At 36.0% G+C, this 57,671-nt stretch carries 59 protein-coding genes (2 of these 59 running past the window's edge); 1 reads left to right on the forward strand and 58 read right to left on the reverse strand.

Annotated features, from left to right (window positions below; genetic code table 11):
• The 48 genes from ACUL40_RS18490 to nuoA all read right to left on the reverse strand — a co-directional run.
• Positions 1–82: the beginning of an ABC transporter substrate-binding protein gene (locus tag ACUL40_RS18490; protein WP_048655547.1), read on the reverse strand. 953 nt of this gene lie to the left of the window's left edge; the window shows 82 of its 1,035 coding nt (coding positions 1–82); the start codon lies at positions 80–82; the stop codon falls past the left edge of the window.
• Positions 79–861, reverse strand: a complete 783-nt coding sequence (locus tag ACUL40_RS18495) for a DUF3919 family protein (RefSeq protein ID WP_445422787.1) — start codon at positions 859–861, stop codon at positions 79–81. The genes ACUL40_RS18490 and ACUL40_RS18495 overlap by 4 nt, the downstream gene beginning before the upstream one ends.
• 66 nt (positions 862–927) lie before the next feature.
• Positions 928–2,358 carry a HAMP domain-containing sensor histidine kinase gene (locus ACUL40_RS18500; RefSeq protein ID WP_445422786.1) on the reverse strand — a complete coding sequence of 477 codons (1,431 nt, stop codon included), beginning with the start codon at positions 2,356–2,358 and terminating at the stop codon, positions 928–930.
• An 11-nt stretch (positions 2,359–2,369) separates the two neighbouring features.
• Positions 2,370–3,041: a response regulator transcription factor gene (locus ACUL40_RS18505; RefSeq protein ID WP_000699556.1), complete on the reverse strand. Its 672-nt coding sequence runs from the start codon at positions 3,039–3,041 to the stop codon at positions 2,370–2,372.
• Positions 3,042–3,154: 113 nt separating this feature from the next.
• Positions 3,155–3,997, reverse strand: coding sequence for an SGNH/GDSL hydrolase family protein (locus ACUL40_RS18510; protein ID WP_445422785.1), 843 nt, complete (start codon positions 3,995–3,997; stop codon positions 3,155–3,157).
• A gap of 98 nt (positions 3,998–4,095) precedes the next feature.
• Positions 4,096–5,004, reverse strand: coding sequence for a polyisoprenyl-teichoic acid--peptidoglycan teichoic acid transferase TagU (tagU, locus tag ACUL40_RS18515; protein ID WP_445422784.1), 909 nt, complete (start codon positions 5,002–5,004; stop codon positions 4,096–4,098).
• Between the two features lie 128 nt (positions 5,005–5,132).
• On the reverse strand, positions 5,133–6,158 hold the full coding sequence (locus ACUL40_RS18520) for an SDR family NAD(P)-dependent oxidoreductase (protein ID WP_071739751.1): 1,026 nt from the start codon (positions 6,156–6,158) through the stop codon (positions 5,133–5,135).
• A complete protein-coding gene (locus ACUL40_RS18525) occupies positions 6,136–7,509 on the reverse strand; it encodes a UDP-glucose dehydrogenase family protein (RefSeq protein ID WP_071739752.1) in 1,374 nt (457 codons plus the stop codon). The genes ACUL40_RS18520 and ACUL40_RS18525 overlap by 23 nt, the downstream gene beginning before the upstream one ends.
• A gap of 162 nt (positions 7,510–7,671) precedes the next feature.
• Positions 7,672–8,409, reverse strand: a complete 738-nt coding sequence (locus ACUL40_RS18530) for a DUF2334 domain-containing protein (protein ID WP_071739769.1) — start codon at positions 8,407–8,409, stop codon at positions 7,672–7,674.
• Between the two features lie 70 nt (positions 8,410–8,479).
• Positions 8,480–9,238 (reverse strand): hypothetical protein, encoded by a 759-nt coding sequence (locus tag ACUL40_RS18535; RefSeq protein ID WP_071739753.1) that lies wholly within the window; start codon positions 9,236–9,238, stop codon positions 8,480–8,482.
• A gap of 73 nt (positions 9,239–9,311) precedes the next feature.
• Complete coding sequence (locus ACUL40_RS18540) at positions 9,312–10,841, reverse strand: lipopolysaccharide biosynthesis protein (protein ID WP_071739754.1); 1,530 nt, start codon at positions 10,839–10,841, stop codon at positions 9,312–9,314.
• Positions 10,842–10,895: 54 nt separating this feature from the next.
• Positions 10,896–12,359: an O-antigen polymerase gene (locus ACUL40_RS18545; protein WP_146632188.1), complete on the reverse strand. Its 1,464-nt coding sequence runs from the start codon at positions 12,357–12,359 to the stop codon at positions 10,896–10,898.
• A gap of 113 nt (positions 12,360–12,472) precedes the next feature.
• The gene (locus tag ACUL40_RS18550; RefSeq protein WP_071739756.1) at positions 12,473–13,555 is read right to left on the reverse strand and encodes a glycosyltransferase family 1 protein; all 1,083 of its coding nucleotides are present in this window, start codon (positions 13,553–13,555) and stop codon (positions 12,473–12,475) included.
• Positions 13,549–14,664, reverse strand: a complete 1,116-nt coding sequence (locus ACUL40_RS18555) for a glycosyltransferase family 1 protein (protein ID WP_088867981.1) — start codon at positions 14,662–14,664, stop codon at positions 13,549–13,551. The genes ACUL40_RS18550 and ACUL40_RS18555 overlap by 7 nt, the downstream gene beginning before the upstream one ends.
• Positions 14,665–14,683: 19 nt before the next feature.
• A complete protein-coding gene (locus ACUL40_RS18560) occupies positions 14,684–15,238 on the reverse strand; it encodes an acyltransferase (protein ID WP_080490319.1) in 555 nt (184 codons plus the stop codon).
• 85 nt (positions 15,239–15,323) lie between these two features.
• Positions 15,324–16,436, reverse strand: a complete 1,113-nt coding sequence (locus ACUL40_RS18565; RefSeq protein ID WP_071739759.1) for a glycosyltransferase family 4 protein — start codon at positions 16,434–16,436, stop codon at positions 15,324–15,326.
• A gap of 29 nt (positions 16,437–16,465) precedes the next feature.
• Entirely contained in the window at positions 16,466–17,371 is a 906-nt protein-coding gene (locus tag ACUL40_RS18570) for an NAD(P)-dependent oxidoreductase (protein ID WP_080490320.1), read from the reverse strand.
• Positions 17,372–17,392: 21 nt separating this feature from the next.
• A complete protein-coding gene (locus ACUL40_RS18575) occupies positions 17,393–18,220 on the reverse strand; it encodes an aldolase/citrate lyase family protein (protein WP_071739761.1) in 828 nt (275 codons plus the stop codon).
• A 30-nt stretch (positions 18,221–18,250) separates the two neighbouring features.
• On the reverse strand, positions 18,251–18,871 hold the full coding sequence (locus ACUL40_RS18580) for a sugar transferase (RefSeq protein WP_071739762.1): 621 nt from the start codon (positions 18,869–18,871) through the stop codon (positions 18,251–18,253).
• 133 nt (positions 18,872–19,004) lie between these two features.
• Positions 19,005–20,813 carry a polysaccharide biosynthesis protein gene (locus tag ACUL40_RS18585; RefSeq protein WP_071739763.1) on the reverse strand — a complete coding sequence of 603 codons (1,809 nt, stop codon included), beginning with the start codon at positions 20,811–20,813 and terminating at the stop codon, positions 19,005–19,007.
• Between the two features lie 60 nt (positions 20,814–20,873).
• Positions 20,874–21,755, reverse strand: coding sequence for a UTP--glucose-1-phosphate uridylyltransferase GalU (gene galU, locus ACUL40_RS18590; protein WP_445422783.1), 882 nt, complete (start codon positions 21,753–21,755; stop codon positions 20,874–20,876).
• 248 nt (positions 21,756–22,003) lie between these two features.
• Positions 22,004–22,771, reverse strand: a complete 768-nt coding sequence (locus ACUL40_RS18595) for a tyrosine-protein phosphatase (protein WP_445422810.1) — start codon at positions 22,769–22,771, stop codon at positions 22,004–22,006.
• A gap of 112 nt (positions 22,772–22,883) precedes the next feature.
• A complete protein-coding gene (locus ACUL40_RS18600) occupies positions 22,884–23,585 on the reverse strand; it encodes a CpsD/CapB family tyrosine-protein kinase (RefSeq protein WP_061457913.1) in 702 nt (233 codons plus the stop codon).
• The gene (locus ACUL40_RS18605) at positions 23,575–24,318 is read right to left on the reverse strand and encodes a YveK family protein (protein WP_071739766.1); all 744 of its coding nucleotides are present in this window, start codon (positions 24,316–24,318) and stop codon (positions 23,575–23,577) included. Before ACUL40_RS18605 ends, ACUL40_RS18600 begins: the two co-directional genes overlap by 11 nt.
• A gap of 260 nt (positions 24,319–24,578) precedes the next feature.
• The gene (locus tag ACUL40_RS18610) at positions 24,579–25,256 is read right to left on the reverse strand and encodes a CpsD/CapB family tyrosine-protein kinase (RefSeq protein WP_000467938.1); all 678 of its coding nucleotides are present in this window, start codon (positions 25,254–25,256) and stop codon (positions 24,579–24,581) included.
• Between the two features lie 344 nt (positions 25,257–25,600).
• On the reverse strand, positions 25,601–26,035 hold the full coding sequence (gene fabZ / locus ACUL40_RS18615; protein WP_000931959.1) for a 3-hydroxyacyl-ACP dehydratase FabZ: 435 nt from the start codon (positions 26,033–26,035) through the stop codon (positions 25,601–25,603).
• A 428-nt stretch (positions 26,036–26,463) separates the two neighbouring features.
• Positions 26,464–27,465: a rod shape-determining protein gene (locus ACUL40_RS18620; RefSeq protein WP_000457978.1), complete on the reverse strand. Its 1,002-nt coding sequence runs from the start codon at positions 27,463–27,465 to the stop codon at positions 26,464–26,466.
• 160 nt (positions 27,466–27,625) lie between these two features.
• Complete coding sequence (gene spoIIID / locus ACUL40_RS18625; RefSeq protein ID WP_000544012.1) at positions 27,626–27,898, reverse strand: sporulation transcriptional regulator SpoIIID; 273 nt, start codon at positions 27,896–27,898, stop codon at positions 27,626–27,628.
• Positions 27,899–28,205: 307 nt separating this feature from the next.
• Entirely contained in the window at positions 28,206–28,340 is a 135-nt protein-coding gene (locus ACUL40_RS18630) for a hypothetical protein (RefSeq protein ID WP_000008901.1), read from the reverse strand.
• A 141-nt stretch (positions 28,341–28,481) separates the two neighbouring features.
• A complete protein-coding gene (locus ACUL40_RS18635; RefSeq protein WP_088361751.1) occupies positions 28,482–29,387 on the reverse strand; it encodes a M23 family metallopeptidase in 906 nt (301 codons plus the stop codon).
• 162 nt (positions 29,388–29,549) lie between these two features.
• On the reverse strand, positions 29,550–30,254 hold the full coding sequence (locus ACUL40_RS18640; protein WP_033696077.1) for an ABC transporter permease: 705 nt from the start codon (positions 30,252–30,254) through the stop codon (positions 29,550–29,552).
• The gene (locus ACUL40_RS18645) at positions 30,254–31,096 is read right to left on the reverse strand and encodes an ABC transporter ATP-binding protein (protein WP_000170866.1); all 843 of its coding nucleotides are present in this window, start codon (positions 31,094–31,096) and stop codon (positions 30,254–30,256) included. Before ACUL40_RS18645 ends, ACUL40_RS18640 begins: the two co-directional genes overlap by 1 nt.
• A 181-nt stretch (positions 31,097–31,277) precedes the next feature.
• Complete coding sequence (locus ACUL40_RS18650; protein WP_445422782.1) at positions 31,278–32,285, reverse strand: LytTR family transcriptional regulator DNA-binding domain-containing protein; 1,008 nt, start codon at positions 32,283–32,285, stop codon at positions 31,278–31,280.
• Positions 32,286–32,385: 100 nt separating this feature from the next.
• Complete coding sequence (gene spoIID / locus ACUL40_RS18655; RefSeq protein ID WP_000672662.1) at positions 32,386–33,405, reverse strand: stage II sporulation protein D; 1,020 nt, start codon at positions 33,403–33,405, stop codon at positions 32,386–32,388.
• Positions 33,406–33,611: 206 nt separating this feature from the next.
• On the reverse strand, positions 33,612–34,916 hold the full coding sequence (gene murA / locus ACUL40_RS18660; protein WP_000411274.1) for a UDP-N-acetylglucosamine 1-carboxyvinyltransferase: 1,305 nt from the start codon (positions 34,914–34,916) through the stop codon (positions 33,612–33,614).
• A 39-nt stretch (positions 34,917–34,955) separates the two neighbouring features.
• Entirely contained in the window at positions 34,956–35,660 is a 705-nt protein-coding gene (locus ACUL40_RS18665) for a YwmB family TATA-box binding protein (protein WP_000767900.1), read from the reverse strand.
• A gap of 51 nt (positions 35,661–35,711) precedes the next feature.
• Complete coding sequence (locus ACUL40_RS18670; protein WP_000057889.1) at positions 35,712–35,948, reverse strand: DUF1146 family protein; 237 nt, start codon at positions 35,946–35,948, stop codon at positions 35,712–35,714.
• A gap of 202 nt (positions 35,949–36,150) precedes the next feature.
• Complete coding sequence (gene nuoN, locus ACUL40_RS18675; protein WP_033687557.1) at positions 36,151–37,665, reverse strand: NADH-quinone oxidoreductase subunit NuoN; 1,515 nt, start codon at positions 37,663–37,665, stop codon at positions 36,151–36,153.
• Positions 37,666–37,672: 7 nt separating this feature from the next.
• Entirely contained in the window at positions 37,673–39,175 is a 1,503-nt protein-coding gene (locus ACUL40_RS18680) for an NADH-quinone oxidoreductase subunit M (RefSeq protein WP_445422781.1), read from the reverse strand.
• Entirely contained in the window at positions 39,172–41,034 is a 1,863-nt protein-coding gene (gene nuoL, locus ACUL40_RS18685; protein ID WP_016125745.1) for an NADH-quinone oxidoreductase subunit L, read from the reverse strand. Before nuoL ends, ACUL40_RS18680 begins: the two co-directional genes overlap by 4 nt.
• Before the next feature lie 30 nt (positions 41,035–41,064).
• Entirely contained in the window at positions 41,065–41,379 is a 315-nt protein-coding gene (nuoK, locus tag ACUL40_RS18690) for an NADH-quinone oxidoreductase subunit NuoK (RefSeq protein ID WP_000100079.1), read from the reverse strand.
• Complete coding sequence (locus ACUL40_RS18695) at positions 41,372–41,896, reverse strand: NADH-quinone oxidoreductase subunit J (protein WP_445422780.1); 525 nt, start codon at positions 41,894–41,896, stop codon at positions 41,372–41,374. Before ACUL40_RS18695 ends, nuoK begins: the two co-directional genes overlap by 8 nt.
• Positions 41,893–42,312: an NADH-quinone oxidoreductase subunit NuoI gene (gene nuoI / locus ACUL40_RS18700; RefSeq protein WP_000677191.1), complete on the reverse strand. Its 420-nt coding sequence runs from the start codon at positions 42,310–42,312 to the stop codon at positions 41,893–41,895. Before nuoI ends, ACUL40_RS18695 begins: the two co-directional genes overlap by 4 nt.
• Before the next feature lie 25 nt (positions 42,313–42,337).
• On the reverse strand, positions 42,338–43,339 hold the full coding sequence (gene nuoH / locus ACUL40_RS18705) for an NADH-quinone oxidoreductase subunit NuoH (protein WP_000568570.1): 1,002 nt from the start codon (positions 43,337–43,339) through the stop codon (positions 42,338–42,340).
• Positions 43,339–44,439, reverse strand: a complete 1,101-nt coding sequence (nuoD, locus tag ACUL40_RS18710; protein ID WP_000621444.1) for an NADH-quinone oxidoreductase subunit NuoD — start codon at positions 44,437–44,439, stop codon at positions 43,339–43,341. The genes nuoH and nuoD overlap by 1 nt, the downstream gene beginning before the upstream one ends.
• 2 nt (positions 44,440–44,441) lie before the next feature.
• Positions 44,442–45,791, reverse strand: coding sequence for an NADH-quinone oxidoreductase subunit C (locus tag ACUL40_RS18715; protein ID WP_445422779.1), 1,350 nt, complete (start codon positions 45,789–45,791; stop codon positions 44,442–44,444).
• Complete coding sequence (nuoB, locus tag ACUL40_RS18720; protein WP_000236331.1) at positions 45,788–46,306, reverse strand: NADH-quinone oxidoreductase subunit NuoB; 519 nt, start codon at positions 46,304–46,306, stop codon at positions 45,788–45,790. The genes ACUL40_RS18715 and nuoB overlap by 4 nt, the downstream gene beginning before the upstream one ends.
• Positions 46,297–46,665 (reverse strand): NADH-quinone oxidoreductase subunit NuoA, encoded by a 369-nt coding sequence (nuoA, locus tag ACUL40_RS18725; RefSeq protein ID WP_000179273.1) that lies wholly within the window; start codon positions 46,663–46,665, stop codon positions 46,297–46,299. Before nuoA ends, nuoB begins: the two co-directional genes overlap by 10 nt.
• Positions 46,666–46,919: 254 nt before the next feature.
• On the opposite strand from nuoA, the gene ACUL40_RS18730 reads away from it, so the two are divergent.
• Entirely contained in the window at positions 46,920–49,649 is a 2,730-nt protein-coding gene (locus ACUL40_RS18730) for an EAL domain-containing protein (protein WP_063220191.1), read from the forward strand.
• Positions 49,650–49,672: 23 nt separating this feature from the next.
• Here the strand turns inward: ACUL40_RS18730 and ACUL40_RS18735 are convergent, their stop codons facing one another.
• From ACUL40_RS18735 to atpB, 10 genes are all read right to left on the reverse strand, one after another.
• On the reverse strand, positions 49,673–50,317 hold the full coding sequence (locus ACUL40_RS18735; protein WP_000622462.1) for a DUF975 family protein: 645 nt from the start codon (positions 50,315–50,317) through the stop codon (positions 49,673–49,675).
• Positions 50,318–50,366: 49 nt separating this feature from the next.
• The gene (locus ACUL40_RS18740) at positions 50,367–51,152 is read right to left on the reverse strand and encodes a DUF975 family protein (protein WP_445422778.1); all 786 of its coding nucleotides are present in this window, start codon (positions 51,150–51,152) and stop codon (positions 50,367–50,369) included.
• Positions 51,153–51,292: 140 nt separating this feature from the next.
• Positions 51,293–51,694 (reverse strand): F0F1 ATP synthase subunit epsilon, encoded by a 402-nt coding sequence (atpC, locus tag ACUL40_RS18745; RefSeq protein WP_000847211.1) that lies wholly within the window; start codon positions 51,692–51,694, stop codon positions 51,293–51,295.
• Positions 51,695–51,714: 20 nt separating this feature from the next.
• Positions 51,715–53,121 carry a F0F1 ATP synthase subunit beta gene (gene atpD, locus ACUL40_RS18750; protein WP_001032595.1) on the reverse strand — a complete coding sequence of 469 codons (1,407 nt, stop codon included), beginning with the start codon at positions 53,119–53,121 and terminating at the stop codon, positions 51,715–51,717.
• A 240-nt stretch (positions 53,122–53,361) separates the two neighbouring features.
• Positions 53,362–54,222 carry a F0F1 ATP synthase subunit gamma gene (gene atpG / locus ACUL40_RS18755; RefSeq protein ID WP_000157696.1) on the reverse strand — a complete coding sequence of 287 codons (861 nt, stop codon included), beginning with the start codon at positions 54,220–54,222 and terminating at the stop codon, positions 53,362–53,364.
• Positions 54,223–54,559: 337 nt separating this feature from the next.
• The gene (atpA, locus tag ACUL40_RS18760) at positions 54,560–56,068 is read right to left on the reverse strand and encodes a F0F1 ATP synthase subunit alpha (protein WP_000027518.1); all 1,509 of its coding nucleotides are present in this window, start codon (positions 56,066–56,068) and stop codon (positions 54,560–54,562) included.
• 11 nt (positions 56,069–56,079) lie between these two features.
• The gene (atpH, locus tag ACUL40_RS18765) at positions 56,080–56,622 is read right to left on the reverse strand and encodes a F0F1 ATP synthase subunit delta (RefSeq protein ID WP_000064683.1); all 543 of its coding nucleotides are present in this window, start codon (positions 56,620–56,622) and stop codon (positions 56,080–56,082) included.
• Positions 56,619–57,125 carry a F0F1 ATP synthase subunit B gene (gene atpF / locus ACUL40_RS18770; RefSeq protein WP_001142624.1) on the reverse strand — a complete coding sequence of 169 codons (507 nt, stop codon included), beginning with the start codon at positions 57,123–57,125 and terminating at the stop codon, positions 56,619–56,621. Before atpF ends, atpH begins: the two co-directional genes overlap by 4 nt.
• Positions 57,126–57,254: 129 nt before the next feature.
• A complete protein-coding gene (gene atpE, locus ACUL40_RS18775; RefSeq protein WP_000052064.1) occupies positions 57,255–57,473 on the reverse strand; it encodes a F0F1 ATP synthase subunit C in 219 nt (72 codons plus the stop codon).
• A gap of 56 nt (positions 57,474–57,529) precedes the next feature.
• Positions 57,530–57,671, reverse strand: partial view of a F0F1 ATP synthase subunit A gene (gene atpB, locus ACUL40_RS18780; RefSeq protein WP_000399871.1) — the final stretch only. 578 nt of this gene lie beyond the right edge of the window; 142 of the gene's 720 nt are visible here — the last part of the coding sequence; its start codon lies beyond the right edge, outside the window; its stop codon occupies positions 57,530–57,532.

Below are 57,671 nucleotides of genomic sequence, written 5' to 3' on the forward strand. Positions count from 1 at the left end.
TAATAGAGGTTGTATCTCGAGAGCAACTAGACATCGCTCCTCCAATTACTAGCAAAAAGAAGAAAAAGGCTATCTTTCTCATGACGCATTCTCCTTTACGAATAACTCTGCTAGAGAGCTTTTCATATACATGACATTTCCGTTATTATCACCGAGATATTGCACAACAAAGTACGATGGATACACAGAAATCGTAAGAATATCTTCACGATCATTCTTTACACGCTTACCTGTTTTATAAGCTGTAATATAAGCAATCGGTTCATTCTGCGATTGTAATAACTTCTGAATTTCTCCGTAATCTGTAATTTGCTTTGCGTATCGAATAGAATCAAGTATGTGCGTAAGATTGATAGTACGTACCACATCACCTTGACGTACTACGATATCCTTTGCTGAAGCAAAGAAATCACTAATACGCTCTGGTGTGTAATACAGGCTTAATAAATACGTTTGAAGTGCTGAAATCATCGGATCCATGCCATTCTTTCCGTATACATTTTCCCCATACTGGAACAAGTCACCTACTGCAAAAGTACGCTTATGTCCATTCAAGTACGTTACTTCTCCAGTAAATACTTGTTCTTGGCTCTTAACGTCCTCAGGCTCTATTCGAATTCGGTCAAAGAATGAAACAATCGTATGCAAACGAACTTCATCCGTTACAACAATTTCTCCCCACTTTTCATGTCTTACTTTCACTTCAATTGGAAGAGATTCATTCACCCTTTGTAAAACGGCTTGTTTATCATTTACAATGTTGATTCGATTATAGATTTGCTTCTCCATAACATAAAACAAAACAAGAGAAACAATCATACAAATGACAAACATAAGAATTTGAAATGATAGCCTTTTCATTTCTGCCTACCTCCAAGATAAAAAAACGTTGTTTCGAAAATACCGCATAATTGTTTCATAAATGTATCATTTAACCGCTTTCAAGTTTTTTATGTCTTCCATCCTTCTCGGAAGCAAAAATGTAATGAATATTGTAGTACCTATTTCTTCACTACTCTCAATCCGCATGCTTCCGCCCTGCTTATTCATAATCTCCTGACAAATATACAAACCATAACCATTCCCATAACTAGAAGGAAGTGCCTTTCCTTTCGGAGACTCATTCCACTCTGCAAGCACCTCTTCATCTATACCGATCCCATCATCATGAATAAAGACCTTCGCCTCATGCTCATTTACAATTACATTCATACGAATGTGCGAAGCATCACTATACTTAATTGCATTATCAAGCACATTTAAGAAAATTTGCTTCGTCTTATCAAAATCCGCAACAACATGTACATCTGTTAACTCATTTATCACTTCAATTTCAAACTGATTTAGACGAGGCTTCACAATTGAAACTGCTTCCTCTGCCAATTCCTTTATATTCACAACTGTAGGAGACACTTCAAACGTACTCGTTCCATATTTCGAGGACTTAAGCAATTCCTCTACAAGTGATAATAAACGCTCACTTTCCACCGCCACATAACGAAGACTTTCCTGTATATCTTCTTTCGATTGTAACTTCGGAATTAAATCAACATAACCGATAATTGCCGTTAGCGGGGTTTTTAACTCATGCGTAATACGGTCTAGGAAATCTTTCTGCTTCTCTTTCTCCTCCTGCAATTGCTTAATATGCAGCTCAATTCCATCGGCCATCGCATTAAAAGATGCTGAAAGCTGAGCGATTTCCACGTACTCATTTAACTCAATCTTACTCTTATAATCACCATTCGCGAGCCTCTGTGCCATTTGTCTCAACTGATCAATTGGTTTATGAAGAGACTTCGCTAAACGAATCGCAAAGAAAATACCGGTAGCTACTAGGCAAAGAGACGTCATTAAGAACGTCCAGCTCACATTTGTTAACACTTCCTTCTCACCCGTTAACTCATTTATAAAACGAATACTTCCAATGACATCGTTTCCATAATAAACCGGGCTTGAAAACAAAAGAATGGGAGCGGGATCCGCCTCCTCAAAAACATAAGACTTCTTCCCCTTCAAGGAACTCTCAATGTCGATGTTACGGTGAAGCAATGCTCCTTTTTGTGTATCTGCAACAACATCGCCATTCTTCCCGATCATCTGCACACGGACATCCATACGCTTCGCTAAATACGACGCAATTAAAAGTGAATTCGGACCAAGCGTATCCACTTCTGCTTCCTTCTCTAAATAATTCATCGTATAAATTTGCGCTTCTACACTTAACTTTTCTAAAGAATCTGCTGCGTTATGATACATATTCTTTTCTAACGTAATATAAACAACTGCATATAAAAGAACAAAAATCGGAATTAACAGCCCAACTATTCCAAACACCATATTTCGCTTTAAAGACATACCATCACCACTTAACAATCCAGTTTATAGCCAACGCCATAAATTGTCTTAATATATTCTCCGCTCGTCCCAAGCTTCTTTCGAAGTCTCTGCACCATAATATCAACTGCTCTCGTATTTCCGATATACTCAAATCCCCATACTTTCTCAAGCAACTCATCCCTCATAAACACACGCTGCGGATTTGAAACAAACAACTGACATAAATTAAACTCTCGGTACGTTAACTGAATCTCTTGTCCACTCACATGTACCTTTCTTTCCTTAGGACAAATCACGATCTCTCCAGCCTCAATTACTTCATGACTTACCGCAGTCTCCGTCTTCTTTACACGCCGCGCCATATTCTTAACTCGAAGAATAAGCTCCGCATAATTAAATGGCTTCGTCACATAATCATCAGCACCCAGCTGCAAGCCAAGCAACTTATCATTCATCTGACTCTTTGCCGTTAACATAAGCACCGGAATATCCCTATCCCTCTCACGGAACAAGCGAAGCAACTCATACCCATCCGTGTCCGGAAGCATAACATCCAAAATCAATACATCCGGTCCTTCATTCCATCGCTCTAAAGCTTCTCTCCCATCAGCCGCTGCCAACACTTCATAACCTTCCATCTCCAACTGCATCCGAATCAAATTACGAATACTCGATTCATCATCAACCACAAGTATTTTCATCATTCTCCTCCTTCCATCATGTATTATAGTACAGTTTAGTATAGCAAAAATCGTACAAAAAAAGAGAGGGTATTGTCGAACATATTTTGTCGACGATACTCTCTCCCCTTTTATTATTTAGCTACAAAATAATCCGTTACATATTGTGCCCAAACTTCATGACCTTTAGCAGTTGGGAAACCAAACTCTTCTTTTAAATATGGTAGGATAGCCTTTGTCGATGCATCTGGCCATGCTCCCCAATGATCAATATATGTATAATTATTTTGCGTTGCAAATTGTTTTAATGCTTCAATCGCTTTCGGATAATTTTTCGCACCATACACTGGATTTGATGGTTGAATCATAATTGTAGCACCCTTTGCACTAGTAGAAAGTGCTTGAACGAACTTCTGTGTATTTGCGACAGAGTTTCCATTACCAGTTTTACCGTTGTCAGTAATAAATGGTGGCTCAAATAAAATTACATCTGGATTCTCTTTCGCAATCTCTTTATCACGCTTATTCGCAATTAACTCTTCTGTGCTTTCACCCTTATATTCCTTTACAGTCACATTCCATAAACCTTTACCGTAAGCAGTTTCTAAATTAGACGTTAACTTAGCTGCCCACGCACCTTTTTCAGATGAAGAACCTTCATCACCAACAATAACAAGATTTACTGCCTTTTTATCCTGCGCAGCTTTCTTTAACTTCTCTTTCACTGCATCTGGCAAGTTCTTCGCATATGCTTCATTAAAAGATAACTTCGCATCTTGTTTCTTCTCTTCCTTTTTCTCTTCCTTTTTCTCTTCTTTCTTCGCTCCACTATCTTTCACTTCAGCCTTTGTTTTCTTTACTTCACTCGTTTGTCCTGTTGCATTCGCAATCTTCTTATTCCAGTACAGTTTACCACTCACAATCGAAGCGACAAACAATACAAAAATAACAAGGACAAGTACCGCTTTCTTATTCATCGATTCACCTCATCTATTAATCTCACAATATATAATACTAATATAAATTCATGCAAAAATAAACCCAACTCCTTCCAAAGGAGTTGGGTTATTACATATTACTTAGTCACTTCAAGATGCGCTCTTAATTTATTCGTTAAATCTTGTTTTGCTGCCTCTGGAACGTAGTAGTACCAAATACCATCAGCTGCTATGTGACCGTCACCTGAGATTTGGATATCTTCACTATTCTGCAGACAATCTTTATAATTCTTTTGCATATCAAACATTTGATCTTGCGTTAAGTTTGTTTTCACGTTCTTTTGGATTGCTGTTAACACATCACCATAGCTTGATAAAGAAGAGAAACTTGCGCCTTTCTTAATAACAGCTTGCATCACTTGACGTTGACGCATTTGACGACCGAAGTCACCTCGTGGGTCTGCTTTACGCATACGTGTGAATGCTAAAGCTTCATCACCTGTTAAGTGTATATTTCCCTTGGCGAAATGGTGCTTATCTTGTGTAAATTCTAAATCATTATTTACATCTACACCACCAACTGCATCTACAATATCTTTAAACCCTTCCATGTTTACTTCAATATAATAGTTAATAGGAATGTTCAAGAATTTTTCCACTGTCGCTACAGACATGTCTACGCCACCAAATGCATAAGCATGATTGATTTTATCACTTTTCCCTTTTCCAACGATTTCTGTATATGTATCACGAGGGATACTTACTGTTTTCATTGAATTATTTTTAGGATTTAATGTGATGACCATTAAAGAATCTGAACGTCCTTTGTCTTCACCACGTTCATCCGCCCCTAATAATAGGATTGAAACTGGTGCTGATTTACTGATTTTTTCTTCTTGTTTATTACCTTCATCACGCTTTAATGGTTTATGAACTTCATCTAATGTTTTTGAGACTTTTGAGTACACATTATAGGCATATACTCCACCACCTATAATCATTACTCCTATAATCCCCAGTATCCATAATAGGATTTTCTTTTTCATTGCTATAGACCTCTTCTTTCATTTATTCTGAATAAATGCTCAGATAATACTTAAACTAATTTAGTCTATTATACTAAGAATGGAATTCTATAACTAGTATATTCTCTGCTCAGTAACCAAGCTTTTAATCATGTTACTTTATAATAATCTACATACCAATTAGCAAATTCTTGCAAACCTTTTTCAATAGATGTCTCAGGTTTAAAATCTACAGCTTTCTGCAATAAATTAGTTGATGCATAAGTAGCTGGTACATCTCCGGGTTTAATAGGCTCAAATACTTTTTCAAATACAACTTCTCTTCCTAAAGCTTTCCCTAACGCTTTTTCTAATGTCTCAATAAATACCATTAACTTTTCAGGATTGTTATTCCCTATATTAAACACTTTATGCTCCACATCACCTTTAGGCGGATTACTTAAAAGACGTTGGATTCCTTCAACAATATCATCTATATAAGTAAAATCACGATATAAGTCATTTTCAAAATCACCATTATTAAATATATTAATTGGTTCCCCAGCAAAATATTTATCAGCAAATCCAAAGTACGCCATGTCCGGACGTCCCATAGGACCGTATACCGTAAAGAAGCGAAGTCCGGTAGCTGGAATCTTATACAAGTGACTATATGTATGAGCCATAAGTTCATTTGATTTCTTAGTAGATGCATAAAGTGATACCGGATTGTCTACAAAATCTGTTTCCTCAAATGGAACCTTTTTATTAGCACCGTAAACAGAACTTGATGATGCATATACAAGATGATCTACTGGATAATGTCTACACGCTTCTAGGATATTATAAAAACCGATAACATTACTTTGAATATATACATCTGGATTTTCAATAGAATACCTTACACCTGCTTGTGCAGCTAAGTTTACAACAATATTCGGCTTATACTCTTCAAAGACCTGAGTAATCATATCCTTATCAGAAATATCACCTTTAATAAAAGTAAATTTCTCATACGGTTTTAGTCGCTCTAAACGAGCATATTTAAGATTCACATCATAATATTCATTTATATTATCAACACCTATTACTTGACAGCCTTGTTCTAATAATTTTTTTGATAAAAAGTATCCAACAAAACCCGCAGCACCAGTAATAAGATATACTTTACTATTATCTAGAGGATTGTAACTCAAAGTTATCCAACTCCCTTACACGTTCTCTACTTGTAGATTTTCTTCCAATAGAATGATACTCTACTGCAGCTTCTTGCATCAATTGAATATCATAAATATTTCTTCCATCATAAATTAGTGGTGTTCTCATTAACTTTTTATACATCTCTGGAGTTAGTTCCTTTACTTCTCCCCACTCTGTGAAGATAAAACAAACATTTGCCCCTTCTAAAGCTTGTTCAATATCTGTAACGTATGTGATATTTCCATTTTTATTTTTTCCCTCTGGATACACTTTCGCAAAATTATTTGCACCGACTGGATCAAATGCATAAATATCAGCACCTTGCTCTAACAATAGAGGAATATTTTCAAGAGATGCAGCTTCTCTTAAATCATCTGTACCAGGTTTAAATGTTAAACCTAAAACCGCTACTTTAAGACCGTTAAAAGTAATTAACCTTTGACTTGCTTTTTTGTATAATAAAGTCTTTTGATCTTTATTCACATCAATTGCAGCCTTTACTGTTCTTAACTCATAACCATTTTGTCTAGCTAAATATTCTAATGCTTTCGTATCTTTAGGGAAGCATGATCCTCCAAAACCGATACCTGCATTTAAAAACTTACTCCCAATACGCTCATCAAAGCTCATACCTTTTGCAACATCTTGAATATCCGCTCCGACCAATTCACAAAGATTTGCAATATCATTCATGTAAGAAATTTTAAGAGCTAGGAAATCATTAGATGCATATTTAATCATTTCAGCTGAACGTCTGTTTACTGAAACAATAGGTAAATGAAATGGCTTATAAAGATTCGTTAATACTTCTTCTGCCCATTTACTTTCTGTTCCAATAACAATTCTTTCTGCATATAAAGTGTCATGAACAGCAGAACCTTGTGCTAAAAACTCTGGGTTCGATGCCACTTCTACCTTGACATCGTTAACTAAAAAGTCTTGAATAAACTGCTCCACCTTATCATTTGTTCCAATTGGAACAGTTGATTTTACAACAACGAGACAATCTTTTTCCACACTTTCAGCAATTTGTTTTGCTACAGTTGCAATATATGAAAGATTTGCAGAACCATCAGCTTGTTCTGGAGTCCCAACTCCAATAAAGATAGCATCTGCCTCTTTATAAGCCGACTTGTAATCTGTCGTATAATTAATTCTCCCAGCAGCATAATTTTTCTGCATTAATTCTTCCAAATTAGCTTCATAGATTGGCGAAATTCCAGATTTCATTAAATCTACTTTTTTCTCATCAATATCAACGCAAGTTACTTGATGACCAACTTCGGCAAAGCATACGCCTGCTACTAAACCAACGTAGCCTGTTCCTGCCACTGCTATCTTGTACATAACTCTATCCTTTCTTTACTGTATATTGGTATTAAAAAACTTACTTTCACTCTTCACGTAAGCTCTTTATATTATTCCTAGTAAAAACATGTTGAACATAAATTTCAACTCATTATGTCGGAATCTATTTACAGTCATTAATTTAATAGGACTTTCTTTATTTTATTTCCCTCTTAAAATCTTCTTAAGATTCTTTATCTTCCTCATAAATAGCACTAATTTCTCAATCTTAGGATTAATTATATTTCTTGAATCAATATTTAAGGCCTCAGAATAATTAATTATACTATCTCTATTTTCTAGTATAAATTCTTCTATTTTTTGAAAATCATTCTCCTTTAGATTATTCGAATGAATACAAACTGTAAGTAGACCAAATGGGATTTTCAATGGCTTTGAAGCTTGACAAGGTAAGAATTTCAACCCTTTATAATCATATGGGTACAAAGAATAACCATCTGTCACATATCTAAATTCCAAATCCTTAAGTACCTTTAATGTACTTAAGTCATATGAATGTGCTGGTGCCATAAAAACATCACTGAAAACACCTTTTTCTTCCATTATCTTCTTCCCATTAGCAATCATACTATACTGCTTCTCATATTCTAATCCAGCAAATTCGCTATATTTATTAATATTAAGAATACCACTATTATCTGTATTAAAAATATGTTGATATCCATGCTGTGCTACAATCCAGCCATTATGTTGAAGGGATTTTACTATATCCCAAAACTCAGCTTTGGCAGTAGAAAGTTTTAATTGTGGGTCTTTATTATCTGGCACAATTCCAATTAATGGTTTAATATCATTTCTATTTAAAATACTGCAAAATTTATCAAATTTTACCCAATCCATATCAGGTGTAATATCGTCCATACGGAAACAAATTTTCATAATCAACACAAGGGTTTCCCGCTTATGCTTCAGTCACCCCTTCTATTTTAATAATAAAAACCTATAATTATTAATTTTTTATCATCTTTTTAATTTTTAGCATTGTGCAAACTAGTTTTCCTTTAAGAGTTACGGGTAATAGACTATTATATGAGTATTCTATTTCTCCACCAAATCCAGCTTTAAATTTAGCGATTGCCCTCACTTCTTCCGCTTCAGAGTATCCTCCCCAGTCATAAATTTTCATACTTTTTTCTTTGAACATTAAAATATCCTTCCAATGTAAAAATCTATTTGCTCTACCAATCATTGCTCTTTCTTTTTTATCCTCAGTATTTCTAAAAGCAGATGCTGAATATAATAACCTAGTTCGACTCTCGTCCATTAAATATGCGTGATAAACTAAATCATTCCCTTGAAATTTTGCTTTAGTAATTACAAGGGCATCTTTTTGAGCGTACGCATGTAATGTAATTTCATTGCATGGTGCTAACCCCTTAGTTAATGCAAATTCATTATAAAATTGCATAAATTCATCTAATTGATTATTATCTAATACTTCAAATTGAATTTCTTCCCTAATAGATTTATTTATTTCATTTCTACCATTTTTAGTTATTTTTCGAAATAACTCTTCCTCATCGTTTTCCAAATCTGATATCAATGTAGTAAATTTCTCGCAAATAAACTTCGATTTAATACCTGATTGATGAAAATAAACAATATCACTACCTGATTTCCTTATATCTGTAGTAGTTTCTTCAAAAAACCAAATTGATTTAATTTGCAAAGATTTTTTTTGATAATTAATTTCTAAAATGATAATCACCTCAAAGTTACTTTATATATTCACGATTTTATAATTAATAAATTATTATAAAACTAGAGTATTTCATGCCGTATTAATTAATTTTTATTTTCTTTTTTACATGAGTTTTTAAAACCTTAAGTAAATATTTAAACTCATCTGATCGCCAAAAAACACATAAAAAGATAAGGTTTGTTAAGACACTGCAAATAATAAGCTTAAGTAAAAAGGAACTTATAGAATCTCCATCTACTAGATTACATGCTGACCATGTGACAGCTCCTGTAACTATAACCGTTATAGTATAAGTAATGTACTTCAAAAAATAGGGTTTAACAGATTTTCTAAAACCATATTTAAATAACATATATGGTTCTACCCAAAAACAAGTACTCAGAGTACTAATAATAGTGCCAATAAATATCCCAATTATCCCAAAATATTTACCTAATATAATTGAAGCCAACAGATTGATACCCGCTTCAAAAAAAGGTTTATAACGGTCATACCAATAAAGCCCTAATGCATCCCTGAATGTCAAAACACTCTTTCTCATACCAGTAAAGTAAAAATTCACCACTATTACTAGCACTATACCTAAAGAAAATAAGTATTCTTCCCCTAACCAGAGCTTTAAGAATGGATTTAATAGATTAATTAGTGCAATTGCTGCAAAACCATGAATCCAAAATCCTATGAGATTTAAACACCTAAAAATAAAATGTGACCTCTCTCCTGATTCGGTTACACCTAAATTCCCTACACTTGCCGTCACTGCTTGAAACATTATACCAAAAACCGTATTTAAAGCACTTGTTATTAAAAGATAATTCGAATACAAACCAACAGCAACTACACCAACAAACTTAGAAATCAACAAACTGTCCGTACCATTAACCACAATTCCCCCAACATTATGGCCCATCATTGCTTTAATATTTCGAGAAATTGTTCCTTTTGTTTCTTTATCTAAGGGTAAAATATCCTTCTCTCTAAGATAGGGATATAATGTATTTGCCTTTCTTGAAATAGCTATATTCTCCATGAAAGTGAAACAAAGTTGCAATATTAAATAATATAGGTAATTTTTTGTTATCAAAAGAATTATTATCTGCACAACGTTTAAAATTAGAAAAAAACCATAACGATAAAACGTCGCAATATATCTCTTTTGATCCGCTATAATTAAAGAGCGTTTATACGAAAAAAAATAAGACATGGCCGAATTTAGTACAAATAATACATATATAAATTCTATATATGGAATATCTGGCATATCTTTAATTATAAAGTTAAGAAAGGGTGTTATGATAACACCTGTAATCGCAATAAACATCCCTATAGTGATATAAGCTTTTTTATATAAGCTCATTAATGTTTTAATTTTAGGAACGTCTTGTTCGGAAAGCGGTTTATAAAGACTATATACAATCGCTGCTCCTACGCCTAATTCTGCAATCGAAAGCATTGATAATATATTGGAAAATAATCCATTAATCCCTAAATACTCCGAGCTAAGTGTTTGTACAAAAATCATACGTGTAATAAAGCTAATAATTAAAGCTAATACCTGCCCAATTACGGCATACTTTATATTTTTTAAAGAATTTCCTGTTCTTGACATAGACCCACCACGTTTTCCCAAAGACTAATATTTCTAAAATTAAAATTCTAAATCCTACTCATCTTTCATACCTATTGACTTTTTTCTGATACTCTTCGCTGCTAAATTTGTTGATATATACGAGAAGATAAGTAATGGTATGAATAAACTTGTTATTAAGTTAATAAAAATTACAAAGTTATATATAATAAGCGATAAAGAAGATATTAAAACTCCTACTATATACACATATTTACTAAGCAAATTAAAGCTTTGTTGCATCCTTACTTCCAAGTTAATTGCAAGATAAACTATAAAACAGGATAATACAGGAGATAATAATGTTCCAAAATAGTAATATCCATGTCCTGCTGAAGGAATAATATGTCCACTAAGTGATGAGTTATAATAGTATTCAGCATTAAATAAGGCTTTTATGTTAACGTGCTCTTTAAAGAAAACTGCTACACCTGTGATTGATTTTCCTATATCAGGAATAATGCTAGAAAAGTGGCCATATCCTAAATTTATAGCTGCTGCAAAATTGACTGGGCCTGTAAAATATGCTTGAACTGTCTTAGATATGCCAATCCATACATTTTCATTAGGTTCATTAAAAACACCTGTAACTACTAGTAATCCCCCCACCACAAAAACAAATAAGCCCAGAATTAAGATTAAATTTAAGGATTTTTTCTTTTTGGGATGCAGATAATATAAAATAAAAAGTAAAGAAATAATAGAAAACACTGTAAATGCTCTATCTAAAGTTATCACTAGGCCAAAAAGAAGGATAATCATCAAAGAAAGAAGAAATTTAATATTTGAAGAAAATCCTTTGAATTGATTAATTTTCAAAATAAAAATAATAGGTAGAATAAATCTTAAGGTATCAACACATAACTTAGATATGGAATAATACGAGTTAGGGACTAGTTGTTCCATCATTCTTATCAATTCATCAGTCTGTTGTAATGATTCCGATGAGGTAGTTAAAAAGAAAGAAAACATATGAATTAATAACGGTTGTTTAACAAAACAAACAATCGCTACCCCTAATATTATAAAAATTAAAATCCAAGCCCACCTATAATTAATTTCAAAAAAATATTCTTCTTGCGTATTTTTTTCTTTTTGGTTCTTTTTTCTAATTAAGTTAAACATGTAAAAAGTAAACCATATACAACACATGTCATAAATCATGATAAAGATAGCCTGATTCATATTATTATAGATATCATAATTTGTGGCTTTGGCCTGATAATCACCTAAAAACATAATAAATGGAACTATCGAAAATCTAAAAAAGTAACCTAAATATAAAATCCAAAATGTGATTTTCTGTTTAAAATCATCATAAATACATAAAATGGCATATGAAAGTATACAAAAGGATAATGGTAAAAATGGTAGCACACCATAGTATGTGGGTTTTTGACTATCCATCCATATAAATATCGACAACATTATGGAGAAAATAGCAAGTAACCAAAACAATAATTTTATTCCGTTTAATCCTTTTTCACTTTTTTGTGACATCGTTATGACATTCATCTTTAATTCCTTTCCATTCTTGCTGATTCTGATATATGTACGCTGGATTTCAACCTCCTTGCACAATTTATATCAGATATTTAGTCAACTTTATTTGCTCAATTGTTAATATAGAAATTCTCTAACCAAAGAGCGCTACTTTTAATATCATATCCAGCTTCAGAAATTTCTTTGTAAGTATTTGTTCGCTCATATCTATTATTTAATTTTAAAATTTCAGCTGCCCAAATATCTTTAGTTTGTTTTAATGATACTTCTTCTATTAAATCTGTCACAAAGGCCTCTTTCGGAATACGATCAGACACTATACACTTTAATCCAGCTGCTTGTGCCTCTACAGCAACGATTCCTAACCCCTCAAAATTTGATGGGAATACAAATACATCCATTGCTTGCAACAAATCTGGTATATCAGATCGAATTCCTGTGAAAATCACATTATTCTTTAACCCCATTGATACAACTCTTTTTTTTATTTCTTCTCTTAGTTCTCCTGTCCCAATTAACAGTAACTTAGAATTTTTATTTTTATCACATACTGCTTTAAAAACTTCTAATAAAAATTCATGGTTTTTTTGATATGTAAATCTTCCAATGTGTCCTATCACAAAATCCTCACTAATATCTAATTCTTTCCGTTTCTCTTTTCTTACTTCCGTATTATATACATATCCTTCGGCTTCAATAGCATTTTTTACAGTTATATATTCATCATTTTTTTCAAATAACCACTTACCCGCTACATCTGAACATGCAAATTTATAATTAGATATTTTACTTAGGATTGGTTTATTTATATAGTGAAGGAGTTTAGTAATCTTAGCATTACCTTTCCATTCATTATGGCTATGTGCAATAACCTTAGCTCCAAATAATTTAGCTATAACTACAGGAGCAATGGAGCTACAAGTATTAAGGTGAATATGAACATATGAATAATCTTTATGTGCTTTGAAAAATTTAAGTAAAGAGTAATAGTATTTTAAACCAAATTTTCTAGGAGGTAGTTGATAGACGTTCCCTCCCCCTGCTACAATTTCTTCCTCAAAACAAATATTCTTCTCGAATTTCAGAAAATCTATTTGTACTTTATTTCGGTCTATATTCCTATAATAGTTCATAACAAATGCTTCAATTCCCCCTAAATCGGAGGACATACCAACATATAATACCTTTAACATCTTCTTACCTCACTAATATAAAATTTCTCTAACCATGAAACACTCTCACTTATATCATAACCCTTTGCTACAATTTCTTTATAGGTATTCCGCTTTTCATATCCTTCAACATTTTCTAAAGTTTTTTCTGCCCAATAATCAGCACCATCTTTTAATGAAATTCCCTCTACCAAGTCTGTCATAAACACTTCTTGAGGAACAGCGTCAGATACTATACACCTTATCCCCGCTGCTTGGGCTTCAACTACAACTATCCCTAAACCTTCAAAATGCGAAGGAAATACGAAAATATCCATTACCTGTAACAGATCTGGTATATCAGATCGCGCCCCAGTAAAAATAACTTTATCCGATATTCCCATCAGAGCAGCATCTTCTTCTATCTTTCTCTTTAACTCTCCATCTCCAACTAACAGCAGAGTAGCATCTTCCCTTTTTTCTTGGATAGATTTAAAAACTTCTAATAAAAATTCATGATTTTTTGGGTATGCAAAGCGACCTATATGTCCTATAACAAGTCGATCGTCAATACCTAACTCTATTCGTTTTTCTTTTCTAATAATAGGATCAATAATATACTTTTCAGCCTCTATGGCATTTTTTATGATTTTATAATTTTTTTTGGTACTTACTTTATTACCGTATAGCCATTTACCCGCTTCTTCAGAACAAGTAAAAAGATTATCTACCGTATATCTTAAAGGATATTGCAAAATATTTTTTACAACAGAACTTATTCCCACACCTGAAGAAGTACTATGACTATGAATAATACTCCTTAGCCCATATTTTTTAGCAATACTTAAATATATAGTAGCTGTACTTCTTACGTGTCCGTGAATAATTTTATATTCCCTATGTTCCTTAAAAAAATTATGCCATGCTTTTACATAAGAAAAGTGATTTTTCCCTCTATATCTCGGAAGTTCATATACCCTCCCTCCAAGTCTTAAAATTTCTTCCTTATAATAAACTTCACCTGGCTTATCTATAATAAAATCAAATTGTACCTTTTCTCTGTTAATATTTCGATAAACGTTCATAATCATAGCTTGAGAGCCACCATTATTAAGACTACCTAAAACTTGTAATACTCTAATCGGTTCCATAATATCCTCACTAATTAGTTTAATATGAAATTATTTGGTTTTCTCTTTTCTGAACGACTATTGAGTCATTAGGAAATGTTCCCTTTATTACTGAACCAGCACCTATAACAGTATTATCACCAATGATTGTTCCTCTCAAAATCACTGTATTTGCCCCGATCCACACATTATCCCCAATAACTACTGGTGATGTTTTATATTTTAAAGCTTTAACGCCATCAGGATTCCTAAAATCATGATCATGATCATAAATTAATACGTTCGGTCCGAATTGACAATTTTTACCTATTTCTATTTTATGATGAGAAATCACTAAACACCCATGATTAAATCCTGTATTATAACCTATTGAAAGTTCAGCTCCTGATCTAACACATAACTTAGAACCGCTACGTGCCCTAACCATTTTTTGTAGATTTAATTTTGAGCCTTTCCCCATCTCGATTACCACTTTAGGTGATATTAAATGAGGAATTTTAAAACTTAAGTTACTAGCATGAAATATTTTCATAAAATATAACTTAATTGAAGTAAACCCAATACATATACCTGCTCTAAAGTATTTTTTCAGCATATTTAAAATCACTCTTTCTATACATACTCAAACTTCTACCCATCCAGAATTAATGATAGCAGTAAAAAACACTTTCTAAATAGTCCTACTTTTTATGCAAACCCATAATTTCAATCATATGTTTATTAACTATATCCACTGAATATTTTTCCCTACATAACTCTAAACTATTTCTAGACATTTTTTGTACTTCTTCAGGACTATTAATCATAAACTTAATTTTCTCAGCTAAACTTATACTATCCCTTGGCTGAACTAAAAATCCATTTATACCATCTACTACTGCATCTCGACAACCAGGCCAATCAGTTGTAATAATAGGTCGCGCCATCGCCATTGCTTCTAAAATGGTTCTTGGAAGGCCTTCCCGATAGTACGTAGGTAAAATAAAAACTTTTGCTTCCTTTAAATAAGGAACTACATCTTTTGTTTCACCAGGAAATTCAATAGATCCATCCGAAATATATGGTTTTAACTCCTCTGGCGTTATTGCACCAATTGATTTGTCAAATCCGCCAAGTAGAATAAATCTTGCATCCGGATATTCCTTTTTCACCATTCTTGCTGCCTCTGCAAACTCAAATACGCCTTTTTCTTTTATAATTCTGGCTATCATTAAGAAAATAGGTTGATCAGGTAATTCATTGCTATTAAACCTTTCCATGTTTACGCCAGAACCATTTACACGGATCGCCTTTTCTTCAGGAAGATATCCCAGTTCAACAAATTGCTTTAAATCATCACTGTTTTGAAATATTACCTTATTACAGCCTTTAAAAGCCTGCTTATATAAAGTTCCTGTAATTTTTCTTAATATTGTCGCTTTTAAGCTTTTAGAAGCATAAACTCGACCTAATCCGGTCACCATTGGATATATCTTTTTTACACCAGCACTATAGCCTGCTAAACTACCATAAATAACTGGCTTTATGGTGTAATTAAATATTAAGTCTGGTTTTTGAGATTTAATTACATTCTTTAAATCCTTATAATATTTAATATCACCTAAAATGCTAGTATTGTCCTTGATGAATGGAATTTCTATAAACTCCACTCCTAACGCCAATACCTCTTCTATATGCTCTTTATCCGGACCAATAGCAACAACTTCATGTCCCTGTGAAATGATTTCCTTAATAAGGTCTCCTCTAAAATTAAATAAAGTCTTATTTTTGGGTGATATCACCATTACTTTCATATGTTACACCTCTTCTAAACTATCAAAGTTTATCTCATATTTTTTTCTAAATTTCTCATGATTAAATTAAATAGTCTTTCATTAATCTTGTCAGATACAAATGAGTTATGAGGTGTCACAATCACCTTGTCTAATTCCCATAAATCATTATTATATGGCAATGGCTCTTCTTTAAATACATCAAGGGCAACCCCAAGAAACTTATCTTCATGAAGCGCCTCTATTAATGCTTCTTCTTTTATAATTGCACCGCGAGAGACATTAACTAAAATGCTTTTCTCTTTCATCGCAGCAATCTTATGGTTATCAATTAAATGGTATGTTATTTCCGTAAGTGGAAGTGTTAAAATAACAATATCACTCTTTTTTAAAGCCTCTTCTACCTCATCAATAAAGTAAAATTCATCAATAAGTTCAGACTCGTTCTCTCTTCTTCCCACACCAATTATATTTACCCCAAATACTTTAAGCCTCTTTGCTATTTCCGAACCAACATCGCCGAAACCAATAATTGTAGCTGTCTTTCCCGTTAACTCTATTATATCCCTACATTTTTCCCATCTTCGTTCGAACTGTGCCTCATAGAACCCTCTACTATTTTTATAGATTTCTAAGACCTTTAGTATTACCCATTCTGCCATTGGTATACTATAAATTCCCTTAGCGCTATGTAGTACTATCCCATGATCCTCAATATAACTAAGCGGCACCCTGTCCAGACCAGCGCTGGTCAACTGAATGAATTTCAGACGTTCAAATTTATTAATATCATTTGAAAGAAATAAACTATTACAAACCACAGCATCAATATCAGACACATCTATTTGTAAAGGGATCCTTTCATCCTGAATAAAAATGATTTCATACCCAAGTAATTGAAGCTGCTTTAGCTGTTCTTCACTATATTTATATGCTCCAGTAAGCAATAATTTCATACGCACTTCCCTCACCAAAATCTATTCTTTTACTATAGAGTAAACCAATTCATTCACCTTACTATGAACAGTTTTTTGATTTTCATCAAAAAACTTTTGTTCTTCTTTTGATAATGTATCCTCATACTCTCTAATTTTTCTTATTCCAGATTTAAAAATTTCTGTTATTTCATCAATTCCCGAAATCTTAGAGGTATTACAAAAACTTCTAGATAGGATAGCCATATTTGATCCTAAACGAAAATGTTCTGCAATAATGTTTTCTGCTGGAAGTGCCCCTTGTCCAAGTTGCGCTATGCCCCCAAATCCATATAAAATTTCTTTCGCCTTAAATTTATTACATAATGCTTCAACGGTACCATCTACTAATAATTCAAACATAAATTTCTTATTATAACTCAGATGAAGATCATTTAACCCTATATGGACATAATTAACCCCTTGTACTTTTAAAATATCATCCATATTTTCCACTGCTTCTGCAGTCTCACACAATAGACAAACCTCAGCCCTATCATCTATAAATTTAACAAATGTTTCAACTTCTTCTTTTGTTTTAAAAAAAGGGAGCATCACTATATCTGCTCCATCTTGAATTACTCTATTTATTTCATCTTCTGATCCATCGTAAATTGGGTTAACTCTAACTAGTAATTTTGATTTTTTTAATACCTTTTTAATCTTTCCAACATCATTAATACTATGCCTCGATATCACCGTATCTAAATGTCCTTGTCTTGCATCCTTACCATTAATTTCAAGATCAATAAAAATCCAATCTACACCACTTTTTTCAGCTATTTTAGCAACCTCTTCTTGATTTGTGATATACATTAACTTTAAAGTCATTTATTTTTCACCATTCTCTCTTTTAATTACCTATTTTTTAATATCAGACCGATTGCTCTTAGCAGTCTCTCCAACATTAATATTGTCCTGCATGGTCAAAACCTTAAAAATGGTTTTAAAAAATATTTTTATATCAAAAATTAATGATAGACTATTTACATATTCTACATCATATTCAATTCTTTTATCCCAGGGTACATCCTTACGCCCATTAACTTGTGCCCACCCCGTAACTCCAGGCCTAACATTAAACCTTTTTTTCTGTTCTGTAGTATATTCTTTGAGTGTCCATGGATGATACGTTAACGTTGGGCGTGGTCCAATAATCGACATATCACCTTTCAGAATGTTAATAAACTGTGGAAACTCATCAATACTAGTTTTTCTAATAAATTTACCAACCTTTGTTACTCTAGTATCACCTTTCGTTTCATAAACCCCACTTTTTTCAGCGCCAATACACATTGAACGAAATTTATATATTTTAAACACCCTACCATTTAATCCAAGACGCTCTTGTTGAAAAATAATTGGACCTTTAGATTCTAATTTAATTGCCACAGCCACCAGCATTAAGAGTGGTGAAAGAATTATTAATCCAGTTAAAGATAAAATAATATCTAATAACCTCTTAATCTTTTTATAAATCATAATCTGCACTTAACTCCTTTTCTTTACTTCTACATATAATTTATACAATTTTTATAATTTCTATTTAGAAATATTCCCTTAATATCAAAGATTTTAAATTAAAATCTACTAATTACATACTAAATACCTATATTTATTTAACTACTTTTTTAGTATTTGCAATGTCTAATAATCTTATCCTTATTTCTTCTTTAGCCATATTCTCAAATTCATCCATGAATTGTCTCAGAATCATCGAATCTATCAAAACAGCCTTTCCAATATGAATTTTAGGAAATACCTGCTCTGGATGAATTTCACCTTCATTTAATAACTCTTCATACATTTTTTCCCCTGGTCTTAATCCAGTAAATTCAATTCCGATTTCTTCAATAGAAAAACCTGAAAGAGTAATTAAATTTTTAGCTAAATCCACAATCTTTACTGGATCTCCCATATCTAATACGAATAATTCTCCCCCTCTAGCCAGTGTGCCTGCTTGAATAACTAATCTTGAGGCCTCCGGTATCGTCATAAAGTAACGAATCATGTCGGGGTGAGTAACTGTTACAGGTCCACCTTTTTGAATTTGCTTCTTAAATAGTGGGATTACACTTCCCCTACTTCCAAGAACATTACCAAATCGAACGGCAACGAATCTTGTATTAGTACTTACAGCTGCCAAATGCTGTACAAGCATTTCTGCAAATCGCTTTGTAGCCCCCATTACATTCGTAGGATTTACAGCTTTATCTGTAGAAACCATTACAAACGTATTCACTTTAAACGTATCTGCCGCTTCAGCTACATTTTTCGTACCAAAAATGTTATTTTTCACTGCCTCTTCTGGATTACGCTCCATTAAAGGAACATGCTTATGTGCAGCCGCATGATACACGATATATGGTTGATGCTTTTTCATTATTTCAAATATTTTATGACGATCTTGAATATCAGCAATTTCTGTTGTTATTTCCACAGAATCTTTATAAGTAACTCTCATTTCCATCTCAATATTATAAATGCTGTTTTCACCATGTCCTAAAAGAACAATTTTAGCTGGCTTGTATTTCATCACTTGACGACAAATTTCTGATCCGATTGATCCACCAGCGCCCGTTACTAAAATAGTTTTACCTGTAATTTTCTCCCCAATTCCAGCATCATCTAGCTTTATTGGTTCTCTCCCTAATAAATCCTCTACTTGTACATCACGGAATTCATTGACAGAGAGTTTACCATCTAAAAGGTCTTCTAACATCGGCACAATTTGCGTTTTCGCTTTTGTTTTTCTACACTTCTCAAAAATTTCATTGATTTGACTTCTATTTAATGAAGGAATTGCGATAATAATATGTTCTATATCATTATCTTCTACAATTTCTTGAATATGAGTTGTTGTTCCAACAACTGGCACATTATAAATTTCTAATTTTTGCTTATTTCTATCATCATCAACAAACGCAATTGGATATAAATCTGCTTCTTTATTATGCTGTAATTGACGTACTACCATCGTTCCTGCTGAACCAGCACCGATAATTAATGTTCGTTTTTTATCAGTAGCTTTTGTAATATATGTATCACGGAACATACGCCATACGAAGCGAGAACCGCCAATTAATAATAAATGCAACATCCATGCAATTGCTAAAATTCGAACATAAATATCGTGATTTATAATTTGTTGAACAATTGCCGTTACGATAATCGAAAGCGTTATCGCTTTAAATATTTGTTTTAATTCTCCAATACTTGCATATTCCCAAGCCTTGTTATAAAGCTTATAAATAGCTGCAAAAATATGATGACTACACAATAAAGTAATAGAACTAATAATTACTGTCGTAGGAATTTTATTTAGTACATTTGGATGTACAAACCAATAACTTAAATACACGGCAGTGAGTACAATAAATGAATCTAATAAAATTAATAATGAGAGCCGTTTTCGATAACTCAATATATCTGTTCCCTTCTTTATATAATTCTTATCTTATTCATAATAAAAAAGGACATTCCCTTATGAATGTACCTCTTCCTTTTTTACAAGCTCTTTCATATACTTCATCAACTCTACATTTAATTCTTCATTTTGTAGCGCTATCTCAATCGTCGTCTTAATAAATCCAAACTTCTCCCCGACATCGTAACGCGTACCTTCAAAGTCATAAGCAAATACACGTTGAACTTCATTTAATCGTTGAATTGCATCTGTCAATTGAATTTCCCCACCAGCACCTGTTTGTTGATCTTCAAGGAGCATAAAGATTTCTGGTGTTAATATGTAACGTCCCATGATTGCTAAATTTGATGGTGCCGCTCCTTGAGCTGGTTTTTCCACAAATTGACGTACTTGATAACGGCGATCATTTTGTTCAACTGGATCGATAATGCCGTAACGATGTGTTTCATTTTCAGGTACTGTTTGTACACCAATAACAGATGAGTGTGTTCCTTCGTATTGATCCATTAATTGGCGCAAACATGGCGTTTCTGCTTGAACAATATCATCACCAAGTAATACTGCAAACGGCTCATTTCCAATAAACTTACGTGCACACCATACTGCATGCCCTAGACCTTTTGGTTCCTTTTGTCTTATGTAATGAATATTAATTTTTGAGGAAGCTTGTACTTTTTCTAGCATGTCATACTTCCCTTTTTCTAGTAAGCTTTGCTCTAATTCAAAAGAATGATCAAAATGATCTTCAATAGCACGTTTACCTTTTCCAGTAACAATAATAATATCTTCAATTCCTGATTCTATCGCTTCTTCGACTATGTATTGAATTGTCGGTTTATCAACAATTGGTAACATTTCTTTAGGCATTGCCTTTGTTACCGGTAAAAATCTTGTCCCCAGTCCCGCAGCTGGAATAATTGCTTTTCTTACTTTTTTCAAATCTAGTACCCCCAAAATATATTATTATATACAAATGTAACAATAACAAAAACCCTATCTATGGAGTCATAGTTATAACTCCATAGGTAGAGTTTCTACCATAAATAATTTATGGGCATCTAACCCATCCTCACGTCATACTCCCGACGACAAGCGTCTAAGGTAGGTGCGAAATAAAAATTTCTACCCACAGCACGACCGAGTGTCCCCGTTGATAACGGTTAGGAGACATCACCCAAACTCTTCAATTAAAAAATACCGAACAATTTTTTACGACGAATTTGTTCTGGATCTTCTTTGTAAATTGCTTTCCCACTAATTAATAAGTACGGATTTTCTTTTAAATCACTCATAACATTCATTCCGAATTCTTTCTCAATTAGTTCATAACTTTCTGCTAAATGAAATCCTCTCGATGTCGTGTTATGCGCATCTGATGCGATCATATGTGTTAAATTATGTTCCACAAGCTGTAGTGAGAATTTTTTAATCTTTTTACCAAATTTCCCAAGCAAACTACCTGCCGTTACTTGCGTTAACGCACCTTTATTTACAAGGTTATATAACTTATCTGGCCGCTCGATTAACTCGGCATTACGTTCCGGGTGAACAATAATTGGAACCATTCCTTTTACACGTAATTCGTATAATAATTGTTCGGCATAACGAGGTACGTGATTCGATGGAAATTCAATGAATATATATTTATTTGTTTCATTTAAAGTAACGATTTTACCAGCTTCATAGTCTTCTAATAAATCGCCATATAACCTGACCTCTTGCCCAGGTAAAATAGTAAGTGGAATATTATGTTGTTGTAGTTCATCATTTAGTTGTTTTACGTGATGAATAATTGAGGTACGTTCATTTACATATTTTCCATTTTGATGGTGCGGCGTTGCGACAATTGTAAGTATTCCTTCTGAAACGGCTTGTTGTGCCATCGCTAAACTATCTGTTACTGTCTGTGCACCATCATCGATACCAGGTAAAATGTGACAATGTAAATCTATCATTTGTTTCATCCTCCCTCTCTCCTATAAAGATCTTTTTTCCCTTGAATATGAGATATTGCTCATATTCAAGGGAAAAAAGGAGATATGTTTCAACCATATCTCACTCTTTTAATTAGTTTGCACCGTAGTAATAATATAAGCCGTTTTCACGTTCACGATCGTTTAGAACAACGCCCAACAATTTACCTTTAGCCGATTCTAATAATCCTTTTGCTTTCACTGCTGTCTCTTTTTCTGTTGATTCACTACGAACAACAAGAATAGACGCATCACATACATTTGCCATAATTTGCGCATCGGTTACAGCTAAAATTGGCGGCATATCAAAAATAACTAAGTCGTACATACTGTATGCTTGTCCAAGAAGTTCTTTCATTGATTTTGAGCCTAACAATTCGGCCGGGTTTGGTGGGATTGGACCACAAGCTAAAAAATGTAGATTGTCTACAGATGTAGTTTGTACACATTTTTCTAAACGTTCACTATGTGTTAGTACATTCGTAAGTCCAAAAATGTTATCTACTTGGAACATTTGGTGCATTGCTGGTTTACGCATATCTGCATCAATTAATAATACTTTTTTTCCTTGTTGGGCAAACACAACTGCCATATTCGCTGTCGTTGTCGTTTTCCCTTCACTTGGGTTTGCAGACGTGACCATTAATGAATGTAAATTCGTATCTACAGCTGCAAATTCAATATTCGTTCGAATATTACGATATTGTTCTGAAATTGGTGATTTCGGTTGTTGATGAGCAATTAATTGACGGCGTTGACGATGATTCTTTTTCTTTTTAAATAAATTAAGAGCCAATTGTTTGTCCCCTCACTTTTCTTGATGATGGAGCGTGTGATTTCACGTTCATTGTTTCTTCATCCATACGAGCTACAATCCCTAACACTGGTAAGCCAAGTAAGCTTTCTACATCTTCTTCTTTTTTCACCGTGTTATCTAAATATTCTAGTAAAAATGCAAGACCAACTGAAGCCATTAAACCAACAATGAAAGCAATCGCTACATTAAGCATAGGCGCTGGCTTAATCGGAGATTGATTTTCTGCAACTTCAGCTTTAGATATTACTGTTACGTTATCAACGTTCATAATTTTTGCAACTTCACCTTTAAATACATCTGCAGTTGCATTCGCAATATCACTAGCTCTTTTAGGGTCTTTATCCTCAGCTGTTACAGCGATTACTTGTGAATCCTTTTCATTCGTAACATTAACTTTTTTTGTTAACTCTTGCGCTGTCATGTTTAAATTTAATTTTTCATTCACTTGTTCTAAGATTACTGGACTTTTAATGATAACCTTATATGTATTCGTTAATTGAATATTCGTTTGGACTTCACCGGCTTGAATCATTGCCCCTTCTTGTTTCTTCTGGTTAACAAGAATTTGCGTCGAAGATTGATAGATTGGTGTCATGAAGAAAAAGCTAATGATAGCACTTACAATAGCTGCACCAAATGCGATTACGAGGATCATTGCTAAACGTTTTTTTAAGATATGAAATAACTCTTTTAGACTAATTGTTTCTTCCATAAGTTCCTCCAACTTTCTAAAATTTACACATAGGAAAAATTATAACATATAAATCTTACATTTTTTATTTTTAATAATTCAGTTCTATATTTGTTCACAACAAACAAGTTTAATCTTACAAAATAATCTTAAATATGACAACACATTCCAATGATTTCCCAAAAATTTTATCATATCATGCTTTTTACAATGTATAACTTGATAAATAATTTTCAGAAATCAAAAAAAGCCAACAAAAATTTTGTTGGCTTTTTCATATTTTAATAATAACCATACTGCTCTTTTTCTTCTCTTTTATCGTTTAAAACGACACCAAGTAGTTTGCCTGATGCTTTATCTAATATTTGTTTCGCTTTTACGATTTTATCTTTTTCCGTCTTTTCACTTCGTACAACGAGTACGATTCCATCACATTTATTCGCAAGTATTTGTGCATCTGTAACCGCAAGGACAGGTGGTGTGTCAATTAATATAATATCAAACATGTTATATGCTTCTAGCAACGCCTCGTCCATTGCCCGGCTCCCTAATAGTTCTGCTGGGTTTGGCGGGATTGGACCTGCTGCCATTAAGTATACGTTCTCTATATCTGTTTTTTGAATGCATTGCATAAGTTTTGCTTGTCCTGATAATAAGTTCGTTAGCCCATTTGAACTATGAATGGCAAATAAGTTTTGTATCGTCGGCTTACGCAAGTCAGCTCCAATTAATAAAACTTTCTTTCCTTGTTGTCCGAAAACAACTGCTAAGTTTGAGATTGTTGTTGTTTTCCCATCACCTGGATCGGCTGAAGTAACAATAATAGAACGAATATGATTATCTACAGATGTAAACTCAATGTTTGTACGAATGTTACGGTATTGTTCTGTAATACGCGATTTAGGCTCTTTATGTGTAATTAATTGTCGTAATGGTTTTCTTTTCTTTCTCCCGAACATATTCATAATCTCCTTTTGTGAAATGCGACATTTCCCTTTTCTCTCTCTTATGCTCGATTTCATACGTCTAATTAATATTCTTGCTGAGTTCCCCACATTTCATCATAATCAATAACATCCTACTTTGTCTTATTTAAGTACCTTAACAATATGACAATGCCCTTATTTCTTTATTACCTTTATCACTTATCCTGTTTTCTAGATAAATAATAAAGTAAGTATATGGTAATTACCATCTATTTACAAGGTGTTTTCTGATTAGTTTGTATATTATCTTTTCATCGTTATATAACAGTAAATAAAAAATCCCCTTGTCTTTTCACAAGGAGATTTTTTAGTACTATCTATTCTTTTTTATCACCAATCGCAAATGTAATTTCTGCCTCACATGCAACTTCACCATCTACTGTTGCGATTGCTTTTCCTTTTCCAATTGGGCCGCGTACGCGTGTCATTTCTACTTCTAGACGAAGCTGATCGCCTGGGCGTACTTGTTTTTTGAAACGGCAATTGTCGATACCTGCAAAGAAAGCAAGTCTTCCGCGGTTTTCTTCTTTCTTTAATACTGCAACTGCTCCGACTTGCGCTAATGCTTCTACAATAAGTACACCAGGCATAACTGCATAGTCAGGGAAGTGTCCGTTAAAGAATTCTTCGTTTGCGGATACATTTTTAATCCCAACCGCTCTTTTGCCTTCATCTACTTCTAATATTTTATCAACAAGTAAAAATGGATAGCGGTGAGGAATGATTTCTTTAATTTGTTCTATATTTAGCATGTAACAATCGCCCCTTTTGTAATATTGGTCTTACCACTTGGACATATTGCTATTATCCCATTTTGTTTATTGTTTGTCATTACAAAGTAACATTTTATATTTAGCACAACTTCCAAAAAAAATGCACACACTCTATTCCATTAAAATAGTTGCACATTTTTGCAACTGACACGGAGGTGGAAAGGAGTGTATGCCCAAATTAGGGAAAGGCAATATGTATTGAAACATTATTTGCCTTAATGTCGTATTCGACTCATTATATTATAAACGTTTTCAATTAAGGAAATATTAAATTTAACCATATATATGAATATTTTACCTGTTTCCTTCATATTTCTCTATTTTCCTTCCATTTTCGCAAAAAATCAAAATAAAAAAATATAAAAACGAAAAAAAAGAACTAAGGCATTAGCCTTAGTTCTTTCAAATTATCTCAAAGCACGCTTTGGTAATCTGTCGATATTCTCTAACATAATACCTGTACCAACCGCAACGCAGTGCATTGGGTTTTCAGCAATTAATACTGGTACTTTTAGTTCTTCTGCTAGAAGCATGTCGATACCGTGTAGTAAAGCTCCACCGCCTGTTAGAATAACACCGCGGTCGATGATATCTGCAGATAATTCTGGTGGTGTGCGCTCTAATACACCTTTTGCAGCTTGTACAATAACAGCTGCATTTTCTTTTAATGCTTCTGTAATTTCTTCAGAGCATACTGTAATTGTACGTGGTAAGCCTGTTACCATGTCACGTCCGCGAATTTCAAGCTCTTCGCTACGTGCACCTGGGAATACTGTACCAACTTTAATTTTAATATCTTCTGAAGTACGTTCTCCGATTAATAGCTTATACTTACGTTTAATATAGTTTAAGATCTCCATATCAAACTTATCGCCAGCCATTTTGATAGAGGAAGAGGTAACAATATCACCCATAGATAGTACAGCGATATCTGTTGTACCTCCACCAATATCAACAACCATGTTACCGCTTGGTTGGAAGATTTCCATACCAGCACCAACTGCGGCTACTTTTGGTTCTTCTTCTAAAAATACTGTTTTACCACCTGAACGTTCAGCAGCTTCACGAATTGCTTTTTGTTCTACTGATGTAATATTTGTTGGACAACAAATTAAAATACGAGGTTTTGAAAAGAAGCTCTTTACGTCCAATTTGTTAATGAAATACTTTAACATTGCTTCTGTAATTTCGAAGTCTGCGATTACACCATCTTTAAGTGGACGAATTGCTACAATATTACCCGGCGTACGTCCCACCATACTTCTCGCTTCTTCACCTACTGCTAATACTTTACCACTATTACGATCGATTGCCACAACAGATGGCTCATTTAATACAATACCCTTACCTTTAACATGAATTAATACGTTAGCCGTACCTAGGTCAATTCCGATATCTCGCGCAAACATTCCCGTTTTTTCCTCCTCGATATTCAAAATCAGGTTACACCCGAATTCTTTTCACCTAATTTCTGATTTTATCATAAATTTAACAGAAACGTAATATTCGCAAAAAGAATTCTTCTGAAAAATATTACCGAATGTGAACGGAATGTTTGCTACTGTAACATTATTGACGTACAGGCTTCTCTACATCTTCTTTTCTATACTTTTGCTTTGTTGCTTCTCCACCTCTTAAATGACGAATAGACTTATGATAATCAAGAATTTCTTTCACTTCATTTGCGAGCTCTGGATTAATTTCTGGTAGACGTTCTGTTAAATCTTTATGGACTGTACTCTTTGATACCCCAAATTCCTTTGCAATGACACGCACTGTCTTTCTTGTCTCCACGATATACTTACCAATCTTGATAGTTCTCTCTTTGATGTAATCGTGCACACCACTCGCCTCCCTAATTTGGATGTGAGAAGGGTGAAATGAGCCTCGCTGCATACGACTAAGAAGTAAGTGTGAGTGCTGTTTGTAAGCGTTAAACATTCTTGGATTTATAATGAAATGATTCACGATTTCTCACCTCAAACACTCTCTTTGCTTTGGTTTATACCATTGTATTGCCCGCACTACTGATATATGCTACATGTTCACTATTTTTGCGGACTAAGTTAAGAAAAATTACGTTTTTTTGTGAGAAATACGTTAACAGTGACTATTTTGGCGAAAAAAATGACACCTTATGTATAAGGCGTCATTCTTCTCTTTCAAACTCTTCTTCTAATAATTGATGGTGGGGAACCTCTTTCTTACCGGCAATATAATAATATAAGGTGAATAAAACAAACAATAAAATAATAGCAGTCGACAGAACAAATAAAAATGACACAGTATCCCCTCCCTTTTGTAATATATATTCGAGAATCTCGTCATTTTTCCTTGTTTTTGCAACTTTTTTCTCGAAATTGAGTATTTTTATATAAAAATAAAAAAATCAGCTCCCCTAGTGGGAACTGATTTTTTCACTTTCTTATTCTTGTGAAGAAGAATCGTTAGATGATTCTGTAGAACCATTTGTTGATTTTTCTTCTTTCTTCGGTTCTTCTTTTTTGTCACTAGTTGAACCGCTTGTTGATTTCTCTTCTTTTTGAGACTTGTCTTCTGTTTTACTTTCTGGTTTCGTGCTCGTTGACTTCTCTTCTTTTTGAGATTTGTCATCAGCTTTTTTACCAGAAGCATTCGTAGCCTTTGCAGCACCTGCATCAGCTTTAATTTCTGTTACTGATTTATTTAAGTAACGTTCAGGGTTCACAGCCACATTGTCTTTACGTACTTCAAAGTGAACGTGAGAGCCTGCCTCTTTATTCATTGCACTTAGACCGGATGTTCCTAATACTTCACCTTGTGCAACTCTTGCACCTTTTTCTACTTTCACACTGCCTAAGCTTTGATAAGATACCGCTACACCATTTCCACTATCAACTGTTACAACATAACCAAGAAGTGAATCTTTTTCAGCTTTCGTTACTGTACCACTTAAAGCAGCAGCAACATTGAATTCTTTTCCATTCTTCGCAGCAATGTCAATTCCTTTGTTCGGGGAATATGTGTTGTTATAAAAGACAAGTGCTTTTTCTTGTTCCGCCTCAGTTGCTGCATCTTCATAGAATTTCTTCTGTACGACTACTTCCGCATTCGCGGCAGCTGGCATTTTCACTACTTCTGAAGATTTCGTTACTGGTACTGCTGGATCTTCCGATTGTGTATACGGTGTTGCTTGATCGTGGTTTGGATTCTTCTTCGGATTAGCTCCTTGGAACCATAGCGCAACCATTAAGATTACCGCTGCACAAGCAATGTATAGTGCCGGAAACACCCATCTTTTTTGAAATAAATGTACTACCTTTTGCGACTTTTTATTATTTCTTCCTCGCATTCCATCATCACCTCAGCAATCATTTTGAACAATATTCACGTATCCTATACAACGTATAACTAATTACTTTTCGACAAAATCTGTAAAAATATGTATAAGAACTGTAAAATTTCCGAGGAAATGATAGAAAAAAGAAAAAACTGAGCACTTTTAGCTCAGTTTTTAGTCTAATTGTTTCTTTTTATATACGATTAAACATACAACGAGCGATATAATAAGCCAAACTGCAACATTTAATACATGCCCACTAATACTACTAAATCCCGCCCCACCTACTAAGCTTTTAAGTGCTTTCACAATATGAGATGTTGGAAGATATCCAATCATCGTCTTAATTACTTTATTTTCAACCATTGGCTCAAACTGTACAGCCAAATACATCGTCATTAATATCGGCATTCCAATTATTGATGTTTGTGGTACAGAAGATGCAAGTAATCCGATCATTGTTCCAAGTACGATAAACAAAATAGTTCCGCATAAGAATATCAATCCTACCAATGGAAGGTTAATATTTAACTGATCTAAAATGAATAAATTTGCAATACAAATGACCATTGTCAGACCCGATGTTAATAAACTCTTTCCAAGTAGAACTTCAACCGAAGATGCCGGTGATAGCATTAATACACGCAATGTATGTTTTTCTTTTTCTTCTGCAATTACCATAGATTGAACAAAGCCTGCGACAAATAGGAAGGCCGTTATAGTAGTAATACCTAACATTTCCTTTCCCACTCCAAATCTGCTAAACAAAAATGAAAGTATAATTGGTAAAAATGCCATTAACAACACTTGTGAATTTGTCTTAAAATCTTGTATTTCTTTTCTAAAAATAGCTGATACACGTCTCATTGAAAATGTCATTATAATCCCCTCCCAGTAACTTCAATAAAGATATCGCCTAGCGTTGGTTCGTGTGAATGAATAGATAACAGTTCGCCCTTTTTCATCCATTCTGAAATACGATTTGCGCCTAATTCATCTTTTTGCACTACTTCTTTTCGTTTACCTTTTAATACGACCTCTATTTGATCCTTAGCGTATTGTAAGCGCAGGTTCTCTGGCGTATCGAGTGCTACAATTTCTCCGCCACAAAGGAAGGCAATGCGGTTACAAAGCGTTTCTGCTTCATCCATGTTGTGAGTCGTTAAGAAAATCGTCGTTCCTTCTTCATTTAAGTCTTTTAAGATTTTATGAATGTTTTGTACGTTTACTGGATCAAGTGCAGATGTTGGTTCATCTAAGAAGAGGATATCTGGTTTATGAAGGATTGCTCTCGCTAGTGTGACGCGTTGCTTCATTCCCTTTGATAGTTTCTTTACTGGTGTTTTTTTATCATCTAATAAATTTACTTGTGTTAGTACTTCATCGATTCGTTCTTTTTTGCAATCGTATAAGTCACAAAATAATAGTAAGTTATCATAAATGCTAAGTCTTTCATATAAGCCGCTGTTATCTGTTAAAATACCAATTCGTTTGTAATCGATGCTACTTGGTCCTGTAATATCTTTCCCTAATACTCTTACCGTTCCAACACTATGAAGCAATTGAGAAGTTAAAATTTTTACTGTTGTCGTCTTACCAGATCCACTCGGTCCGAGGAATCCGAATATCTCTCCTTGCTTCACCTCAATATTTACATTTCGAAGTGCCGTTTTTCCACTGAAACTTTTCATTACATCTTTCATTTCAATTGCCAATGTCATTTCTTCATCCCCTTTGTTTTTCTTCTTTATAGATAAAAGTCGCTTTAGCGCTTTTCGTTCGTTTGTTTCGCTTTTCTTGACTCAATCATATGAAAAACAAAGGGATTACGCAGTAAAATACCGGTAAAAGGAGTATTTTTACCGGTGAATGAATCGCATGTTGAGCTTATTGGAGCACTTTTTATAGCACAATCACACCTTTTAATTCATCCATGCGTCCTTTTGAAAGCGGGATTGAACTTTTTCTTTCGTCGTCTAAAATTAAGCTAAAACTGTTACGAGTCCAAGTAATCACTTCTCGCACTCTTTGTAAATTCACAAGATACGAGCGATGACATCTAAAGAAACCAAAACCTGTTAACCTTGCTTCTAGTTCGCTTAATGTTAATGTACATACGAAATCTCCTTCACGAACGTGAATATGTGTCACTCCGTTTTGCGTTTCAATGAAATGGATTTCCATCGGATCAAGTAAAATGATTTTATCGTTCACTTTCGCAGGTATTCTTTCTAACTTCATTTGCGGAATTATTTGAACGACCTTCTCTTCATCGACTTTTTCTGCTTCCTCTTGTTCAATTTCTACTTTTTTCACACCATCATTGTTTAGTATGTATACATCTTCCGTTAACGAAAGGGCATCGGATAGGAAAGATGACGTAATAAAAATCGCCTTTCCTTGCTCTTTCATTTTCATGATTGCTTTTCGAATAATAACCGTACTCTCTATATCTACATTTTGCTCCGGTTCTTCCAAAATGATTAAATCCGGATTATGAATCATCACTCGTCCGATATGAAGACGGCGTTTCTCTGAAAATGATAATTTTTCTATTTTAACGTTTAGTTTATCTAGGAGACCAACAGACTGCACAACTTCTTCTATACTTATCTTTGATTCATAAAGCCCTAATAGAAATTTGAAGTATTCTTTCACCTTCAAACGATCATATGCCTCATCTTTCAAAAAACAAAAACCGATGCGGGAATAATTTTTCTTTCCAATTGCTTCTCCTTCAAACAGTACATTGCCAGTCGACGCCTCTTCTTCACCAATAATGATGCGGTGTAACACTTTAGCTGTATGATTATTGCATTGCAAAACAATACATTGTCCCTTCTCCACCTCTAGCTCAATTGCCGGTAACTGGTTCGCCTTCCCTAATTGTTTCAACTCTAGTAACGCCATTTCATTTCCCCCAAATGCCTTTTTATCCTATTATATCAAACAGTTAATGGAAAATTATGATATTTTAAACAGAAAAAAATAGGTGCCAGAGTTCTGACACCTATTTCTTCACCATCAATTTTCCTTCATAATCATTCATCGTCTTTATTGCAACGCCTTTATAGTAATGAGCGACGATATCTGTATATTTCTTTCCTTCCGCTGCCATGCCGTTCGCCCCGTATTGACTCATACCAACGCCGTGACCGAAACCTTTCGTCGTAACGATGATTTTATCTCCTTGTTGTTTCCACGTAAAATCAGAAGAACGTAAATCTAACTTTTCACGAACTTCTTTTCCAGTTAATGTTTTTCCTTGAAAAGCTACATCCTTTACGCGCTTTCCTTCCGTAAGGTCTTTAATATTGCCAACCTTTCCGTCTGCTAGCACTTTCACACCGAGACGTTTTTGAAAATCAGCTACTGTAAATGTTTGCTCGCTCGTAAACTTTGGAGAGGCTTGATCCCACGGACTATCTACACTTTTCAAGTACGGATAATCATTTCCCCAATAGTCAGCTGCATTTTCTGTTCGACCATTACTCGTTGAAAAGAAGGATGCTGAAATTGGTTTTCCATCATACGTTAAAACTTGTCCTGCTGTTTTCGAAACGGCTTCTTCGATTTTCTTCAAATTATTTTCGTAGTTATTACCCCATTGCTTCTTCAATTCATCTTTGCTTTTGTACACTTGATCTTTCACCGTATCTGTCACGTCCGCATTATTTTTCTTTCCTCCGCTTAGCATACGTTGTACTACAAATGTTCTCGCTGCTAATGCCTGCGCCTTTAGTGCCTCTATTTCAAAACTGGCATTCATCTCAGAAGCTACTACACCTGTCACATACTCCTCCACTGGTAATGTTTCTACCTTCTTCTGTTTTTCGCGATATACAGCAACTTGAACAGCTGTATCTACTTTTCCTGGAGCTGGTATGCTTTCTATCGCTGGAGGAGTTTTAGAGGCCGTTTCTTCCCCTACTTTTGCTTTCGCAAATGGAATAACAAGGGCTGCAGGTACAATGATAACGAGCGCTATTAAGAGCGCTACTGTAATAAAAAGTGGCTTTGAAAATTTCATCCTATTTTCCTCCAATATAAAAGCTTTACTCCATTCATTCTTATGGAACAACTCTTTCTTTTAGAACATACTTAAGGGGAAGAGTATAAAACAGAAATTTTCTAAATATTTTTACTGGTACGTGCATAAGTATAGAATTTATTGACTATAACAGTAATAACCAAAAAAAATAGCCCCTATGTCAAAAGACATAGAGACTATTTTAATTAAGCGTGAAGATCAGAAACTTCTTGTTCTTTCACTTCTTCTACTTTTTCGTTTACACGTTCAATAGTTGCACCTAATGCAGCTAATTTCTTATGGAAGTTTACATAGCCACGGTCAAGATGTTTTAACTCAGTTACACGAGTATAACCTTCTGATACTAAACCAGCTAAGATTAATGCAGCTGCAGCACGTAAGTCAGTTGCTGCTACTTCAGCACCTTGTAAGCTGTTTGGACCGTTCATAATAACAGAACGACCTTCAATTTTAATATCAGCATTCATACGACGGAATTCTTCAACGTGCATAAAGCGGTTTTCGAATACCGTTTCTGTAATCATGCTTGTTCCATCAGCTTGTAGTAATAATGCCATCATTTGTGATTGCATGTCTGTTGGGAAACCTGGGTGAGGCATAGTTTTAATATCAACCGCTTTTAACTTATCTGGGCCGATAACACGTACACCTTCGTTTTCCTCAATAATTTTAACACCCATTTCTTCCATTTTCGCTGTAATTGAGCGTAAATGTTCAGGTACAGCATTTTCAATTAAGATGTCTCCACCAGTAATTGCTGCTGCAACCATGAATGTTCCCGCTTCAATACGGTCAGGAATAATAGAGTGGTTTGCACCATATAATTTATCAACGCCTTCGATACGAATCGTTCCAGTTCCAGCTCCGCGTACTTTCGCTCCCATCGCATTTAAGAAGTTAGCTAAGTCAACGATTTCTGGTTCTTTCGCTGCGTTTTCAAGAATTGTTGTCCCTTTTGCTAATGTAGCTGCAGACATAATGTTTTCTGTCGCGCCTACGCTTGGGAAGTCTAAGTAGATTTTAGCTCCTTTTAGTTCTCCCTCAACATATGCCTCAACAAAACCGTTACCAACCTGTACTTTTGCTCCCATTGCTTCGAAGCCTTTTAAATGTTGGTCAATTGGACGTGAACCAATTGCACATCCACCAGGAAGTGCAATACGAGCACGACCGTTACGTGCTAATAATGGTCCCATTACTTGAACAGATGCACGCATTTTACGTACATATTCAAATGGTGCTTCAATGTTTAGTTCTTTAGAAGAATCGATTGTTACTTGATTATTTTCAAATACGACTTCAGCATTTAAATGACGTAATACCTCATTAATTGTGTATACATCAGACAAAACTGGTACTTCAGATAGTACATTCTTTCCATCACTCGCTAATAGGGCTGCAGCGATTATAGGTAATACAGCATTTTTTGCGCCCTCAACACGCACTGTGCCGTTTAACCGCTTTCCGCCACGGACGATGATCTTTTCCAAATTATTCCCCTCCGTGTCCTTTTTTCAGTATCTATTCACTCAATACTCAGAAGTTATGATCGGTGTGCCAACCACAATTGTATCTTTGTTGTCTGTAGAACGTATTGCTATTTGCACATTTATTTTCTCTCTATTTGTTGAAAGAGCGTCATCCCACTTTTTATTGTATGCGGAGACTGACACAAATGCTCTTTCTTCTACTTGTTCGATCGCTCTTGCTGAAAGATCTTTCAAAACCTGATTGGTTTTATTTTGCAAAACACCTTCAATCTTATCATTCAGTACACCTTGAACACAAGTGTAAATTATAGGTTTTTCACTAAAAATTTTATTCATGTTTTGAACATACTTCGGGTCCCATTTCGCCCCACTTACTTCAAAGATAATGAAAGTGTTTTCTTTAGTATTTTCTTTACTCCAAGTTACTACTACTCGTTCTTCATAAGAAGAAAGCTTTTTATAGGATGTAGCTTTATATCCATCTGGAGATTGCTCTACTTCCCACTTTTGAATATTTGCCTTTTCCTTCACATCGTTTAACAACTTTTGAAACGTATGTATGTTAGAAATTGTTTTTGTTTCTCTCGCTAACCATGACCATTTTTCTACTTTAGCATCATTTTTCTCTAAAGCCTTGATCATGCTCTCCATTTTATGTTCATCGCTTATCGGTTTCATCTCTCTATATCCAACCAAAAATAAAACAACACTAAGTGCAACAATAAGAATGGCTTTAAGCTTCAATTTCATCCCCTCCTATCCCCATTGTTAACGGAGATTTGAGGTTCTATACACTTACTTTACTAAATACGTTAAACTCTTCGAATAGCCTAAATAATCAAGGAAAAAGTTACTTACAGATGTCCCAATTGCAATTGTAATTAAGATGAGTAATACTCGCGTCTGCAGCACTTTTCCGGACTTCATTAAACGCTCAATGTGAATGCCTTGTAAGGCCCACCACGTAATGGTAATAAACAATAAATGCGAAACAATGGCAATCAGTGCTTGTTGCCCTAAAAGTTGTGCCAAAAAATCGACCCCTTTTTACTCAGCTACTACTTATGAAAGAATATAAAAACGATACCATAATAAGTAGGAGCTACACTTTTTCAAATGCACATAGACATCTTACATTTTACATCGTGATTTTCTTTCCAAAAACGTATATCTACATTACAAGTTAACACAAAATAAAAAGCGCAGAGTACTGACTCCACACCTTTTATTTTCACTATTGTACCACGTTCCCTAAGAAGAAGAAATCTTTCATTAATGGAAAATATTCATAAAAGAAATTGTACCCAATCATCGGCATAATCCCTAGTATTACAATCGAAATTGCACAAAGACTCATAACAACCTTTATATTTAACGGTAACCGTATTCTCTCTTCTGTCTCTCCGGTGCGGAAAAACATTTGTTGTAAAATACGGAAATAATATACGAATGAAACAACTGTCGTACCCATCATAATCGAAGCTAGTACGTAATGTGCTGGCTCTACATGAAGTGCGCCTAAAAAGATATTAATCTTTCCAATGAATCCAGCTGTTCCTGGTATCCCAGCCAACGATAAAATAAAAATTGTCATCATTATCGCTGTAAATGGCGACCTTTTATATAAACCTGTGAAAATTGTTATATTTTCCTCATCATTTTGTAAGATTAAGCCGTGGATAATGGCAAATGCGCCTATATTCATAAGCATGTATGCCAGCATATAAAACCACATGCTATCCATCGTAAATGGTGATAATGCCACAAGTGGAACGAGTAAATACCCCGCATGTGCAATGCCTGAATAAGCAAATAAACGCTTTATATTGTATTGTTTTAACGCGACTACATTCCCAACAATCATCGTAATACTTGCTAGCACCGCAATATATATACTCATATGCCCATATAAAGATTGCATATCTCCTTGTATTAATACACTTGCAAAGATCATAAGGAACAAACGAATAATGAGTAGGAACCCGGCAATTTTAGAAATCGTTCCAAGAAAAGCAGTAACAGGTGTAGCCGCTCCTTCATACACATCAGGTGCCCACATATGAAACGGCACTGTGGCAATTTTAAATGAGAGACCAACTAGCAATAAAAGAAATGCGAGAGCTAACAATAACTGAATACCACTAGCGAGTTCCCCAGTGAGTACCTTTTGCATATCTACAATGTTAGTTGAACCTGTAATACCGTATAAATAACTCATTCCGAAGAGCGTAATCGCCGTTCCAATTCCTCCGCTAATGACGTATTTCATTGCCGCTTCATTTGATGCACGGCTCTTTTTTCGTATTCCTACTAAAATATAAGAAGAAAGTGAAAGTAACTCCAAACCAACGAAAAGGGTAATAAAATCTACACTAGAAGCCATGAACATCGCACCAAGAAGTGCCATTAAAAATAAGTAATAATATTCACCTTTATCTTCGATTGGATTCTTCTTATCATCGCTCATTGCGGTGCATAAAATGAGGGCTGAGGCACCTAATAGCAACGTTTTAAACCCTTTTGAAAATCCATCTAACACAAACGATCCATTTAAAATATCTCCTGCCGGTTCGCTATATAGAGTAATTAATGACACGATTGCTAATACGATGGCAGCAATCGCACCAAGAGCTACATATCTATGGTTCAGCTTAAAAAACAAATCACATATGGAAAGGAGGATGGCGGCGCCGAGAATAATAAATTCTGGCACCATTAGATGCCACGATAAGCTAAATAACGTATTCATATCCATCCTACTTCACCCCCAATGTTTTCAATGTATTTTGAAGCGGATCCCCTAGTATTTCTGGCATAACTCCAATTGCAATAATACAAAAGATAAGTAGTAAAACAGGGACATACTCCCATCCGTGTATATCAGATTTTGCTTCCCACTCTTTCTTTCCAAATGTCACTTGAAGTGTCGCCCTTAATACATATACAGCGGTTAAAATGATGCCAATCACACCGACTGCAGCAATGACGGGCTCTCCTTGAAATAAACCGAGAAAGGCAAGAAATTCACTAACAAACCCAGACATCCCTGGTAATCCGAGCGATGCCATTCCTCCTGCTAAGAAGAAGCCGCTAAGTACTGGGACACTTTTTGCGAGTCCACCAAGCGCTGTAATGTCTGATGTTCCGAAACGTTGTTCTATAACACCGAGTAAGAAAAACAGCAAGGCTGCAATTAAACCGTGCGATACAACCTGGAATAACGCTCCTTGTGTACCAGGTGCATTAAGTGACGCAAGTCCCATTAACACAATTCCCATATGCGAAATACTAGAGTAAGCCAGTACTTTCCTAAAGTCTGTTTGGATGAGCGCTAAAAAGGCACCGTATAATAAATTAATTACGCCTAATATCGCAATTAGTGTTGCAACATCGTGAAAATATTCCGGGAATAGCCCTTTCCCGAAGCGAATAATACCGTACGCTCCAATCTTCAGCAAAACACCCGCATGAAGCATAACTACAGCTGGATGCGCTTCTATGTGTACATTGACCATCCAGCGGTGCAACGGAAAAACAGGTAGTTTAATTGCAAAAGCAATCATTATGGCAATAAATACACTAAGCTGCAAACTACTTGGGATGACGAGTGCTCCCTCTGCGTTTACGCTTCTTAATATCTCTTTCAGCTCCACAATATTTGTTGTACCTGTTTTCGCGAACAAAATTGAGAAAACAATGAGCAAAATAGCTGAGCCAATACCGTTATATATTAAATAACTATACGCAGCCTTTTCACTCGACAATTTTCCCCACTTTCCAATTAATAAGAACATTGGTGGCAACGTAATTTCAAAGAAGATAAAAAACAACATTAAGTTTTGAGCAGCAAAGACGCCGAGCATTCCTATTTCTAGCATGAGTAACAGCATATAAAATGCTTTTAAATTTCTTTTAATAGAAAAGGCTGCAATTGCTGCAAGCATCGCTAGAAGAGCCGTCAGTACCATCATGACAAGTGACAAACCATCAATACCAAGCTCGTAATAAATAGAAAACCACCTTTTATCTACCGCTGTAAAATCGCCGAACTTAATCCATTTCACTTTTTCATCAAATAGTGACAAATTCTTTCCAGAAGCATATGTACAAGCGAGGACGATAGCGATTCCAAATGGCAGTGCCGTTCCAAATAAGCCAAGCGCTCGCACTGTACGCAATTCCTTTTTCGGTGTTAATACAAGCAATAAAATTCCTAAAAGCGGGGAAAAAATGAAGAACGTTAACAACAAATCATTCATCGTAAATCCCCTCCCGTATAGAGCAAAATAATGACGAGTACAGCGAGCGAAACCGCCGTTACAGTACCGTACACTTGTACATTCCCGTTTTGAAGTTTCGATCCAAGGTTACTTGTGCCTCTCACTACACTTGCAATTAAAACTGCAATTCCTTCGACTACATACACTTCAAATAAGCGAAGCACATGAGCGATTCCTTTCGTAATAGGAATCACCGTCATGTTGTATAGTTCATCCACATAATATTTTTCTTTCAAAAGATTATAAAGCGATGTTTCCGTACCCCCAGCCCAATTCCTAGAAATTGATTTCTTCCTATATATGAAATATGCAAGAGCGATTCCCGCAAATGAAACGAGTGTCGCAACAATCATAATCCAAACTGGTCCATGCGTTTCTTCAACCTTAAACCCTACATCTTTCGTCAACCAATCTCCGAGAAACGTCCCAAACCATGGTGTATTTATATATCCTGCCACTACTGCGAGAACGCCGAGAACAATCATTGGATACGTCATAACGCGAGGCGATTCATGCACTTCTTCCTTCGTCTTCGTTTCTCCAGTAAAGACAAGAAAGTAAAGGCGGAACATATAAAACGCTGTTAAAAATGCCGCAATTACTGCTAAAGTAAATAAAACGTAATTGCCATTCATCCACGTCGCCGCTAAAATTTCATCTTTGCTGAAAAAACCGGAAAGCAGCGGAACACCGCTAATGGCAAGGGTACCTATTAAAAATAGCGTACCAGTTACTTTCATCTTCTTCTGTAAACCGCCCATTTTATTAATGTTTTGCGTATGCACAGCATGAATTACACTTCCTGCCGCCAAAAATAGTAGTGCTTTAAAAAAAGCATGTGTCGTTAAATGAAATATACCAGCTACATAACCGGCAGAACCTAGCGCGAGCATCATATACCCGAGCTGGCTAACTGTAGAATAAGCAAGCACCCTCTTTATATCTGTTTGCACAAGACCGATAGAGGCCGCAAAGATTGCAGTGAAAGCTCCAACGATTGCCACTGTCTGCATCGCCACTGTACTTGCTGAAAATAGAGGGAACATCGTCGCTACTAAATATACGCCAGCTGCGACCATCGTCGCCGCGTGAATAAGTGCCGAAACGGGTGTTGGCCCCTCCATTGCATCTGGCAACCACGTATGAAGCGGGAACTGACCTGATTTCCCCATCGCCCCGATAAAAATTAATATCGCTGTTATTGTAATCATGTAAGGAGGTAGATCCCCTGTATAAATCGCCCTAAATATTGCGTCATATTCAAAACTACCTGCGTACCAAAAAATTAAAATCATCCCGATAAATAAACCAACATCCCCAATACGGGTCATAATAAAAGCCTTTTTTGCAGCAGCCTTCGCTTCTTCTTTAAAGAAATAAAAACCGATAAGTAAAAATGAGCCAAGGCCAACTAATTCCCAAAATATATAAAGTTGTAATAAATTCGTTGATATAACAAGCCCTAACATCGCAAATGTAAAGAGTCCTAAATATGCGTAAAAGGTCGGTAATCGTTCATCACCTTTCATATAACCTTTCGAATACACATGTACAAGTAGACTCACAAGCGTCACGATAAATAACATTAAAGCTCCTAATGCAGTCACTTCAAAGCCGAATGATATATCCACATCTCCAGCTCTAAGCCACACCCACTTATGCTTCACGCTTGCTTCTGAAAACCTTTCTATTAACACAAGTACCGCAAGTATAAAGGAGAGAAAGACGAAAAAAATACTAAGTACGCTGCTTCCTTCTCTAATTTTCTTCCCGAATATAATAAGTAACAAAAACGAAACGAGTGGGAAAAGCGGTATGAGCCATGCATAATCGATCATTGTTTCCTTCCCCCTTTTTCGGTCACAATGCTATCCTTTGAGCGTATCCATTTCATCCACCTGAACTGTCGTACGATTACGATATAAAGCAATTAAAATAGCGAGTCCTACCGCCGCTTCCGCTGCCGCTACAGCCATCGTAAACAGTGAGAAAATTTGACCTGTTAAATTCGGAAATAAGCCTAATTTACTAAACGCCACTAAGTTTAAATTGGCAGCATTCAGCATTAATTCGATACAAACTAATACGATTACTGTATTCCGCTTTGTTAAAGCTCCAAATAGACCGATGCAAAACAAAATAATCGCAAGTGTTAAATATGCAGAAGCTGGAACGCTACTCATTGGAATCCTCCTCTTTCTCGTCCTTTTTCGCAAGTATAATTGCGCCAACGAGTGCTACAAGTAAAATAACTGAAGTTAGTTCAAATGGAATAATATATTTTGAATAGAGAAGCGTACCGATTTGAAGTGTGTTGTTTTCATGGAGAGGTAAACTTCCTTGTGTGCTTTCATTTGCAAAATCAACATTATTAACAGCGAAATACATAACCGCTCCAAATGCTACAACTGCAAAGAAGATAATCCATTTTCGAAGAGTAAGACGCGATTCATTTTCCGCGTTATGTTTCGTTAACATAATGCCGAAAATCATAATAATTGTGATTGCACCAGAGTAAAGTAAAATTTGTGCAACGCCTATAAATTCGGCTGACAAAAGAAAATACAAACCTGCAATGCTGAGAAATGTCAGAACGAGAGCTAGCATCATGTGCATAACTTTCGTTAAGTTCAACATAAGAACAACGCCGATAATTGCAGACAAGGATAGTATAAAGAATGCTACAAACTCGCCATTCATGCCTTATTCTCCTTCCTGACGTTTTCGTCGTTTTCGTCAAGCCACTGCAAATTTTTAAATAAGTCATCACGTGAATATTCCGCGAGTTCAAAGTTATTTGTCATGACAATTGCCTCTGTCGGACAAACTTCTGTACATAAATCACAAAGAATACAAATTTCAAAATTAATATCATACGTGTCGATAATTTTTCCTTTTTTCGTAGGATCCGGATGTTTCTTTCCTGTTAACTGAATACAGTCTGTCGGACAAATGTTAGAGCACTGATTACAAACAATACATTTCTCCGGATAAAATTTTTGAATCCCCCGAAAACGGTCTGGCAACGGCAACGGTTGATTTGGATAATCATACGTTACCTTCTTCTTGCTCAAATTACTTAATGTATATTTTAACCCTTTAAATAGTCCTTTCATCTCTTACTGGCACCCCCCTCATAGATTAGAAGAATAACTCCTTAATCAATGCCGTTAAGAAAATATTTGCAAGTGCAATCGGCAATAATACTTTCCATCCAAACTCCATTAACTGGTCACCTCTTATACGCGGGAACGTAACGCGGAACCAAATTAATAGAAAGACTACACTGCTAAATTTCAAAGCAAACCATACGGCACCTGGGATAAATCCAAGAAACATGACTGGATTCCATCCGCCTAAAAAGAGCACTGTAATTAACGATGCCATCCCGAAGAAATATACGTACTCTGAAAGCATGAAAAACGCCCAGCGAAAACCTGAGTATTCCGTATGATATCCAGAAACAAGTTCTGACTCCGCTTCCGGCAAATCGAATGGCGTCCTATTTAACTCTGCAACTGCTGCGATTAAGAAAACGACGAATCCAATTGGCTGTACGAAAATGTACCAGACCTTCTCCTGCGCCGCTACAATCTCATTTAAATTCAGACTACCAGCTAGCAAAACGATGCCAATTACACTCATTACGAGCGGAATCTCATAAGAAATCATTTGCGCCGCCGCACGCATCCCTCCTAAAAGGGAATATTTATTATTCGATGCCCATCCCCCAGTTACAACACCTATCGTCGTAATACCGGAAACAGCAATATAATAAAGTAGCCCGACTCCAATATCTGCAAATTGAAATTTATCAGTGAACGGGATAACCGCAAGCACCATAAATGCTGGTGCAAATGCAATGACAGGCGCTAATATAAACAGCGGTTTATCTGCTGCTTTCGGAATACTATCTTCTTTCAATAATAGTTTTAAAACATCAGCTACCGTTTGCAGTAAACCGAATCGGCCTCCAACCTGGTTTGGCCCAATCCGCCCTTGCATAAACCCCATCACTTTCCGTTCTGCCAAGATTCCATATGTAACGAAGCCAAGGACTGCAAATAGTAGAAGCACCGCTAATCCGAAAAAAATGAAGAAATTCGTCCAGCTTGAAGGTGATTGTAAGAGCGCCTCAATCATTAGCCATCAACCTCCCCAAGTACAATATCAACTCCACCTAAAATCGTAATTAAATTAGCGATGTTTTCACCTTTCAATAACTTCGGTAAAATTTGCAAGTTATAAAAAGATGGCCTACGAAACTTCAAACGGTACGGCTCTTTCTTTCCGTCACTTGCGATATAACAACCAATCTCTCCGCGCGGCGATTCGATACGTACAAATGCTTCTCCCTTAGGTGCCTTAATAATTTTCGGTACTTTTGCCAGCACAGCTCCATCTTTCGGGAACTGCTGAACCGCTTGCTCAACAATCTTTAAAGACTCCTCGATTTCTTGCATTCGGCAAACGTAGCGATCCCAAGCATCTCCCACGCTTCCAACAGGAATATCAAAATCAAAACGATTATAAATCGAATACGGCTCATCTTTGCGAAGATCCCAGTTTACTCCAGTGCAACGCAAATTTGCTCCGCTTAAAGAATACGAGATCGCTTCTTCCGCGCTATATATACCAACGCCTTTCACACGATTTAAGAAAATCTCATTACCGCTAACAAGATCATGATAACCTGCTAATTGCTCCCTCATATACGGAACAAACTCTTCCACCTTTTCAATCCAACCATCTGGCGCATCCCACTTCACACCACCAACTCTCATATAGTTAAAAGTAAGCCGTGCCCCGCATAATTCATTTAATAAATTTATAATCATCTCTCGTTCACGAAACGCGTACAAAAACGGGCTGACCGCTCCTATATCAAGAAGATTCGTCCCCCACCAAACGAGATGGCTCGCAATTCTTCCTAGCTCCATCGCAAGTACTCGCAAGTATTCGGCACGCTCTGGAATTTCAAGCCCCATCATCGTCTCTACAGCATGGCAAATGACGTAATTATTCGTCATGGCTGATAAATAGTCCATTCGATCTGTATAAGGGATAATTTGCGTATACTGTAAGCTCTCAGCGATCTTTTCCGTCCCGCGATGCAAATATCCAATAACAGGTGTAGCTTCTTTAATAATTTCCCCGTCAATCTTAATTACGAGCCTGAACACACCATGTGTACTCGGATGCTGAGGTCCTACATTCAAAAGCATCTCTTCCGTGCGGATCATAGCTACACCTCCACATCATACGGTTCATAGTCTTTTCTAAGCGGATATCCTACCCAATCATCTGGCATTAAAATACGCGTTAAATTCGGATGCCCTTTAAATACAATGCCGAGCAAATCGTATGCTTCTCGCTCCGGCCAGTCAGCTCCTTTCCAAAGCGCTGTCACAGATTCGACTTGCGGCGCTTCCCGGTCTAGCTTTACCTTCACCGCTACCGATTGTTTCTTGCCATATGAAAACAAATGAACATACACTTCCATATGTGTCACAAAATCCGTCGCATGTAGCTCTGACATATAATCAAAAGCAAGTCCCTCATGGAATCGCAGTGACTCCATCACTTCATAATACTTTTCGGGATCCACCACAAGAGTTGGCACATCCTTTGACAGTTTATTAATGTAGGAATCTACTAATGCACCCTCTCCTAACTTCTCCCTAATAGCCTCAACATACTGATTTAAATACGGCTGATTTACGGACGGTTCTTCCTGCTTCGGGTCATCCTCTTTCTTACCTTCAGCTCCCTTTGTCTTCGCTCTTGCAGCCGCTGCTGCTTTCGCTTTTGCCGCTGCAATTGCCTTTGCCTTTTCATCTCCCGAATCCCCATCACCTTGCGAGGCTTTCTGCTTCGCCAATGCTGCCGCTTTTGCCTTGGCTTTCGCTTTTTCTTCTTCCGTTACTTCTTCGGTTCCTTCTCTTTTCTGCTTCGCTAATGCTGCCGCTTTTGCTTTTGCGGCTGCTGCTGCCTTCGCCTTCGCTTTTTCTTCTTCCGTTACTTCTTCTGTCCCTTCTCTTTTCTGCTTCGCTAACACTGCCGCTTTTGCCTTTGCAGTTGCTGCTGCCTTCGCCTTCGCTTTCGCTTTTTCTTCTTCCGTTACTTCTTCGGTTCCTTCTCTTTTCTGTTTCGCTAACGCCGCCGCTTTTGCTTTTGCAGCTGCTGCTGCCTTCGCCTTCGCCTTCGCTTTCGCTTTTTCTTCTTCCGTTACTTCTTCGGTTCCTTCTCTTTTCTGTTTCGCTAACGCCGCCGCTTTTGCTTTTGCGGCTGCTGCTGCCTTCGCCTTCGCCTTCGCTTTCGCTTTTTCTTCTTCCGTTACTTCTTCTGTCCCTTCTCTTTTCTGCTTTGCTAATGCTGCCGCTTTTGCTTTTGCGGCTGCTGCTGCACGTCGTTTTGCTTCTTCTATAGTAATATCATCATTTTTTGGTAGCGCTTTCTCTTTTTCTTGATCTTCCTCCTCAAGTTCACTTATTTCCGCCTCGTGTTTCGCTACAAGGCGTTTTCTCGCTTCTTCTTTCGCACGCCTAGCTGCTTCTTTTTTCAGATCCTCTAAATCTTTATTTGGATTACTCATTTATTCGTCACCTGCTTTCCGGTCTTTGCCTCGTAACGAATTTTCTCTTTTAATTTATTAATTCCATAGATTAAAGCAGCTGGATTTGGGGGACAACCAGGAATATACACATCAACTGGTACGATTTGGTCTACACCTTTCACAACAGCATATGAATTTACATACGGACCACCTGCTGTCGCACAAGATCCCATCGCAATAACCCATTTCGGTTCGGGCATTTGATCATATAAACGCCGAACAATAGGAGCCATCTTCTTCGTTACTGTTCCCGATACAATCATGACGTCCGATTGCCTTGGTGAAGTTCGAAAAAATGACCCAAATCGATCTAAATCGTAATGTGATGAGCCTACCCCCATCATTTCAATTGCACAGCATGCCAGTCCGAATGTCATCGGCCATAAAGAGTTGCTCCTCGCCCATCCTTTCAACTGTTCCAATGTAGAAAAAAAGATATTTCGTTCTAATTCTGCTCGCTCATTTGGATGTAATTCCTCAAAATTTATAACCATTGTAACACCTTCTTTTTCCAAGCATACGCTAATCCAACTAGCAACATTACAACAAAGATGAGCATTTCAATTAATGCAAATAAACCTAGCTTGTCATACGCAACAGCCCAAGGATATAAAAATAAAGTTTCTACATCAAAGATCACAAACAATAAAGCGAAAATATAATAACGAGCATGAAACCGAATATTTGCATCATGAAAAGGCTCAATTCCACTCTCATACGTCGTCGCCTTTGCTGCACTTGGTTTATTTGGGCGCAGCATCCTTCCTAATGTAAGAGCCACTACCGGCAGCAATATACCTAATAGCAAGAAAATCAAAACGATCATATAACTATTTTCATATACACTTGCCATTGTGAAACCCTCCCCCCTAAATTAAGAACAAGTTCACATAGTAAACAATATGTCCTAGTTGCAGTAATTATTATTTTTAAATTTTTCTAAATAATGCAACTATTCTAATCATTATAGCAAACTTCAAATTCCTATGTCGATATGTTGGGAGACAGAAACAAGAATTATTAAAATCTATCTTTACAACTTGCTATAATTGTGCAAAATAAATATAAAACTTATATATGCTTTTCAAGAAACCGTAGGTGATATAAATGAAAAAACAAACACATGTAAGTATTCTTATAAGCATTGTATTGCTGTCTATAACGCTTCACTATGTAGCAATGCCTTTTGTATATGAATACTCATTTCCTTTTCAGCTATTAATCGGAACGAGCACCCTATTAATTGATATTATCGCTTGTAGTTATATACTTTATTTTTCAAACATGAAAGAAGGGCTATCTCGTTTATTTTGGATCATATTATCTGTTGGAGCTCTCTCTTATTTTATCGGTGATATAGTCGTTGCCTATCAGCGTTTAATTGTAAAGGACTTCTATACGTTCGTTGATCCATCTGACTTTTTTTACTTACTTTTTTTAGTTAGCTTTACGTTTGCCTTTCTATACGAAATCATTTATAACCGAGATTTATTAGAAAAACTTTTTATGCTATGTGATATTTGTATTATCGTTACAGCCCAATTTACTTTAAGTTACTACTTACTTATTGAACGAACTATTCATATCTTTACAACATCCTATATCGACATATTTGTTCAACTTACCTATCCAATGGCTGATTTACTCTTTCTCTTAATAGGAATCAACCTTTTATTCAAACCACTATCCTTATTACCTAAAAAGGTCGGTGCACTTCTTGGCAGTGCTTTAATTTTATATGCTACTACAGATGCGATTTATGCTTATATAAAATACTTCATACCAGAGTATTCTATGTTTACAGTTACGCCTTTCTATCAAGTAACCTTAGTACTAGTAGCAATCGCCTGTATTCTCCATACAAAAAAGCCTGAAAAACAAGAACAAGTACTACTAACACCTAAAATTGGCGAATCAATCCGATTATCATTACCGTATATTTCTGTAGTAATGCTTATTGTTTTTATATTAGTTGAATACGTTTTTGCGCCTATTATAGTAATCGGACTTATAATAACTTTTTCTTTCGTTCTCATACGTCATAGTTTAGTTCGAAAACAAAATAAAATATTATTGATCGCTCAAATGCAATTCAACTCAGAACTCGAGAAACAAATTAAACTACGTACAGAAGATTTAGTAGAACAGAAAAATGAACTCTATCATAATCAACAAATGTTTAAATCTTTATACGAGCATCATCCAGATCCAATTTTCACATTAGATTTGTACGGTAATTTTCTCAAAGTAAATAACGCTGGTACTACTTTACTCGGTTATCAAACGAATGAATTATTAAACCAGCCTTACTATTCACTCATATACGAAGAAGATTTAGAAGAAATGATTAACGCCTTTCATCGCGTGAAAAAGGGATATTCGATTTCTTTAGAAATACGGGCTTACCATAAAAACAGAGATATTTACTACTTGCACGTTACCGCCGTACCGATCTTTTTAAAGGAGAAAATTTCTGGGGTTTATTTAATGATTAAAGATATTACGGAAAGCAAACAACAACAAGAACAAATCAACTTCCTAGCATACCATGATACTTTAACAGAGCTTGCAAATCGTCGTGCATTTCATCAACATTTAGAACAGGCAATTGCGCGAGCAAAAATATCGAAAAAGCCTTTTGCTGTTATGTTTCTCGACCTAGACCGTTTTAAAGTTATTAATGATACCCTCGGTCATCGAGTAGGAGACCTATTGCTCATCGCAGTAGCAAAAAGGCTCGAAAGAATAGCAACATCAAATATGAAACTCGCGCGGCTAGCTGGGGATGAGTTCACAATCCTTATCGAGAATTACAAAAAAAAGCCAGATGTCCAAAAAATAGCTGATAGGATTGTAGCGGCCATGAATGAGCCATTTGAAATCGAAAATCAACATTTACAAATCTCACCGAGCATCGGAATTGCAATATATCCTGAAGCAGGTGAAGATGCGCTATCCATTTTGCAGCATGCTGATATGGCCATGTACGAAGCAAAGAATAAAGGAAAAAACGGTAGCTCTCTTTACACGAAAGAACTATATAAAAAAATGGAACGAAAAGCTCGAATTGAAAAAGATTTGCCAATCGCTTTAGTAAACAAAGAATTTTATCTCGTTTATCAACCACAAATTGATACGACAACAAATAAAATTATCGGTGCTGAAGCTTTAATACGATGGAAACACCCGCTATTAGGTGACATTTCACCATGTGAGTTTATTCCAATTGTAGAAGAGACGCCACAAGTAGTCCCACTTGGACATTGGGTATTACAAGAAGCTTGTCTCCAATTAAAAATATGGCATACCTTTGGCTACCAAAATTTAAAAATAAGTGTTAATTTATCCGCAAAAGAATTCCGGCAAGATCAATTAATCGAAAACATTTCACAAATATTAAACGACGTGCAAGTCGACCCAAAATATGTAACCCTTGAGTTAACAGAAAGAATTGCAATGATTGACGAGAAAGAAACGTTATTGAGACTGAAGCAATTAAAAGAGTACGGTATCCAAACTTCCATTGATGACTTCGGTACTGGGTATTCTTCTCTTGCTTATTTATCAATTTTTCCAATCGACACATTAAAAGTACCGAGAGAATTTACACAATTAGCTGATCATCGTCCTGAAGAACGAGCCATCGTTTCTACAATACTTTCCCTCGCAAATACTTTAAATCTTTCAGTCGTTGCCGAAGGAATTGAAACCGAAAAACAACTTAAGTTTCTGCAAAAACATAACTGTAAATATATGCAAGGTTACTATTTCAGTAAACCACTTACTAGTAATCAATTTATAAAATTTCTACAAAAAAACCCCAGTATGAACAAATAATTCATACTGGGGGTTTTATAGTGCTAAATTTTTTTCTCATAATATTCTTCTGCAATCTCTTCGTAAAAAGCTGCAGATGTCGTATAGAAATATGGAATTAACCATAAGAATCCAATCCCTAACGTAATACAACTTAATATAAACCAGCCAATAAAACTTAAACATAAAATGAAATACTCCATCTTATGTCCATCCATCATACGACGACTTTCTGTAATAGCTTGGTTCAGTGAATACTCAGGATGATCGTTTATAATAAAGTATGTCATCGCATAAGAAAATGATTTAATAATACCTGGAATAATGAACAATAACGTCCATAAGAAAAGATAAAGATTTACTAATAAATATAATAAAAATGATTTTAGAAATCTCTTTCCCTCTGAAAACCAAATGAATACATTACCAATACTAGCTTGCTTTTCACGAAGGATATTTAAACCAAGGTAATATCCACCTAAAGTTAACGGTCCAGTTACAAAAAATGAAAGAATATTCGTTGAAAGTGAACCATTTGTTTTTTGCCAACCGAAAATTAAAGAAAATCCCCAATCAACACTAAAACTAAAAGCCGTGATAAGAATTGAAATGAGTAGTGTAGCTCCAACAGCTAATCCCCATTTCCCTTCTAATGAATCTAGTGCTTCTCCTTTTAAATCACTAATCATGCGTAGCCTCGCCTCCTATACACAATAATTCTATTAGTATAGCATGTTCCTATTGAAATTCACCTTTTGAAATGTAGCGATAAAAGTGTGCTGTCGTCGTACTCATATACGGACTAAGCCAAAGAAATCCTATTCCAAAAGTAAGCAGCGCTAAAATAGCCCATCCTATGAAGCTCAGCCATAAAAGAAACAAATCTAACTTATGACCCTTCATAAGATTCTTACTTTCCTTCATCGCCTGCGAAACACTATATTCTGGATTTTCAATCATCACATAGTACGTCAGTGCATAAGAAAAATACATCACAATCATACCAACAATTGAAATTGCTAATAGTACGAAGAAAGCTATTGCAAATGACGTATTCCCTTCTTCACCTAACAATGCAAATAAGCCTATTAACAGCATCGGAATCCATGTACCTGTATATAACAAAATCGCAAGCATTGCCCACATTGTTTTCATCATTCTTTTAAAGCCACGAAATCCTTCGAATAAGTAATCTACTTTAGCATCTTCTCGTTTACTAATCTGTAAAAATACATTTGTATAACCATATGACGTAATCCCATACGATGCGTTACTCAAAATTATCATAATGCAATAAAAAATTCCAAAGGTAATACCTGCTCCAATTGACATCGTTTCCTCTTCAAATGATCCAGTTAAGCCTGCAACTGAGAGAAATATAATAATTCCTGGAATTAATAGTATAAGCATTGCAGCCAGCGAAACAACATAACTTAAAATAAAATATAAAATTGTTGATCCAACACCTAGTCCCCATTTTCCCTTTAAAGAGTACAATGCTTCTCGCTTCATTTCACCAATCATTGATCCATCCCCTTTATGAAATATAAATTGTTGTACACTTCTACTTATACAAGCATCAATATAATTATACCAGTTTTGTAAAATTATCCATAAAATACACAAAAAAAAAATCCGTAAAGGCAAAGCCCTTACGGATTTTTTTACTTCATATCGGAAACGTTCAAACGGTTCACAGCACGTTGTAATGCCATTTCTGCACGTTTAAAGTCAACATGTGCTTGTTTATCTTGCAGACGTTGCTCAGCGCGACGCTTCGCTTCATTTGCACGATGGATATCGATATGGTTTGCTTCTTCAGCAGATGATGATAATACAGTCACTTTATCTGGACGAACTTCGATAAAGCCACCGCTTACTGCTACATAATCAGTGTGTCCACCATTTTTCAGACGAACTGCACTAATTTTTAATGGTGCAACAGTTGGAATGTGACCTGGTAAGATCCCCATTTCCCCACTCTCTGCTTTTACACTTACCATTTCTACTTCTTTTTCGTAAACCGGTCCATCAGGAGTTACAATACTGACTGGAAATGTCTTCATACTTCGTCCCTCCTAAGGCCTTACGCCATCATTTTCTTCGCGTTTTCAATAACTTCTTCAATGCCACCTACTAAGCGGAATGCATCTTCTGGAAGGTCATCATATTTTCCTTCTAGAATTTCTTTGAAACCACTAACTGTATTCTTTACAGGTACGTAAGAACCTTTTTGACCTGTAAACTGCTCAGCTACGTGGAAGTTTTGAGATAAGAAGAATTGAATACGACGAGCACGATGTACAACTAACTTATCTTCTTCAGATAACTCATCCATACCTAAGATAGCGATGATATCTTGAAGCTCTTTATAACGTTGTAAAGTTTGCTGTACTTGACGAGCTACTTCATAATGCTCTTCTCCTACGATTTCTGGAGAAAGTGCACGAGATGTAGATGCTAATGGATCTACGGCTGGGTAAATACCCATTTGCGTTAAACGACGCTCTAAGTTTGTTGTTGCATCTAAGTGAGCGAACGTTGTAGCTGGTGCTGGGTCAGTATAGTCATCGGCTGGTACATATACCGCTTGGATAGACGTGATAGACCCTTTATTTGTAGATGTAATACGCTCTTGTAATTGACCCATTTCTGTTGCAAGTGTTGGTTGGTAACCTACCGCAGATGGCATACGACCAAGAAGGGCAGATACTTCAGAACCCGCTTGCGTGAAACGGAAGATGTTATCGATGAACAGAAGTACGTCTTGTCCTTGCTCATCACGGAAATGCTCAGCCATTGTTAAACCTGTTAATGCAACACGTTGACGTGCTCCAGGTGGCTCGTTCATTTGTCCGAATACCATCGCAGTTTTCTTGATTACGCCAGAATCGCTCATTTCGTGGTATAAGTCATTACCCTCACGAGTACGCTCACCTACACCAGCGAATACAGAGATACCACCGTGCTCTTGTGCGATGTTATTGATTAATTCCTGAATTAATACTGTTTTACCTACGCCGGCACCACCGAATAGGCCGATCTTACCACCCTTAATGTAAGGAGCAAGTAAGTCTACTACTTTAATACCAGTTTCAAGAATTTCTACTTTAGTAGATAATTCTTCGAATGCAGGTGCTTGACGGTGAATTGGATCACGGTGTACATCCGCAGGAAGTTCACCATCTAAGTCAATTGCATCACCTAATACGTTGAATACACGTCCAAGTGTTGCATCACCAACTGGTACAGAGATTGCTTTACCAGTATCTTCTACTTCTGTGCCACGAACAAGTCCATCTGTGGAAGACATCGCAACTGTACGAACTGTATCATCACCTAAATGAAGTGCAACTTCAAATGTTAAGTTCATGCTTCCGTTTTCGTTGCTTTGTTTTACCGTAAGGGCATTGTAGATTTCTGGTAGCTTTCCGCCATCAAACTTAACGTCTACAACCGGACCCATGATTTGCGTAACGCGCCCTTTATTCATCGGGTTCCCTCCTAGCTTTCTTTTAATTAGCTACCTCTATCAGAGAGGTTAGCTTTTAATTTTTTATTAGTTTAGCTTACGCGACTCTCCTGAAAGAGCCGCTTCCGCTTTTTATTGAATCCAGCTCCAGCGGTTAGAATGTTCGGTGGCTTCGCTTTTTCCTACGAGGCACAAATCGCCTCTACGTCAAAAGGCTCCATCCCCCTCTCATTCTGAACGAACCGCTTCCGCTTTTTAATACTATTCTAACGCTGCTGCTCCACCAACGATTTCCGTAATTTCTTGCGTAATCGCTGCCTGACGCGCACGGTTGAATGAAAGTGTAAGTGAATCGATAACTTCCATTGCGTTGTCTGTAGCACTCTTCATTGCTGTCATACGCGCTGCGTGCTCACTTGCTTTACCGTCTAGTAATGCACCGTACACTAAGCTTTCTGCGTATTGTGGCAATAGTACTTTTAAAATTTCTTCTTCAGAAGGTTCGAATTCATAAGCTGTCGTCGGTTTGTCAGACGCCACATCAGTAAGCGGTAAAATTTTATTTTCCGTTACCTCTTGTGAAATTTTACTTACGTAATGGTTGTAGTAAATGTACAGCTCATCATAAGCACCATCTGCGAACATCGCAATTGCTCGAGAAGCAAGGTCTTTAATATCAGTAAATGATGGGTGGTCAGATAATCCAACTACTTCATCAATAATGTTAAAGCCGCGACGTTTTAAATAATCACGTCCTAGTCGTCCAAGCACAATAATAGAATATTGGTTTGAATCCATATTATGACGTTCACGAATTACGTTACTTACTGTACGTAATACGTTACTGTTATAACCACCTGCTAGTCCGCGATCAGACGTAATAACGATGTATCCTGTACGCTTTACAGGACGCGCATTTAGCATTGGATGATTAATCCCTTTGCTTCCTTGCGCAATGCTCGCTACTACTTCTTGAATCTTTTCCATATACGGAACGAAAGATTTAGCATTTTGCTCTGCACGGTTTAACTTAGATGCAGATACCATCTCCATCGCTTTCGTAATTTGACTCGTTTTCTTTGTCGAGTTAATCTTCGCTTTTATATCGCGTAAAGATGCCACAGGTTTTCACCACCTTTTTTCCGGAAGTTGGCACGATTAGTAAGAATCCTCTTCCTAATCTACGTTGCAAGATATTCTTGCTCATGATTGAAGGAAAAGAATAGGTGCACCTACTCTTTTCCTTTACATGACCTTTAGCAATCTCAGAGCCCGAGATGCCTTTTATATATACTATCTAGCTCCAGCGGCTTGAATGAGCCGCTTCCGCTTTTATTAATCTAGTTCCGCCTCCTAGCCCCTTTCGTCTAAGAACCTTCCCCACAAGAAGGTAAAAAGCACCTTCTGTGAGAAAGAACCTTAGCCGATGGGGCTGAACAGTCGGCTCCACTTTTTATTATTATTCAGAAGCTACGAATACTTTTTTAAATCCATTGATTGCTGCTGCAAATTTGTCGTCATCCGCAAGTTTCTTAGTTGTGCGGATTTCTTCTAATAAGTCAGTCGCATTAGAATCTAACCAAGCATGGAATTCTTCTTCAAAACGAGTGATATCTACTACTGGGATATCATCTAGGAATCCACGTGTTAAAGCGTAAAGAATGATAACTTGTTTCTCTACACGTAACGGTTTGTGTAATCCTTGTTTTAATACCTCAACAGTACGAGCACCACGGTTTAATTTCGCTTGAGTTGCTTTATCAAGGTCAGAACCGAACTGAGCGAACGCTTCTAACTCACGGTAAGATGCAAGGTCAAGACGAAGTGTACCTGATACTTTACTCATTGCTTTAATCTGAGCAGATCCACCTACACGAGATACAGAAGTACCCGCATCGATCGCTGGACGTACGCCAGAGAAGAATAGGTCAGATTGTAAGAAGATTTGTCCATCCGTAATAGAAATTACGTTTGTTGGGATGTATGCTGATACGTCCCCTGCTTGTGTTTCGATGAAAGGTAGTGCAGTTAAAGAACCGCCGCCTTTTGCATCACTTAATTTTGCTGCACGCTCTAATAAGCGAGAATGTAAGTAGAATACATCCCCTGGGTAAGCTTCACGACCTGGAGGACGACGTAATAGTAATGACAGCTCACGGTAAGCCGCTGCTTGTTTTGATAAGTCATCATATACTACTAATACGTGTTTACCATTGTACATGAACTCTTCACCCATTGTTACACCAGCATAAGGAGCTAGGTATAATAATGGAGCTGGTTGAGAAGCAGATGCAGTTACAACGATTGTGTATTCTAATGCACCGTGCTTACGTAGTGTTTCTACTACGTTACGTACAGTTGATTCTTTTTGTCCAATTGCTACGTAGATACAAATCATGTCTTCATCTTTTTGGTTAATGATTGTATCAAGTGCAACTGCTGTTTTACCAGTTTGACGGTCACCAATGATTAACTCACGTTGACCACGGCCAATTGGTACAAGAGCATCGATCGCTTTAATACCTGTTTGAAGTGGCTCATGAACAGATTTACGATCCATTACACCTGGTGCTGGACTTTCGATTGGACGAGTGTTTGTTGTATTGATTGGGCCTAAACCATCAACTGGTTGACCTAATGGGTTTACAACACGACCAATTAGTTCTTTTCCTACTGGTACTTGCATGATGCGACCAGTACGACGAACTTCGTCACCTTCACGGATTTCTGTGTAAGGTCCTAAAATGATAATACCTACGTTGTTTTCCTCTAAGTTTTGTGCTAGTCCCATAACGCCGTTAGAGAACTCTACAAGTTCACCAGCCATAACGTTATCAAGACCATGAGCACGCGCGATACCGTCACCAACTTGGATAACTGTACCAACATCACTAACTTCGATTTCAGACTGATAGTTCTCGATTTGTTGCTTTATCAGTGCGCTAATTTCTTCAGCTCTGATGCTCATGTGCTTCACCCCTATCTATTCTTCATTAATTCACGCTGAATACGTGCTAATTTTCCTTGTAAACTTCCGTCATAAATGCGATTTCCAATACGTACTTTAATTCCGCCTAGTAAATCTTCATCTACAACATTTTTCACGCGAATTGCATCTTTTCCCGTTCTCTTTGCAAATGCTTCAGCAATGTTAAGCTTCTCTTCTTCTGATAGAAGACGAGTAGAATATACAGTTGCATCCGCTACGTTACGTTCTTCATTAGCAAGAACAACATATTCATCTGCAATTTCAGGTAAGATATCAATGCGTTTGTTATCAATTAAAATATATAACGTATTTAAAATAGATTCAGAAACAGATCCGAATACGTTTGCAAGAAACGTTTTCTTTTGTTCCTTTGAAATGTTCGGTTGCGTTAAAAAGCTATGTAGTTCTCCGTTCTTTACATAAACGTTTTGTACAAGGCGTAATTCCTCTTCAAACATTTCTAATACGTGTTTTTCTTTTGCAATTTTAAAAAGAGCGACAGCATAACGTTTTGCTACAATCCCATTGCTCATCGCGCTTCTCCTACTTCTTTAATATAATCGCGAATTAACTTCACTTGATCTTCTTCTTTTAATTCTTTTTCAATTACTTTAGAAGCAATTTGAACAGATAAAGAAGCGACTTGTTCTTGTAAAGCAGCAATTGCTTGCTCTTTTTCGCGTTGAATTTCTTGTACAGCAGATGCTTTAATTGATTCTGCTTCTTCTTTCGCAGCAGCAACAATAACATCCTTTTGATCTACAGCTTGCTTTTTCGCTCTTTCGATTAACTCTTGTGCTTCAACACGCGATTGTTTTAACATCTCACGTTGTTCTTCTACTAATTTCTTCGCTTCAGCATTATTTCTTTCTGCAGCGTCGATTTCATTAGCAACGTGCTCTTCACGTTCTTTCATAATTCCCATTAAAGGACCCCACGCAAATTTGCGTAGCATTACTAATAGAAGTAAGAAAATGAACAATGTATAAGCAATCGTTCCAAATGGAATGGAAGCTCCTAATAATAAAGTTGGCACAAGGATTCACTCCCTTCAAAATATCTAAATTGATCATATGAAAAAAAAAGACATACGTTTCGTTCATAAAGCAATGGCGAAGAAAGTTCGGAAAAACACTCTTCGCCATCTATGTAAGGGGAGTCTCCCTTATTTGTTCATTACGATGAATGCAATAACTACACCGATGATTGGAAGTGCCTCAACTAAAGCAACCCCGATGAACATAATTGTTTGAAGTGCGCCTTTTAATTCTGGTTGACGAGCAACACCTTCGATTGTACGTGATACGATAAGACCGTTACCAATACCTGCACCTAATGCTGATAAACCAATTGCAATTGCAGCTGCGATTACACCTAAACTCATTTAATTTGTCCTCCTTTGTATTATAAAAAAATAAATTTTTTCTTACTTAAATTATATTAATGGTCATGGCTTACTTTATGAGCCATATAAACCATCGTTAACATAACGAAAATAAATGCTTGGATTGATCCAACGAATACACTGAATCCCATCCATGCTAACATTGGTACAAGCGCACCTAATGCCCCAAGGACTGAT

Source organism: Bacillus sp. KNSH39 (assembly GCF_052656585.1).

Coding starts and splice junctions, on each gene's coding strand:
- ACUL40_RS18495 (WP_445422787.1), bottom strand. CDS start 861: ATGAAAAGGCTATCATTTCAAATTCTTATGTTTGTCATTTGTATGATT.
- ACUL40_RS18500 (WP_445422786.1), bottom strand. CDS start 2,358: ATGTCTTTAAAGCGAAATATGGTGTTTGGAATAGTTGGGCTGTTAATT.
- ACUL40_RS18505 (WP_000699556.1), bottom strand. CDS start 3,041: ATGAAAATACTTGTGGTTGATGATGAATCGAGTATTCGTAATTTGATT.
- ACUL40_RS18510 (WP_445422785.1), bottom strand. CDS start 3,997: ATGAATAAGAAAGCGGTACTTGTCCTTGTTATTTTTGTATTGTTTGTC.
- tagU (WP_445422784.1), bottom strand. CDS start 5,004: ATGAAAAAGAAAATCCTATTATGGATACTGGGGATTATAGGAGTAATG.
- ACUL40_RS18525 (WP_071739752.1), bottom strand. CDS start 7,509: ATGTACAAGATAGCAGTGGCAGGAACAGGCTACGTTGGTTTAGTAGCA.
- ACUL40_RS18530 (WP_071739769.1), bottom strand. CDS start 8,409: ATGAAAATTTGTTTCCGTATGGACGATATTACACCTGATATGGATTGG.
- ACUL40_RS18540 (WP_071739754.1), bottom strand. CDS start 10,841: ATGTCAAGAACAGGAAATTCTTTAAAAAATATAAAGTATGCCGTAATT.
- ACUL40_RS18545 (WP_146632188.1), bottom strand. CDS start 12,359: ATGTCACAAAAAAGTGAAAAAGGATTAAACGGAATAAAATTATTGTTT.
- ACUL40_RS18550 (WP_071739756.1), bottom strand. CDS start 13,555: ATGTTAAAGGTATTATATGTTGGTATGTCCTCCGATTTAGGGGGAATT.
- ACUL40_RS18555 (WP_088867981.1), bottom strand. CDS start 14,664: ATGGAACCGATTAGAGTATTACAAGTTTTAGGTAGTCTTAATAATGGT.
- ACUL40_RS18560 (WP_080490319.1), bottom strand. CDS start 15,238: ATGCTGAAAAAATACTTTAGAGCAGGTATATGTATTGGGTTTACTTCA.
- ACUL40_RS18565 (WP_071739759.1), bottom strand. CDS start 16,436: ATGAAAGTAATGGTGATATCACCCAAAAATAAGACTTTATTTAATTTT.
- ACUL40_RS18570 (WP_080490320.1), bottom strand. CDS start 17,371: ATGAAATTATTGCTTACTGGAGCATATAAATATAGTGAAGAACAGCTA.
- ACUL40_RS18575 (WP_071739761.1), bottom strand. CDS start 18,220: ATGACTTTAAAGTTAATGTATATCACAAATCAAGAAGAGGTTGCTAAA.
- ACUL40_RS18580 (WP_071739762.1), bottom strand. CDS start 18,871: ATGATTTATAAAAAGATTAAGAGGTTATTAGATATTATTTTATCTTTA.
- ACUL40_RS18595 (WP_445422810.1), bottom strand. CDS start 22,771: ATGATAGATTTACATTGTCACATTTTACCTGGTATCGATGATGGTGCA.
- ACUL40_RS18605 (WP_071739766.1), bottom strand. CDS start 24,318: ATGGAAGAAACAATTAGTCTAAAAGAGTTATTTCATATCTTAAAAAAA.
- ACUL40_RS18610 (WP_000467938.1), bottom strand. CDS start 25,256: ATGTTCGGGAGAAAGAAAAGAAAACCATTACGACAATTAATTACACAT.
- fabZ (WP_000931959.1), bottom strand. CDS start 26,035: ATGCTAAATATAGAACAAATTAAAGAAATCATTCCTCACCGCTATCCA.
- ACUL40_RS18620 (WP_000457978.1), bottom strand. CDS start 27,465: ATGTTTGCGCGAGATATCGGAATTGACCTAGGTACGGCTAACGTATTA.
- ACUL40_RS18635 (WP_088361751.1), bottom strand. CDS start 29,387: ATGCGAGGAAGAAATAATAAAAAGTCGCAAAAGGTAGTACATTTATTT.
- ACUL40_RS18640 (WP_033696077.1), bottom strand. CDS start 30,254: ATGACATTTTCAATGAGACGTGTATCAGCTATTTTTAGAAAAGAAATA.
- ACUL40_RS18645 (WP_000170866.1), bottom strand. CDS start 31,096: ATGACATTGGCAATTGAAATGAAAGATGTAATGAAAAGTTTCAGTGGA.
- ACUL40_RS18650 (WP_445422782.1), bottom strand. CDS start 32,285: ATGGCGTTACTAGAGTTGAAACAATTAGGGAAGGCGAACCAGTTACCG.
- spoIID (WP_000672662.1), bottom strand. CDS start 33,405: ATGAAATTTTCAAAGCCACTTTTTATTACAGTAGCGCTCTTAATAGCG.
- nuoN (WP_033687557.1), bottom strand. CDS start 37,665: ATGAATACGTTATTTAGCTTATCGTGGCATCTAATGGTGCCAGAATTT.
- ACUL40_RS18680 (WP_445422781.1), bottom strand. CDS start 39,175: ATGAATGATTTGTTGTTAACGTTCTTCATTTTTTCCCCGCTTTTAGGA.
- nuoL (WP_016125745.1), bottom strand. CDS start 41,034: ATGATCGATTATGCATGGCTCATACCGCTTTTCCCACTCGTTTCGTTT.
- nuoK (WP_000100079.1), bottom strand. CDS start 41,379: ATGAGTAGCGTTCCAGCTTCTGCATATTTAACACTTGCGATTATTTTG.
- ACUL40_RS18695 (WP_445422780.1), bottom strand. CDS start 41,896: ATGAATGGCGAGTTTGTAGCATTCTTTATACTATCCTTGTCTGCAATT.
- nuoI (WP_000677191.1), bottom strand. CDS start 42,312: ATGAAAGGACTATTTAAAGGGTTAAAATATACATTAAGTAATTTGAGC.
- nuoH (WP_000568570.1), bottom strand. CDS start 43,339: ATGATTGAGGCGCTCTTACAATCACCTTCAAGCTGGACGAATTTCTTC.
- nuoD (WP_000621444.1), bottom strand. CDS start 44,439: ATGATCCGCACGGAAGAGATGCTTTTGAATGTAGGACCTCAGCATCCG.
- ACUL40_RS18715 (WP_445422779.1), bottom strand. CDS start 45,791: ATGAGTAATCCAAATAAAGATTTAGAGGATCTGAAAAAAGAAGCAGCT.
- nuoB (WP_000236331.1), bottom strand. CDS start 46,306: ATGGTTATAAATTTTGAGGAATTACATCCAAATGAGCGAGCAGAATTA.
- nuoA (WP_000179273.1), bottom strand. CDS start 46,665: ATGGCAAGTGTATATGAAAATAGTTATATGATCGTTTTGATTTTCTTG.
- ACUL40_RS18730 (WP_063220191.1), top strand. CDS start 46,920: ATGAAAAAACAAACACATGTAAGTATTCTTATAAGCATTGTATTGCTG.
- ACUL40_RS18735 (WP_000622462.1), bottom strand. CDS start 50,317: ATGATTAGTGATTTAAAAGGAGAAGCACTAGATTCATTAGAAGGGAAA.
- ACUL40_RS18740 (WP_445422778.1), bottom strand. CDS start 51,152: ATGATTGGTGAAATGAAGCGAGAAGCATTGTACTCTTTAAAGGGAAAA.
- atpC (WP_000847211.1), bottom strand. CDS start 51,694: ATGAAGACATTTCCAGTCAGTATTGTAACTCCTGATGGACCGGTTTAC.
- atpD (WP_001032595.1), bottom strand. CDS start 53,121: ATGAATAAAGGGCGCGTTACGCAAATCATGGGTCCGGTTGTAGACGTT.
- atpA (WP_000027518.1), bottom strand. CDS start 56,068: ATGAGCATCAGAGCTGAAGAAATTAGCGCACTGATAAAGCAACAAATC.
- atpH (WP_000064683.1), bottom strand. CDS start 56,622: ATGAGCAATGGGATTGTAGCAAAACGTTATGCTGTCGCTCTTTTTAAA.
- atpE (WP_000052064.1), bottom strand. CDS start 57,473: ATGAGTTTAGGTGTAATCGCAGCTGCAATTGCAATTGGTTTATCAGCA.